This window comes from Pseudomonas sp. Rh2, assembly GCF_040762985.1.
Lineage (GTDB): Bacteria > Pseudomonadota > Gammaproteobacteria > Pseudomonadales > Pseudomonadaceae > Aquipseudomonas > Aquipseudomonas taiwanensis.
On record NZ_CP142890.1, the window covers coordinates 802,058 to 858,973 of the forward strand.

Consider the following 56,916-nt stretch of genomic DNA (forward strand, 5'->3'; position numbering starts at 1 on the left):
GGGGCCAGTGCTACCGTTACAGCCGCCCAGGTTGTTCAGGCTGACGACGAAGAAGCGGTTGGTATCGATCGGTTTGCCAGGGCCGATGCAACTGTCCCACCAGCCCGGCTTGCGGTCGGTGACGGCATGGTAGCCTGCGGCATGGTGATGGCCAGACAACGCATGGCAGATCAGCACGGCATTGCTCGCGCTGGCGTTCAGGGTGCCATAGGTCTCGAATACCAGCTCATAGCTGGCGAGGGAGCGGCCACAGGCCAAGGCCAACGGTTCATCGAACCGGGCAATTTGCGGTGTTACCAGACCGACGGAATCTTCGGGAAGGACAGTGGACATCGACCCTGCTCACGCTTGACGGAGGCGTAAGTCTAAAGAGCGCTACCCCTAGCGGCAAGCGAAGGCTTGCCGCCAGGTATCACCCAGGGTCAGATCATCCGCCACAGCTCTTGTGGCATGCCCGCGTAGGCCGCCAGCGGAGGCATGACGAACGACTGGACCACCTGGATGGCCAGGAAGGCGAAGATCGGCGAGATGTCCATGCCGCCAAGGTTCGGCACGATACGGCGGAACGGTGCCAGCACCGGCTCGCTGATCTGGTAGGCCAGTTCGGCGGCAGGGTTGTGGCTGTTCGGTGCGACCCAGGAAACGATCACCATCACGATCATCGCCACCCAGAAGATCTTCAGGAACAGCGAGGTGATACCGATGATCGCCCACATCAGCAGGTGCAGGATATCGCCGAAGGTCCCGTAGGTGACCATCAGCACGAAGCCCATCAGCAGTGCCTGGATGACCACCGACAGCAGCAGCGAGGATGTATCCAGGCCACCGACGCTGGGGATGATGCGGCGAATCGGCTTGAGCAGTGGCTGGGTAGCGCGCACCGCGAACTGGCACAGCGGGTTGTAGAAGTTGGCCTTGACCAGTTGCAGCACGAAGCGCAGCAGGACGATCACCAGGTACAGGCTGACCAGGGTCTGCACCACGAAAATCAAGGCGCCGGACAGTGCATTCATCAAAAGCTCCTTATTTGCCCAATTGTTCGGCCAGTTCGGCGGAACGTTTCGCCGCTGCTTCCAGCGCCTGTTCCACGATGGCTTCGAAGCCGTTTGCCTGGAACGACTTGATGGCCGCTTCGGTGGTGCCGGCAGGCGAGGTGACACGGCGGCGCAGTTCGGCGGCATCGACATCGCTGGATACGGCCATGTGTGCGGCACCCAGCGCTGTTTGCAGGGTCAGCTTGGAGGCGGTTTCGCGCGGCAGGCCGAGTTTTTCACCAGCGTCGGTCATGGCCTCAATCAGCAGGAAGAAATAGGCCGGGCCGCTGCCGGAAACAGCGGTTACCGCATCCAGTTGCTGTTCTTCATCGAGCCACAGGGCGATGCCAACGGCGGACAGCAGTTGCTCGGCCTGCTGGCGTTGCACGTCGGAGACTTCCTGGGTGGCATACAGGCCGCTCACACCCTGGCGCAGCAGTGCCGGTGTATTGGGCATGCAGCGCACAACCGGGCGCGGGCCGAGCCAGGCTTGCAGGCTGGCGCAGGTGATGCCGGCGGCGATGGAGACGATCAGTTGGCCTGCTTTGAGGTCAGGGGACAGCGCCTCGCAAACGGCCTTCATGACCTGCGGCTTGACGGCCAGGACGATCACATCGGCACCGTCGATGGCCTGGGCGTTTTTTTCGAAGGTTTCGATACCGTGCTCGGCCTGAACGCGGGCGCGGGTTTCGGCACCTGGGTCGCTGGCGCGGATCTGCGAGGCGTCCAGGCCCTGGGCGCGCAGGCCGCCGATCAGGCTGGCAGCCATGTTGCCGGCGCCGATGAAGGCAATACGTGTCTTGCTCATGTCAGGTCCTTGAGGGAAAGAGTGAGTAAAGCATGGAATCAGGCGGGGCCGTAATTGCGCGCGCCGAACAGGGCGGTGCCAATGCGCACCCAGGTCGCTCCCTGAGCGATGGCCGCTTCGAGATCGTGGCTCATGCCCATGGACAAGGTGTCGCAATCAAGGTCCAGGCCTTCCTGCAAACGGCGCAGGCTGGCGAAGGCCGCCTCCTGGGCTGCGCGGTCTTCGGTGGGTTCGGGAATCGCCATCAGGCCACGCAGGCGCAGGTTGGGCAGCGCAGCCACCGCCTTTGCCAGCGCAGGCAAGTCGGCCGGAGCACAGCCAGACTTGCTGTCCTCGCCGCTGACGTTCACCTGCAGGCAGATGTTGAGCGGCGCTAGGCCGGCAGGCCGTTGTTCGGACAAGCGTTGAGCGATTTTCAGGCGGTCCACGGAATGTACCCAGTCGAAGTGCTCGGCGATGGCTTTGGTCTTGTTCGACTGAATGGGGCCGATGAAGTGCCAGATCAAGGGCAGGTCGCGCAGTTCGTCCTGTTTGGCCAGGGCTTCCTGCAGGTAGTTTTCTCCGACGTCGCGGACACCGGCGGCATGGATCTCGCGGATGGCACTGGCCGGTTTGGTCTTGCTCACGGCCAGCAGTTGGACGCTGGCCGGCTCACGCCCGGCAGCCCGTGCCGCGCTTTCGATGCGGTTGGCGAGGGCGGAAAGGTTGTCTGCTATGGTGGACATGGATCGCTGCCGTCGGCTCATGGGTCTGCGGCATTCTACCTGCTTGATGGTCTTTAGGGAGTCTCATGGACGTGACTGACCTCTTGGCCCGGGCGATGGCTGCAGGGGCGAGTGACCTGCACCTGGCCGCGGGCGACGTACCGCTGATTCGCCTGGATGGCGAGCTGCAACGCCTGGATCTGCCGCCGTTGTCGGCGACGGCGCTGCACGACGGGCTGGCGCCTTTGCTGGCCGAAGCGCAGTGTCGCCAGTGGGCGCAAGGTGATGAGCTGGACCTGGCGCTCGATCTCCCCTCGCTTGGGCGTATCCGCTTGAATCTGTTTCGCCAGTCGAATGGGCCTGCGGTGGCCATGCGGATCATTGCGCAACGAATCGCCACACTCGAAGCGTTAGGCCTGACAGAAGTGTTTCGAGCTTTTGCCCAACATACCGATGGCCTCGTCCTGGTAGGTGGGCCGACCGGTAGCGGGAAGTCCAGCACGCTGGCCGCGCTGGTCGACCAGCTCAATCGCGAGCGCTCGCTGCACATCATCACATTGGAAGACCCTATCGAAGTTATCCACAGTTGCCAGCGCAGCCTGGTCAACCAGCGCGAGATCGGACGCCACTGTCGTGACTTCGCCCAGGGGTTGCGCAGTGCACTGCGCCAAGACCCGGATGTCATCGTGATCGGCGAACTGAGGGATCTCGAAACGATTCGTCTGGCGCTCCGGGCTGCCGAGACGGGGCATCTGGTGCTGGCGACCGTCCATACCCGGTCGGCGATCAACAGCATCGACCGTCTGGTGGAGGTGTTTGCCGCCGAGGAGAAGCCGTTGGTCAGGGCCATGCTGGCCGAATCGCTGCGCTTGGTGGTAGCGCAGGTGCTGGTGAAACGAAGAGGTGGCGGCCGGGTGGCGGCGCGGGAAGTGTTGGTGGCGACGCCCGCTGTGCGTAACCTGATCCGAGAGGGGCGAGCGGCGCAGTTGCAGTCCGTGATGCAGTCGGGGGCGGCGGCGGGGATGAAGACGATGGAAGGAGCGATGGAGGCGTTGAGGGCAGAAGGGCTGATCGACGCGTTGTAGCGGCCTATTCGCCGACAAGCTGGCGCCTACAGGTTGTTGTGCGTTCTGCAGGTGCTGGCTTGTCGACGCTGAGGTTTAGCGCTTGGCCAGCGCCAATTGCTGCTGTTGCTTGGGCAAGACCCGCTTGGCCACTACATAGTGCTTCTGCCAGTAAGGTTTGCTCAGGGTGTCGATGCTCACACGCTTGCCGCGGCGCGGTGCATGGATGAAGCGGTCGTTCCCCAGGTAGATCGCCACGTGGTTGACGCGGCGGCTCTTGATGTTGAAGAAAATCAGGTCGCCTGGCTTGAGGTCGCTCTTCGCCACCTTCACGCCCTGGCCCTGAGCCATCGCATTGGAGGTGCGCGGCAGGTCGACGTCGGCCACATCGTTGAAGGCGTATTTCACCAGCCCACTGCAGTCGAAGCCCTTGGTCGGGCTGCTGCCACCCCAGCGATAAGGGGTGCCCAGGACATTGACTGCCCGGCTGAGCACATTGCTGCTCTGCTTGGGCGACATCGCTGCCACCGGCTGGTATTGAGCGTTGGCGACGTTGCTGGGACGCACGCGCAGGTTGGCCTGCTTGGTCGGCGCATGTTTCACCGTGGCATTGGTGGTGTAGCCAGTGAAACCGTTGGGAAGACGTTGCTCACGATTGGTGGCGTGGGCGGCCAGGGGCAATAATAGGCAGAGGGTCAGCCATGTCTTGAACAAAGGCGGCATAGTTGAAGCTCTTATGAATGTTTTGTGTGTGTTGGCGCGCAACTTTATAACAGCTTTTTGACCACGTTCTGATCCGTTGGTCGATTGTCATGCTGCCGTACGTCGGCCTGCGCCGAAAAAGTCACATTTTCCGTTAGAAAATTTTTGGATAACCCACGGGGGCTATGAATGAACAGTTATCAACAGGGGGCGCCGTTCCACGATACCCACAGCAAGGTACTCGGCTATCTGCTCTGGATTTTCGGCTTCACCGGGTCGCACCGCTTCTACTACGGCAAACCGATCACCGGGACGATCTGGTTCTTCACCTTGGGCCTGCTGGGCATCGGCTGGCTGATTGACCTGTTCCTGATCCCGTCGATGGATCGCGAGGCCGACCTGCGGTTTCAGTCGGGGCGGGTGGACTACAACCTTGCCTGGATCTTGCTGACGTTCCTGGGGATCTTCGGTGCACATCGCCTCTACCAGGGCAAATGGATCAGCGCGATCATCTACTTCTTCACCGGCGGGCTGTTCCTGTTGGGCGTGCTGTATGACTTCTGGACGCTGAACAGCCAGATCTCGCAGGTCAACGCCGAGCGCCGCTGATAGAAAAAAGGCCTTGTCGCGTTGGGCGGCAAGGCCTTTCTTCACTGGCGGGTTTGTCGCTGCTGCAGCAACAGGTTGCTGAAGCCAGCCCCTGCCAATTGCTTTTGGGCCACGGTCAGCTGTTCACGGTTGCTGAACGGCCCGACCAGCACGCGGTACCAGGTCTCTTCCTTGACTGTGCCGGACTCCACCTTGACCGCTTGGCCGAGCAGAATGATCTGCGCCCGCACCTTGTCGGCATCGGCCTGCTTGCGGAACGAGCCTGCCTGCAGGAAGAACTGGGTGGTGGCCGCAGGCTTGATCACTGGTGGTGCCGGAGGCGGCGTTTGCCCCATCAGGGCTGCCTGGGCGCGGGCGGTGTCGATCTTGGCGGCTTCAGCGGGTGTGACCGGGGTCACCGGCTGTGCCGGTACTGGGGGTGTCTTTTCCGGTACAGCCTCCGGTGGCACGATCACCTCGGACTCTGGCAGCAGGGTGTAGAAGTCGTACTTCGGTTTCACTGGCTGCTGTGGGGTGACCGGAGCCGTCTTGCTGGCTTCTGCCACCTTTTCTGGCTTCTGCTGTTCCGGCTTGGTGCGCTTGATGTCGCCGCCACCTGGTTCAAGCTTCATCAGGAAGACAATGAAGGCACCCACGGTCAGACCGACCGCCAGCCATACCCAGCCTGGGATCGGCTGCTTGGTCGGCGCCTGTTGACGGCTCGCGCCGCGCTTGGGAGCAGGTTTTTTCTTGGCAGCCAACTTACATGCGCTCCAGGGTTTCCAGGCCGAGCAGTTCCAGACCTTGTTTCAGGGTGCGGCCGGTCAGTGCGGCCAGGCGCAGGCGGCTTTGCTGCTGTTCCGGGTTCTCGGCAGCCAGGATCGGGCAGTTCTCGTAGAAGCTGGAGAACAGGCCGGCGAGGTCGTACAGGTAGCTGCACAGTACATGCGGAGTGCCTTTGTCGGCGACGTTGTTGAGGATTTCGCCGAACTGCGCCAGGCGTGCGGCCAGGTCCTGCTCGTGGGGCGCCTGCAATACGATCTTGCCCTCGACCTCGTCAAAGCCTTTGCCGAGCTTGCGGAAAACGCCGGCTACGCGGGTGTAGGCGTACAGCAAGTAGGGGGCGGTATTGCCTTCGAAATTGAGCATCAATTCGAAGTTGAAGCTGTAGTCACTGGTGCGGTGCTTGGACAGGTCGGCATATTTGACAGCGCCGATACCCACCACTTCGCCGATGTGGCGCAGATCGTCCTCGGCCAGGCTTGGGTTCTTTTCCTTGACCAGGGTGTAGGCGCGCTCCTTGGCTTCGGTAAGCAAGTCGATCAGCTTCACGGTGCCGCCGTCGCGGGTCTTGAATGGACGGCCATCGGCGCCGTTCATGGTGCCGAAGCCCATGTGTTCCATTCGCATCGGATGGCCGACGAAGCCGGCACGGCGGGCCACCTCGAACACTTGGTTGAAGTGCAGGGCCTGGCGCTGGTCAACGAAGTACAGGGCGCGATCGGCCTTGAGCACGTTGCTGCGGTAGCGCACTGCAGCCAGGTCGGTGGTGGCGTACAGGTAGCCGCCGTCGGCTTTCTGCACGATTACCGGCAGAGGTTCGCCTTCGCTGTTCTTGAATTCCTCGAGGAACACGCATTGTGCGCCCTGGTCTTCGACCAGCAGGCCCTTGGCCTTGAGGTCGGCGACCACATTGGCCAGGTCATCGTTGTAGGCGCTTTCGCCCATCACGTCGGCCATGGTCAGTTTGACGTTGAGCAACTCGTAGGTTTTCTGGCAGTGCGACAGCGAGATGTCCTTGAAGCGTGTCCACAGCGCCATGCAATCCGGGTCGCCGGCTTGCAGCTTCACGACCAGGCCACGGGCGCGGGTAGCGAACTCTTCGGATTCGTCGAAACGTTTTTTGGCGGCGCGGTAGAAGTTTTCCAGGTCCGACAGTTCGTCGCTGGTGATTGGGTTTTCTTCCAGATACGCCAGCAGCATGCCGAACTGGGTCCCCCAGTCGCCCACGTGGTTCTGGCGGATCACGTCATCGCCGAGGAATTCCAGCACGCGCGCGACACTGTCACCGATGATGGTCGAACGCAGGTGGCCGACGTGCATCTCCTTGGCCAGGTTCGGCGCCGACATGTCGATCACGACCTTTTCCGCCGGCCCCGCCTTGTGCACGCCCAGGTGGGCATCGGCCAATGCGGCGTCCAGGCGGTTGGCCAGGGCGTCGGTGTTCTGGAAGAAGTTCAGGAAGCCTGGGCCGGCGATCTCGACCTTGCTGATGTCGGCGCTGGCCGGCAGCGCATCGATCAGCTTTTCGGCCAGGTCGCGGGGCTTCATGCCCGCAGGCTTGGCCAGCATCATGGCGATGTTGCTGGCGAAGTCGCCGTGGGTCTTGTCCCGGGCGTTTTCCACCTGGATCGCCGGCGACAGCCCTTCAGGCAGCACACCGTCGGTGACGAGTTGGGTGAGGGCTTGCTGGATCAGCTGGCGAATGGTGTCTTTCATGGGGTTCTCTTTTCGACCGCAAGCGCGGTGGAGCGCCTGGATGCGCAGGTGGAAAAACTGGGCATTATCCGTTGCTGGGGCCGGGTTGCCAACCTTTGCGCGGCAACCTTAATAAAGGTCGACTGGATCGACATCCAGTGACCAGCGTACCTGACGCCCGCTCGGCATCTGCTCCAACACTAGCAACCAGGCGCTGATCAGTCGATGCAAGGGGGCGCGGGTGTTGGCCTGGATCAAGAGTTGAGCGCGGAAGCGTCCCGCGCGGCGCTCCATCGGTGCAGGCACTGGGCCCAACAGCTCGATACCAGGCAGGGCCTGCTCGGCAACCAGTCGCTCGGCTGCGGCGCACGCCTCGTCGAGGAAGCTTTCTGCCTGGCCCGGTTTGTGGGCTTCGGCACGCAGCAGGGCGAGGTGGGAATACGGCGGAAGGCCCGCCGTGCGGCGCTCGCTCAGGGCCTGTTCGGCGAAGGCGAAATAGCCTTGCTCGGTCAGTTGCACCAGCAGCGGATGATCGGCCAGGTGGGTCTGGATGATGACCTTGCCTGGCTCCTCCGCACGGCCAGCACGGCCTGCTACCTGGACGATCAACTGCGCCATGCGCTCGCTGGCGCGGAAATCGCCGGAAAACAATCCGCCATCGGCATCGAGAATGGCAACCAGGGTCACCCGCGGGAAGTGGTGACCCTTGGCCAGCATCTGGGTGCCTACGAGAATGCTCGGCTGGCCGCGCTGGATGGTGGTGAAAAGGTTGTGCATGGCGTCCTTGCGAGCGGTGCTGTCGCGGTCGACGCGCAGGATCGGGTAGTCCGGGAACAGAACCTTCAGGCGCTCTTCGGCCCGCTCGGTACCGGCCCCCACAGGGCGCAGGTCGACGTGATTGCACTGCGGGCACTGCTGCGGCAGGCGCTCGTCATAGCCGCAGTGGTGGCAGCGCAGGACACCGGAGCGCTGGTGCACGGTCATGCGGGCATCGCAGCGCGGGCATTCGGACAACCAGCCGCAGTCATGACACAGCAGGGTGGGGGCAAAGCCGCGCCGATTGAGGAACACCAGCACCTGCTGGCCGGCTTCCAGGGTCTGGCGGATGGCCTGCTGCAGTGGGCCACTGATGCCACTGTCCAATGGCAGGCTTTTCACATCCAGGCGCAGCATGCGCGGGGCGCGGGCGCCGCCGGCGCGCTGGTTCATGCGGAGCAGGCGGTAGCGTCCGGTCAGGGCGTTGTGCAGGGTTTCCAGCGAAGGTGTCGCGGAGCCGAGTACGATCGGGATGTTCTCTTGATGCGCCCGTACCAGCGCCAGGTCGCGGGCGTGATAGCGCAGCCCTTCCTGCTGTTTATAAGAGCCGTCGTGCTCCTCGTCGATGATGATCAGGCCTGGGGTCTTCATCGGCGTGAACAAGGCCGAGCGCGTTCCGATGATGATGTCGGCTTCGCCATCACGGGCGGCCAGCCAGGCGTCGAGGCGCTCGCGGTCGTTGACGGCCGAATGCAGCAAGGCGATGTGGGCATTGAAGCGTTGCTCGAAGCGCGCCAGGGTCTGTGGGCCCAGGTTGATCTCCGGAATCAGCACCAGTGCCTGCTTGCCGGCCTCCAGGGTTTCGCGGATCAGTTGCAGGTAGACCTCGGTCTTGCCGCTGCCGGTGACACCAGCCAGGAGAAAGGCGGCGAAGCTGCCAAAGCCCTCGCGCACGGTGTCGAAGGCCTCGCGCTGCTCTTCATTGAGCGGCAGTTCCGGCTGAGCCAGCCAGTGCTCATGCCGTGCCCCGGGCAGATGGCGGCGGACCTCGACCTGGACCAGGTCCTTGGCCAGCAGCAGGTCCAGGCTGTCCTTGTTCAGGTTGAGTTTGCTCAACAGGCTATGGGCCACGCCGTGCGGATGCTGGGCCAGTGTCTTGAGTGCATCACGCTGGCGCGGAGCACGGGCGATGCGTGGGTCTTCCAGGCGCGCGCCAGGGGCGACGTGCCAGAAGCGCTCCTGGCGCATCTCGGCCGGTTCACCCTGGCGCAGCAGGGAGGGCAGCGCCCAGCTCAGGGTGTCGCCCAAGCTGTGCTGGTAGTACTGGGCGGTCCACAGGCACAGCTTGAACAGGGCAGTGGGCACGGGTGAGACCGGGTCGAGCAGGGTAATCGCCGGCTTTAGCTTGTCAGCGGGCACTTCGCTCTGGTCGCAGACCTCCACCAGCACGCCGATGATTTCGCGCCGGCCGAATGGCACGCGAATACGCATGCCAGGCTCCAGTACCTGGCGCGCCATGCTCGCCGGTGCCCGATAGTCGAACAGGCGACGCAAGGGAGAAGGGAGGGCAAGGCGCAGTATGACGTCGGACACGCGGAAGGTCTCGGCAGGGTATTTCAACGAGTGGCGAGACTAGCAGACGACCGTCGGTGCAAGCGACAACTTGCGCTGACGCTGTGCTCTGGTATTATTCGCCGCCTAATTACGTGCGGTATTCAACAATTGGTGTTGGGTGGCGGCACGCAGCTCGAGGAAGTGACCATGAAAGCAGATATTCATCCGAACTACGAAGTAGTTGCAGTCACCTGCAGCTGCGGCAACAAATTCGAAACCCGTTCGACCCTGGCCAAGCCGCTGGCGATCGACGTGTGCTCCCAGTGCCACCCGTTCTACACTGGTAAGCAGAAAGTCCTGGACACCGGTGGTCGCGTACAGAAGTTCGCCGATCGCTTCGGTATGTTCGGTACCAAGAAGTAATCATGCGCATGGCGAATCCTTCGGGCTTCGCATTGCTGCAAAAAAAGGCGCCCCTTGTGGGCGCTTTTTTTGTGGGCGCGATGTGGCATTTTCCGGCTCTGGCGTTCTGCCCGCTGCCGGAAAACCCGCAGATGGTAGCCGTGCGACAGATCGTCGATGGCGATACCTTGCGCCTGACCGACGGTCGCAGTGTGCGTCTGATCGGTATCAATGCCCCGGAGATTGGGCGCCAAGGGCGCAGCAGTGAGCCTTACGCCGAAATGGCCAGGCAACGCCTGCAGGCGTTGGTCAAGGCCAGTGATGGCCGCGTAGGCCTGGTGCCGGGTGTCGAGGCAAAGGACAGGTACGGCCGCACCTTGGCCCATGTCTACGGCCGCAATGGCGACAATTTCGAAGCTCGTTTACTCAGCGAGGGGCTTGGCTATCGTGTCGCGGTCGCGCCCAATGTTCGCCTCGCCGGTTGCCAGCAGAGCGCCGAACAGGCAGCGCGTGCTTCCGGAGCGGGGTTGTGGCGACGTTCACCGGTGGTGCGCGGTGGCGATGTCAAACGGTCCGGGTTTGCCGTGATCGGCGGCAGAATCACCGGCATCGAGCGCAATCGCGGTGGTGTCTGGCTCGAACTCGACGATGCGCTGGTGCTGCAGGTTCCCGCTCGTCTGCAACGCAACTTCCCTTCGAGCTTCTTCGATAACCTCAAGGGACGCCAGGTCGAAGCGCGTGGCTGGGTGCTGGACCGTTCCCGCAAGGGGGGGCTTAAGCCAGGGCAGCGACGCTGGGTGTTGCCATTGACTGATCCGAGCATGCTGGAGCGCGTTTCACGGTGAAATAATTGTAGACATTTCGCTATCAGATTGTACACACTGGAAGCCGTATCCACCGTGGGTTGTAGCGTAAAGTCGTAGGCTAAAGGCCTTGACACAAGTGACTGACCAGTCTTGTGGCTCCCCGGCTCTTTGCGTATCCTCGGCGGTCCGTCAGAACAGTAAATAGCGGAATGCCCACCATGTCAGACCTGAAAACCGCCGCTCTCGAATATCACGCTCAACCTCGTCCGGGGAAACTGAGCGTCGAGCTCTCCAAGCCAACTGCCACCGCCCGCGACCTCGCCCTGGCCTACAGCCCAGGTGTTGCCGAGCCCGTGCGCGAGATCGGCCGTGATCCGGAGCTGGCCTACAAATACACCGGCAAGGGCAACCTGGTTGCGGTGATCTCCGATGGCACTGCCATCCTCGGTCTGGGTGACCTCGGCCCACTGGCGTCCAAGCCGGTCATGGAAGGCAAGGGTGTTCTGTTCAAGCGTTTCGCTGGTATCGATGTATTCGACATCGAAGTCGACTCCGAAAGCCCACAGGCGTTCATCGACACCGTCAAGCGTATCTCCATCACCTTCGGTGGTATCAACCTCGAAGACATCAAGGCGCCTGAGTGCTTCGAGATCGAGCGCACCCTGATCGAGCAGTGCGATATCCCGGTCTTCCACGATGACCAGCACGGCACCGCTATCGTGACTGCCGCTGGCATGATCAACGCCCTGGAAATCGCCGGCAAGAAACTCGAAGATGCCAAGATCGTCTGCCTGGGTGCTGGTGCCGCCGCTATCTCCTGCATGAAGCTGCTGGTCAGCATGGGTGCCAAGGTCGAGAACATCTTCATGATCGACCGTAGCGGCGTGATTCACGCCGGTCGTGACGACCTGAACCAGTACAAGGCTCAGTTCGCCCACGCCACCGACAAGCGCACGCTGGCCGATGCCCTGGATGGTGCCGACGTGTTCGTCGGTCTGTCCGGTCCGAACCTGCTGAGCGCTGAAGGCCTGAAGTCGATGGCAGCCAACCCGATCGTGTTCGCGTGCTCGAACCCTGATCCGGAAATCTCCCCAGAGCTGGCCCACGCCACCCGCAGCGATGTGATCATGGCGACCGGTCGTTCCGACTACCCGAACCAGGTCAACAACGTGCTGGGCTTCCCGTTCATCTTCCGTGGCGCTCTGGACGTTCGTGCCAAGCGCATCAACGAAGAAATGAAGATCGCCGCCGCCGTCGCCCTGAAAGACCTGGCCAAGCTGCCGGTGCCGAAGGAAGTCTGCGAAGCCTACGGTGTTGAAGGTCTGGAGTTCGGCCGTGAGTACATCATTCCGAAGCCGCTGGATGCACGTCTGATCACCGTCGTTTCCGATGCCGTGGCCAAGGCTGCGATCGAATCCGGCGTGGCTACCCTGCCGTATCCGAAGCACTACCCGCTGAAAAGCGTGGATGAAGTGTTCAACGGCTGATCCAGTCGTAGCGATGTGAAAAAGCCCTGGCTCGCGAGAGTCGGGGCTTTTTTTCGCTTGAGTTTTGTGGAGGTGTAAATCGAGCGGCGCATCGCGAGCAGGCGCGATAAAAGGCGCTTGCGCGCATCTACCACTGACGTTACTGGCCCGAAACAGACGTAGGAGCGAGCCTTGCTCGCGATGCGCCGCGCGGGCGGCGCTCGATTCACGTACCGCCGCGGCGCTAGGCAAGCACCCGAACGGGCTTAGAACAGATCCATCGGCGCTGCTTCATCCGCTGGCAGCGGGCTACCTGGCGCTGCGCCATTGCCCAGTTCATCCACCGAGGGCGGTGAGTCTTCGGCCTTGAACAGCTCGAAGTAGGCGTTCGGCGTGCTTGGCGAGGCGGCACGACCGCTGATGGGGTCGACCCGCAGGCTGAGAATGCCTTCCGGTTCGGCCGGCGCATGGTTGGGCTTGTCCTTCAGCGCCGCGCCCATGAAGTTCATCCAGATGGGCAGGGCCACGGTGCCGCCATATTCGCGGCGGCCAAGGGTTTCCGGTTGGTCGAAACCGACCCATACCGTGGTGATGTAGTCGGCGTTGTAACCAGAGAACCAGGCGTCCTTGGACTCGTTGGTGGTACCGGTCTTGCCTGCCAGGTCGGTACGGCCCAGGGCCAGCGCACGACGGCCGGTGCCTCGCTTGATCACGTCCTGAAGCATGCTGGTCAGGATGTAGGTGGTGCGGCCATCAATGATCTGCTCGGCAGCCACCGGTGCTTGTGGGGTCGGTGCGACCTGGCCGTAGCTGGACGGTGCTTCACCTGGCATCGCGGCCGTGCTGATCGGCTGCTCCGGCGCAGCCAGACCTGCATGGTCTTCGGCGCCTTGCGGGACGCGTGCCGGATTGGCGGTGAACAGGGTCTCGCCGTTGCGGCTCTCGATGCGCTCGATCAGGTAGGGGTTGATCTTGTAGCCGCCATTGGCAAAGGTGCTCCAGCCGGTGGCGATTTCCATGGGCGTCAGGGTTGCGGTCCCCAGCGCCAGCGACAGGTTGCGCGGCAAGTCCTGCTTGTTGAAGCCGAACTTGGCGATGTAATCGATGGTGCGGTCCACGCCCATCGCCTGCAGCAGGCGGATCGACACCAGGTTTCGCGACTTGTACAGGGCTTCGCGCATGCGAATCGGCCCCAGGAACGTGTTGGTGTCGTTCTTCGGACGCCAGACCTTGTCCAGGTACTCATCGACGAACACGATCGGCGCATCGTTGACCAGGCTGGAGGCGGTGTAGCCGTTGTCCAGCGCAGCGCTATAGATGAAGGGCTTGAAGCTCGAGCCCGGTTGGCGCTTGGCCTGCATCGCGCGGTTGTAGTTGCTTTGCTCGAACGAGAAGCCGCCGACCAAGGCGCGGATCGCGCCGTTGTAAGGGTCGAGGGTCACCAGAGCGCTTTGTGCGCCGGGAACCTGGCTGAACTTGAGCTTGCCATCATCCAGGCGCTGCAGGCGCACCAGGTCGCCGATCTGGGCGACATCGGCCGGCGATTGAGGCGCGCGACCCTGGGAGTTGGTGTTGATGAACGGGCGGGCCCATTTCATGGTGTCCCAGGAGACTTCTTCTTCCTGGCCGCCACGGGTGAGCACTTTCAGGCCGCTCTTCTCGACCCGGGTAACGATGGCAGGCTCAAGCCCGCCCAGGGTGCGCTGCTTGTTAAGCTCTTGCAGCCAGGCTGCCTGGGTCTTGCCCGGGAAACGTGCCTCGGGGCCGCGGTAGCCGTGGCGCTCATCGTAATCGGAAAGCCCATTGAGGACGGCCTTGTTGGCCATTTCCTGCATGTCGCTCGGCACCGTGGTGGTCACCCGGAAACCTTCGGTATAGGCATCGCTGCCGTAGCGGCCAACCATCTCGGCGCGGGCCATCTCGGCGATGTAGGGTGCATTCACCTCGGGCGTCGGCACGTGGTAGCTGGCGTTCAACGGTTCGGCCAGGGCGGCCTGGTAGCTTGCCTCGTCGATTTTGCCGAGCTTGTACATGCGGCCGAGAATCCAGTCGCGGCGCTCCTTGGCGCGTACCGGGTTGGCCAGCGGGTTGAAGCGAGACGGAGCCTTGGGCAGGCCGGCGATCATTGCCATTTGTGCCAGGCTCACGTCACGGATCGACTTCCCGTAGTAAACCTGAGCGGCGGCCTCGATGCCGTAGGCGCGGTTACCCAGGTAGATCTTGTTGACGTACAGCTCGAGGATCTCGTCCTTGGTCAGTTCGCGTTCGATCTGCAAGGCAAGGAGGATCTCGTTGGTTTTACGCGAGAAGCTGCGCTCGCTGGTGAGGAAGTAGTTCTTCGCCACCTGCATGGTGATGGTGCTGCCGCCGGTCTGGATGTGCCCGGACTTTACCAGCTGGCTCGCAGCGCGCATCAGGCTGCTTGGGTCGACGCCATAGTGGTTGAGGAAATTGTCGTCCTCGGCAGACAGAAGCGCCTGAATGAACTGTGGGGGAATTTCCGCGAAACGAATCGGCGAGCGGCGCATTTCGCCGAACTCGGCAATCAGCTTGCCGTCGCTGCTGTACACCCTGAGCGGGATCTGCAACTGGATACTTCTGAGCGATTCGACCGAGGGCAGGCTGGGACTAAGATACAGAAACGCACCGCTCACACCGAGTACGAGCGCGCAGGTGACTGCGACGAGTGACCACCAGAAGAACTTCAGCAGGCGTATCAAGGCTTTTGGGTGTCCAGGTTGAGGAGTGAATTGCGCGTGGGTCCGGCGGACAAAAAACGCTGGGCATTATAAGCATTTTTCGTCTTTCCGGGTGACCGGCCGGGTGGCTTGCGCAACCGTCCGGCCCATCAGGCCAGGTTGTGGTCTGCCCATTGAAGCAAGGAAACAAGGATGTTTGGACGCTTCGGCAAGGATGCCGGTTCATTGTTGGGGGTGGAAATCACCTCGGATTCCGTACGAATGCTGCAACTTCAGCGGCGACGTGGGCGCTGCCAGGTGCTGGGGTGGGCCGTAGAGCCAATCGATCTGCCTTCGGTGGGCGAACAGCTGGCGGATTCCGAGCGGATCGTGTCGGCTTTGCGGCGGGCCCATCGGCGAACAGGCATTCGTCAACGCTAGGTTGCCATGGCCCTGCCGGCGAACCAGGTGATCTGCAAGGTGTGCCAGTTGCCCGCAGGTCAGTCTGAAACCGAGCTCGAAGCGCAATTGCTGCTCGATGCCGATCAATTGTTTCCCTTCCCGCTTGAAGACCTGGCGTTGGACTTTCAGATATTGGGTGCTTCTCCGGTGCAGCCCGGTACGCTGGACGTCATGGTGGTGGCTTGCAGGCAGAGCGCCCTCGACCCGTTCGAGGCGCTGTTCCTCGATGCCGGCCTGGCGCTTGAGGTGGTGGAGGTCGACAGCCTGGCCTTGCAGCGGATGCTGCCGAAGCCCGGTGCCGATGATCTGGCTTTGGTCCGGATCGAGAGGGGCAGTGCGACCTTGCATTACTGGCCCCAAGGCGCGTTGCCGCAACGCCGGGAGGTGCAGTTAGCGCCGCCCGCCACCCGGGAGCAGGTGCGCTGTGCCGTGCAGCAGCTGCTGGACGAGCATGTGTCGGTCAGCGACATTCTGGTCGCCAGTCATGCCCCTCCCGAGCCAGGGCTGTTCCCTGAGTGGCGGACGCAGCGTGTGGCCCCTTGCCGGCGACTTCCGCCAAGGCCTGGCCTGGGTAATTGCAGCGAGACGTTGGTCCTTGCCTATGCCCTGGCGTTAGGAGGTATGGGTCAATGCCGCGCCTGAACCTGCTGCCTTGGCGTGAACGGCATCGACAGGCCGCGCTCAAGCGATTCAAGGTCTCCTTGGTTGCCAGTGGGGCCCTGGCTTTGTGCCTGGTGATCGCGCTCGATCAGCTCGCTCGCCAGCGTGTGCAGCGTCAACTTGCGCTCAACCAGCACAAGGAGGCGAAGCTTGCCGAGTTGGGTGAGCGAATGCAGTTGCTTGAGGAATCCCAGGCGGCCCTTGCGTCACTGCGCGAACAGCTCCAGGCGCTGGAAGGGCTACGGGCGGAGCAAGGTGTCCTGCAGGCCGTGTTCGTCGATCTGGAACGCGCTATTGCGCAGGGCGTTCAACTGACCGAGCTGAAGCTCGTGGATGGGCGACTGCGGATCGTCGGGCTCGCGGGGTCTGGTGCGCTGCTGGCCCAGTTGCTGCGCGATCTGGAGCGCTCATCGGTGTTGCTCGATCTTCAGCTGCACAGGGTCAGGAGCGTGCCGGGTGGTGACGAATTCTTGCTCGTGGCTCAGGTGCGAGCGTCCTGGTCATGAGGAGGCTGCAGGCAGTGGACTGGCAGGGGCTCGTGGGGCGCTCCACGGCTTTCAGGGTGCTTGTGCCCGTCGGTCTGGCGTTGACGGTGCTCATGCTGGGTGGCTTGCTCAGGTGGCCGGAGCTGCGTGAGCGCCAAGGCTTGCAGCTGGCCAGGCACGCGCAGTTGGAGCAAGAGCATCGGTCCAGGGTCGGGCAGTTGCAAACGCTGGCTGGTGCGCAGGAGGCGCTCAGCGATGCCGAGCGGCGTTTGGATCAGGCGCGCTGGAGCCTTGCAGCCGGCGAAGGCATGAGTGACCTGCTCGATCGGTTGGTGACTTCCGGGCATACGCAGGGGTTGCACATCGAACAACTGGATGTGCTCGATCACGTCATGCAGGCCGGCTACCGCCAGACGCCTTTGAATGTGCAGGTGGTGGGGCGCTACTCGGCGGTGCGGCAATGGCTGGACGACTGGCTCGGCCAAGTGCGCCTGTTACGGCCCGCTGATATGACGTTGTCAGCGGTAGAAGGTCGCCCAGGGATGTTACGACTGCGCTTGCAAGTGCACACCTACCATGCCGAAGCGCCCGAGCCGGCCAATGAGTGGCTGGCCCAAATACCTGCAAAGGCCCAACCCCTGGCTCCAGTGGTCGATCCGTTTGCCGCGTGGTCGAGTCGTTCGCCTCGGGTCGGGCTGGAGGGCATGCCTCTGGCGCAACTGGAAATGGTCGGCAGTCTTGCGCGTGGACATACATACGAAGCCTTGTTGCTGGCTGCTGGGCAGCTGCACCGCGTGCGTGCCGGTGACCGGCTGGGGCGAGACGAAGGCATTGTGGTGCGAATCGACGAACGATCGACGCAAGTGCGCGAGCGCCTCTACCTGGGCGGCGCCTGGCAGGCGCGTACGGTTGTTCTGGCGATGCGCAAGCGCCTGGAAGAGGGGAGCAGGGAAGACGATGAAATGCCTGTTGAGGTGGATCGCGGCGGCGTTGTTGGTAGTCCCGCCGGTCATGGCGGCGCCTGACCGGGGGGAGTCGCTGTCGCTGAATTTCCAGGATGTGCCCGTGCGCTCAGTGTTGCAGGTGATGGCCGACTACGCGGGCATCAACCTGGTAGCCAGCGATGCCGTGCAAGGCAACATCACGTTGAGATTGCAGGATGTGCCGTGGGATCAGGCGCTGGAGCTGGTGTTGCGCAGCAAGGGGCTGGGCCGTCGCCAAGAGGGCAATGTGTTGCTTGTGGCGCCGGCCGCCGAGTTGGCCGAGCAGTCCCGTGGCGAGCGGATCGGGCAGGAGCTGGAGGCTCAGTTGCAGCCCCTGAGCCGGGCATTGCTGCCCATCCACCATGCCAAGGCTTCTGAACTTGTCGAGTTGCTCCAGGCGACCCTGGCGGACGACGGTATTCTGACCGGTCGCGGCAGCCTGGCGGTCGATGCGCGTACCAACACGCTGATCGCCCACCAGCCAGCCGATAGGCTGGCCGAATTGCGCAGATTGGTGGCCGAACTGGACGTGCCGCTGCGGCAAGTGGCGATCGAGGCGCGCATCGTCGAGGCCAATGTCGACTACGAAAAGAGCCTGGGCGTGCGCTGGGGTGGACCGCTGTATGGCGAAACGGCGCAGTTGGGTCGTGATTTGTTCGTTGACTTGGGGGTAGACAGGGCGACCTCCGGGGTGGGGTTGGGCTTGCTGCGCGCGGAAGTGCTGCTGGATCTTGAGCTCAGTGCCATGGAGAAAAGCGGCAACGGCGAAATCATCTCGCAGCCCAAGGTGGTGACGGGCGACAAGGAAACCGCCAGAATTCTCAAAGGCACCGAAGTGCCATATCAGGAGACCAGCAAGAGCGGCGCCACGTCTGTCGCTTTCCGCGAGGCATCGTTGTCCCTCGAGGTCACGCCGCAGATCACCCCAGACGGCAAGGTGATCATGGCAGTCAGAGTGACCAAGGACGAGCCGGACTACGTCAACGCCTTGAACGACGTGCCTCCGATCCGCAAGAACGAGGTCAATGCCAGGGTTCGTGTAGCTGATGGCGAAACGATAGTGATCGGCGGAGTCTATTCGACCACGCAAAACAAAGTGATCGACAAGGTGCCATTTTTTGGCGATCTGCCGTATGTTGGGCGGCTGTTTCGACGCGATGCATTACAAGAGAAAAAATCCGAGCTGCTGGTCTTCCTGACTCCGCGTATCATGAGTGACCAGGCGATTGCTGTGAGTCGTTGATTCTGTGCGAAATTTGATACTTGTGGGGCCCATGGGCGCTGGAAAGAGCACCATCGGGCGCCTGTTGGCCAAAGAGTTGCGCCTGCTGTTCAAGGATTCCGACAAGGAAATTGAATTGCGAACCGGCGCCAACATCCCGTGGATCTTCGACAAAGAGGGCGAACCGGGCTTTCGTGACCGTGAGCAGGCGATGATCGCCGAGCTCTGCGGCCTCGATGGCGTGGTCCTGGCGACCGGCGGTGGTGCTGTGTTGCGCGAAGCCAACCGTCAGGCCCTGCATCGGGGCGGGCGGGTCATCTACCTGCATGCGTCGGTCGAGCAACAGGTCGGCCGGACAGCGCGGGACCGGAATCGCCCGTTGTTGCGCACAGCCAATCCGGAAGCGACCCTGCGAGCCTTGCTCGAAGCTCGCGACCCGCTCTACCGTGAAATCGCTGACGTGGTGGTGGAAACCGACGAGCGGCCGCCACGCATGGTCGTGCTCGATATCCTGGAGCGCTTGCAGCAGTTGCCGCCCCGGTAAGCCGGGACTATTCTCGGCGTCCGGCGCCGAGGCGAGGTTCAACGTCACCGCGTGGGTCGCTCTACCGACGTCGCGCCAAAGTACATTGTGGGGATACATGCAGACACTAAAGGTCGACCTGGGTGAGCGTAGCTACCCGATCTACATTGGCGAAGGCCTGTTGGACCAGCCTGAATTGCTGGCGCCCCACATTGCCGGGCGGCAAGTCGCCATCGTCTCCAATGAGACCGTCGCGCCTCTGTACCTCGAACGCCTTGCCAATACCCTGGGCGCCTACTCGGTGCTTCCTGTGGTGTTGCCGGACGGCGAGGCCCACAAGAACTGGGAAACCCTGCAACTGATCTTCGACGCCCTGTTGACCGCCCGCCATGACCGTCGTACCACCGTGGTAGCCCTGGGTGGCGGCGTGATCGGCGACATGGCCGGTTTTGCGGCCGCCTGTTACCAGCGTGGTGTCGACTTCATCCAAGTGCCCACCACCCTGTTGTCGCAGGTCGACTCCTCCGTAGGTGGCAAGACAGGGATCAATCACCCGCTGGGCAAGAACATGGTCGGTGCCTTCTATCAGCCCAACGCGGTGCTGATCGACACCACCAGCCTCAAGACCTTGCCCCAGCGTGAGCTGTCCGCCGGCCTGGCTGAAGTGATCAAGTACGGCCTGATCTGCGACAAGCCTTTCCTGGACTGGCTCGAACAGAATATGAAAGCCCTGCGCGCCCTGGAGCCTGCGGCCTTGACCGAAGCCATCCGTCGCTCCTGTGCGGCCAAGGCGGCCGTGGTCGGTGCCGACGAGCGCGAGTCCGGCGTACGGGCGACCCTGAACCTTGGGCATACCTTTGGCCACGCCATCGAAACCCACATGGGTTATGGTGTCTGGCTGCACGGCGAAGCCGTGGCAGCGGGCACGGTAATGGCCCTGGAAATGTCCATGCGCCTTGGCTGGATCGACCAGCCGGCGCGGGACCGCGGAATCCGCCTGATGCAGGAAGCAGGTTTGCCGGTGGTGCCACCACAGGAAATGACCCCGGCGCATTTCATGGAGCATATGGCGGTCGACAAGAAGGTGCTCGACGGTCGCCTGCGTCTGGTGCTGTTGCGCCAGCTGGGTGAAGCCGTGGTAACCGACGACTATCCGAAAGAGATTCTTCAGGCCACGCTGTCGGCGGACTACCGCGCGATCGTGGCCCAGCTTTGAGGTTGTGACAGCGCAATGACCAGTTTGCATGCCGATGAGGCGTTTCTCGACCATTACCAGTTGAGCCACGATCCGTTCGCGCCGCGTGTGCCCGGCTTCAAGTTCTTCCCGGCCCAACGCAAGCCGGTGCTCGGGCAATTGCATCACTTGGCCCGTTATAGCCATTTGATGCTGGTCGTCACAGGTCCTGTAGGCAGCGGCAAGACCCTGCTGCGCCAGGCACTGGTGGCCAGCACCAACAAACAGTCAGTGCAAAGCGTGGTGGTTTCCGCCCGCGGTGCCAGCGATGCCGCCAGCGTGCTCGGGCAAGTCGCGCAGTCGCTGAGTGTGGCCCAGCCGGAGGTGCAGGCTATCCTGTCCCAGGTGGTGCAGCTGGCGCTGACCGGGCAAGAAGTCTACTTGCTGGTGGACGATGCGGAACAACTCGACGAGTCGGCACTCCAAGCGTTGCTGGAATTGGCGGCGGGCATGCCGGAAGGGCGTCCGCATGTGTTCCTGTTCGGCGAGCCGTCCCTGATTGCCGGGTTGGAGGCAATCGAAGTCGAGGAAGAGCGTTTCCATATCATCGAGCTTGCGCCCTACAGCGAGGAGGAAACCCGCGAGTACCTGGAGCAACGCCTGGATGGTGCTGGCCGGGGCATCGAGGTGTTCACCCGTGAACAGATCGTCGATATCCATGAAAACTCCGACGGCTGGCCTGGCAACATCAACCAGGTCGCCCGCGATACTTTGATCGAAGCCATGATCGCCAGCCGTGGAACGGCCAAGCGACCAACCATGGGGTTCAAAATGCCTAAGAAACACGTGCTCGCGCTGTCCGCTGTGGTTGTGGTCGCCGTTGCGGCCGCGGTTCTGATGCCGAAGAAAAGCGACAAGGCGCCCGCCGAAGCCCCTGCCGCACAGGCGCAGTTGCCGTTGGGCGAAGGTCAGCCGGGGGCTGCGCAGTCGAACAATGGTGGCCCGGCCATCGAGTTCTCCGGTACGTCCCAGCCGATGCCGCTGCCGCTGGTAGGGCAGTCGCAGCCAGTGATGCGTGAGCCGCTGGCTCAGGCCGCGGGCATGGGTGAGGGTGAGGAAGGCAGCCCGGCTGGCGACACCGCGCTGCAACCGGGCACTCCCCCTACAGTGACGACCATCGCACCGCCCCAGGGCGTGGCTGCTGGCCCTGCGCCGACGCCCGCGCAACCTGTCACCACGGCTCCGGTGCAGCCGGTTGCGCCTGCGCAGAAGCCTGTTGCAACCCAGCCTGCCAAACCGGTTGCGCCTACCAAGCCAGCCCAGGCACCGACCCAGGTCGCTGCGGCCAAGCCGGCCGCCAAGCCGGCCGAAAAACCGGCAGCCGGTGGCAGTGGCAACAGCGGCTGGTACGCGGGCCAGAAACCTGGCAACTATGTGGTGCAGATCCTTGGTACCAGCTCCGAGGCATCGGCACAGGCGTTCGTCAAGGCGCAGGGTGGCGACTATCGCTACTTCAAGAAAAACCTGCAGGGCAAACCGCTGTACGTCGTCACTTATGGCAACTTCGCCAACCGCGATGCAGCGGTTGCGGCAATCAAGAACTTGCCAGCCAAGGTCCAGGCTGGTAAACCTTGGCCACGTACCGTCGCCAGCGTCCAACAAGAGCTGGCCTCGGCCCGCTGAAACCTTCCGGGCGGCAACACCCCGCCGCCCAGTTGCTGAGCGACCACTGACATTCGACTAGCCTGCTGCGCCTGAGCGCGGCAGGCTTTTCTGTCCCAGACTGCCGGCCACAAGCCAATCTTGCAGTCATGGCTGAAACGCTTCAGACTCGAGCCAGGCCGCTATCACGGCGCATGGCGCAAAAACATTCAAAATTGCGACATAAATTTTCAATGGTGAGACATGAAAATTTGTGAGTATCACTGTCGCTGTGCAACAATGGTTTTCCATGGCCACCGCAAAAAAGCTGGCGTTTGATCGGCGTGGATGGTAAGTGGTTGTACTAAAAAGAGATTTGCCTCCGGTTGAGAGGTGAACCTGGTGAGAAAGTGTCTATGAAAACAGGTCTGTACCATCCCGAAGAATTCAAGGACAACTGTGGTTTCGGCCTGATCGCCCATATGACGGGCGAGCCGAGTCACCACCTTCTGCAAACCGCCATGCAGGCGCTGACCTGCATGACCCACCGTGGTGGGATCAACGCCGACGGCAAGACCGGTGACGGTTGCGGTCTGCTCATGCAGAAGCCCGATCAATTCCTGCGTGCCGTCGCCCAGGAGCACTTTGCCGTCGAACTGCCCAAGCAGTACGCCGTCGGCATGGTGTTCTTCAACCAGGATCCGGTCAAAGCCGAAGCCGCCCGTGCCAACATGGACCGCGAAATCCTCGCGGCTGGCCTGAAGCTGGTTGGCTGGCGCAAAGTCCCGATCGACACCAGCGTGCTTGGCCGCCTGGCCCTGGAGCGCCTGCCGCAGATCGAACAGGTGTTCATCGGCGGTGAAGGCCTGAGCGACCAGGAATTCGCGATCAAGCTGTTCAGTGCCCGTCGCCGCTCGTCCGTGGCCAACGCCCATGATGCCGACCACTACATCTGCAGCTTCTCGCACAAGACCATCATCTACAAAGGCCTGATGATGCCGCGTGACCTTGCGGCGTTTTACCCAGACCTGAGCGACGAGCGCCTGCAGACCGCGATCTGTGTGTTCCACCAGCGCTTCTCCACCAATACCCTGCCGAAATGGCCGCTGGCGCAGCCGTTCCGTTTCCTCGCCCACAACGGCGAGATCAATACCATCACTGGCAACCGCAACTGGGCCATGGCCCGTCGCACCAAATTCGCCAATGACCTGATCCCCGACCTCGAAGAGCTTGGCCCACTGGTCAACCGCGTCGGTTCCGACTCCTCGAGCATGGACAACATGCTGGAGCTGATGGTCACCGGTGGCATCGACCTGTTCCGCGGCGTGCGCATGCTGGTGCCGCCAGCCTGGCAGAACGTCGAGACCATGGATGCCGACCTGCGCGCCTTCTACGAATACAACTCCATGCACATGGAGCCGTGGGACGGCCCGGCCGGCATCGTCATGACCGAAGGTCGCCACGCGGTCTGCCTGCTCGACCGTAACGGCCTGCGTCCTGCACGTTGGGTGACGACCAAGAACGGCTACATCACCCTGGCTTCGGAAATCGGCGTGTGGGACTACAAGCCGGAAGACGTGCTGGCCAAGGGCCGTGTCGGCCCGGGTCAGATCTTCGCCGTCGATACCGAGACTGGCCAGATCCTCGACACCGATGCCATCGACAACCGTCTGAAGTCGCGTCACCCATACAAGCGCTGGCTGCGTCAGCACGCCCTGCGTATCCAGGCGACCCTGACCGACGACCAGGGCGTGGCCAGCTACGATGCTGACCAGCTCAAGCAATACATGAAGATGTTCCAGGTCACCTTCGAAGAGCGTGACCAAGTGCTGCGTCCGCTCGGCGAGCAGGGCCAGGAAGCGGTCGGCTCGATGGGCGACGACACGCCGATGGCCGTGCTGTCCCAGCGCGTGCGTTCGCCTTACGACTTCTTCCGCCAGCAGTTCGCCCAGGTGACCAACCCACCGATCGACCCGCTGCGCGAAGCGATCGTGATGTCCCTGGAAATCTGCCTGGGTGCCGAACGCAACATCTTCCAGGAGTCCCCGGAGCATGCTTCGCGGGTGATTCTCAGCTCGCCGGTCATCTCGCCCGCCAAATGGCGTTCGCTGATGAGCCTGGAGCGCGAAGGTTTCGACCGCCAGCTGATCGACCTCAACTATGAGGAAAGCGTCGGTCTGGAAGCAGCCATCCGCAATATCGCCGACCAGGCTGAGGAAGCGGTGCGCAGCGGCAAGACCCAGCTGGTGCTGAGCGACCGCTACATCGCCCCGGGCAAGCTGCCGGTGCATGCCTCCCTGGCCGTTGGCGCGGTGCACCACCGCCTGACCGAGCAAGGCCTGCGCTGCGACAGCAACATCCTGGTGGAAACCGCCACCGCCCGTGACCCGCACCACTTCGCCGTGCTGCTGGGCTTCGGCGCCTCGGCTGTCTACCCGTACCTGGCTTACGAAGTGCTGGCCGACCTGATCCGCACCGGTGAAGTGCTGGGCGACCTGGACGAAGTGTTCAAGTACTACCGCAAAGGCATCTCCAAAGGCTTGCTCAAGATCCTGTCGAAGATGGGTATCTCGACCATCGCCTCGTACCGTGGCGCCCAGCTGTTCGAAGCGGTGGGCCTGTCCGAGGAAGTGGTTGGCCTGAGCTTCAAAGGGGTCTCCAGCCGGATCAAGGGCGCGCGCTTCGTCGACCTCGAAGGTGACCAGAAGCTGCTGGCGGCCGAAGCCTGGAGCGCGCGCAAGCCGATCCAGCAAGGCGGCTTGCTGAAGTTCGTCCACGGCGGCGAATACCACGCCTACAACCCAGACGTGGTCAACACCCTGCAGGCTGCCGTGCAGCAGGGCGACTACGCCAAGTTCAAGGAATACACCACGCTGGTCGACCAGCGCCCGGTGTCGATGATCCGTGACCTGCTGAAGGTGAAGGTGGCCGACCAGCCGCTGCCGCTGGATCAGATCGAGCCGCTGGAGGACATCCTCAAGCGCTTCGACTCCGCAGGTATCTCGCTGGGTGCGTTGTCGCCAGAGGCCCACGAGGCGCTGGCCGAGGCCATGAACCGTCTGGGCGCGCGCTCCAACTCCGGTGAAGGCGGCGAGGACCCATCGCGCTACGGCACCATCCGCAGCTCCAAGATCAAGCAGGTGGCCACCGGCCGTTTCGGTGTGACCCCCGAGTACCTGGTCAACGCCGAAGTGCTGCAGATCAAGGTCGCCCAAGGCGCCAAGCCCGGCGAAGGCGGCCAGCTGCCAGGTGGCAAGGTCAACGGCCTGATCGCCAAGCTTCGCTATGCGGTTCCTGGCGTGACCCTGATCTCGCCACCACCGCACCACGACATCTACTCGATCGAAGACCTCGCGCAGCTGATCTACGACCTCAAGCAGGTCAACCCGCAGGCGCTGGTTTCGGTCAAGCTGGTGGCTGAGGCGGGCGTGGGTACCATCGCCGCTGGCGTGGCCAAGGCCTATGCCGACCTGATCACCATCTCCGGTTACGACGGTGGTACCGGTGCATCGCCGCTGACCTCCATCAAGTACGCTGGTGCCCCGTGGGAACTCGGCCTGGCCGAAACTCACCAGACCCTGCGCGGAAACGACCTGCGCGGCAAGGTCCGGGTACAGACCGACGGCGGTCTGAAAACCGGTCTGGACGTGATCAAGGCCGCGATCCTCGGCGCCGAGAGCTTCGGCTTCGGCACCGCGCCAATGATTGCCCTGGGCTGTAAGTACCTGCGCATCTGCCACCTGAACAACTGCGCGACTGGCGTCGCCACTCAGAACGAGAAGCTGCGCAAGGACCACTACATCGGCACCGTCGACATGGTGATCAACTTCTTCACCTTCGTCGCCGAAGAGACCCGCGAGTGGCTGGCCAAGCTCGGCGTGCGCAGCCTCGGCGAGCTGATCGGCCGCACCGACCTGCTTGATGTGCTGCCAGGCGACACCGAGCGCCAGCAGTACCTCGACCTGACACCGCTGCTGGGCAGCTCGCACATTCCGGCCGACAAGCCGCAGTTCTGCGAAGTGGACAAGAACCCGCCGTTCGACAAGGGTGAGCTGGCTGAGAAAATGGTCGAGATGGCCCTTCCGGCGATCCGCGACCAGGCGGGTGGCGAGTTCGCGCTCGACATCTGCAACTGCGACCGCTCCATCGGTGCCCGCATCTCTGGCGAAATCGCCAAGCTGTACGGCAACCAGGGCATGGCCGACAAGCCAATCACCTTCCGTTTCAAGGGGACTGCGGGCCAGAGCTTTGGCGTGTGGAACGCCGGTGGCCTGAATCTGCACCTGGAAGGTGATGCCAACGACTACGTCGGCAAGGGCATGACTGGCGGCAAGGTGACCATCGTGCCACCGGCCGGAAGCCCGTTCGAAACCCAACACAGTGCTATCGTCGGCAACACCTGCCTGTACGGCGCCACTGGCGGCAAGCTGTTCGCCGCTGGCACTGCCGGCGAGCGCTTCGCTGTGCGTAACTCCGGCGCCCACGCTGTTGTCGAGGGTACTGGCGATCACTGCTGTGAGTACATGACCGGTGGCTTTGTCTGCGTTCTGGGCAAGACCGGTTACAACTTCGGTTCTGGCATGACTGGCGGCTTCGCCTACGTGCTCGACATGGACAATACCTTCGTCGACAAACTCAACCACGAGCTGGTGGAAATCCAGCGGATCAGTGGCGAGGCGATGGAGGCCTATCGGAGCCACCTGGCGCGCGTCCTGGCTGAGTATGTGGAAGAGACCGGCAGCGAGTGGGGGCGTGAGCTCTCCGAGAACCTGGACGACTACGTGCGGCGTTTCTGGCTGGTCAAGCCGAAGGCGGCCAACCTGAAGCAACTGCTGTCCAGCACCCGTGCCAACCCGCAGTAAGAACAGCTGCAAGTGACGGCCCCGTGCGCGGGGCCCGTCGTGCTCAAGTGATCGTCTTGCAGCTTGCGGCCTGAGGCTTGCAACTGCGGTAAAGAGGTTTTGAAAAATGGCTGAACGTCTGAACAACGACTTCCAGTTCATCGAAGTGGGCCGCAAGGACCCGAAGAAAAAGCTGCTGCGCCAGCGCAAGAAGGAGTTCGTGGAAATCTACGAGCCCTTCAAGCCGCAGCAATCCGTGGAGCAGGCGCACCGTTGCCTGGGCTGCGGTAACCCTTACTGCGAATGGAAGTGCCCGGTTCACAACTTCATCCCCAACTGGTTGAAGCTGGTGTCCGAAGGCAACATCCTGGCCGCGGCGGAGTTGTCGCACCAGACCAACACCTTGCCGGAAGTGTGCGGTCGTGTCTGCCCGCAGGACCGTCTGTGCGAGGGTGCCTGTACCCTGAACGACGGTTTCGGTGCAGTGACCATCGGCTCGGTGGAGAAGTACATCACCGACACCGCTTTCGCCATGGGTTGGCGCCCGGACATGTCCAAGGTCAAGCCGACTGGCAAGCGTGTGGCGATCATCGGCGCAGGCCCGGCAGGCCTGGGTTGTGCCGATGTGCTGGTACGCGCCGGTGTGACGCCGGTGGTGTTCGACAAGAACCCGGAAATCGGTGGCCTGCTGACCTTTGGCATCCCTGAGTTCAAGCTGGAAAAGACCGTGTTGAGCAATCGCCGCGAAGTCTTCACCGGTATGGGCATCGAGTTCCGCCTGAACACCGAGGTAGGCAAGGACATCACCATGGAACAACTGCTCGCCGAGTACGACGCGGTGTTCATGGGCATGGGTACCTACACCTACATGAAGGGCGGCTTCCCAGGCGAGGACCTGCCGGGCGTGCATGACGCGCTGGACTTCTTGATCGCCAACGTCAACCGCAACCTGGGCTTCGAAAAGTCGCCGGAAGACTTCGTCGACATGCAAGGCAAGAAGGTGGTGGTGCTCGGTGGTGGTGACACCGCGATGGACTGCAACCGCACCTCGATCCGCCAGGGCGCCAAGTCGGTGACCTGCGCCTACCGTCGTGACGAGGCCAACATGCCGGGTTCGCGCCGTGAGGTGAAGAATGCCAAGGAAGAGGGCGTGAAGTTCCTCTACAACCGCCAGCCCATCGCCATCGTTGGTGAAGACAAGGTCGAAGGCGTGAAGGTGGTCGAGACCCGTCTCGGCGAGCCAGATGCCCGTGGCCGCCGCAGCCCCGAACCGATTCCGGGCTCCGAAGAGATCCTGCCGGCCGACGCCGTGGTGATCGCCTTCGGTTTCCGCCCGAGCCCGGCGCCGTGGTTCGAACAGTTCGATATCCAGACCGACAGCCAAGGCCGCGTAGTGGCGCCTGAAAAAGGCAAGTTCAAGCACCAGACCAGCAACCCGAAAGTGTTCGCCGGTGGTGACATGGTGCGCGGGTCCGACCTGGTGGTGACCGCCATTTTCGAAGGCCGTACCGCTGCCGAAGGCATCCTGGACTACCTGGAGGTGTGATCCTGGCCTGTCGCTGGTGCAAGGACTTTGCAGTCTTCGTAGGCGGCGACTTGCCGGCGACAGGGGCGTTAGCGACAGCCTATCAATAGTTTTGTATACAAAATCTATTGATCCAGGACATACCGATAGACAAAAGGCACGGCAAACAGCCGTGCCTTTTCTTTGTGCGTCTGAGAAAATGCCCGCACTTTTTTTCCGGATGCCGACATGACTGCCCTGAAGAACGATCGTTTCCTGCGTGCTCTGCTCAAGCAACCCGTAGACGTCACCCCGGTGTGGATGATGCGCCAGGCCGGCCGCTACTTGCCGGAGTACCGCGCCAGCCGCGCCAAGGCCGGTGATTTCATGAGCCTGTGCATGAACCCGCAGTTCGCCTGCGAAGTCACCCTGCAGCCGCTGGACCGCTACCCTCTGGACGCGGCGATCCTCTTCTCGGACATCCTCACCATCCCCGATGCCATGGGCCAGGGCCTGTACTTCGAGACAGGCGAAGGCCCTCGCTTCAAGAAAGTCATCAGCACCCTGGCCGACATCGAGGCGCTGCCGATCCCCGATCCGCAGAAGGACCTGGGCTATGTGATGGACGCCGTCAGCACCATTCGCCGCGAGCTCAATGGCCGCGTGCCGCTGATCGGCTTCTCGGGAAGCCCATGGACTCTCGCCACCTACATGGTCGAAGGCGGCTCATCCAAGGACTTCCGCAAAACCAAGGCCATGGCCTACGACAACCCCGAAGCCCTGCACCTGCTGCTGGACAAGCTGGCCCAGTCGGTGACCAGTTACCTCAATGGCCAGATCCTTGCCGGTGCTCAAGCGGTGCAGATCTTCGATACCTGGGGCGGTAACCTGTCGGCGGCGGCCTACCAGGAGTTCTCCCTGGCCTACATGCGCAAGATCGTCAGCGGTCTTGTTCGCGAGCACGAAGGCCGCAAGGTGCCGGTGATCCTGTTCACCAAGAATGGCGGCTTGTGGCTGGAAAGCATTGCCGAGGCGGGTGCCGATGCACTGGGCCTGGACTGGACCTGCGAGATCGGCGATGCCCGTCGCCGGGTGGGTGACAAGGTGGCCCTGCAGGGCAACATGGACCCGACCGTGCTGTATGCCAAGCCAGAGGCCATCCGCAAGGAAGTGGCGCGCATCCTGGCCAGCTACGGCAAGGGGAGCGGCCATGTATTCAACCTCGGTCACGGCATTACCCCGGAAGTCGACCCTGAGCATGCTGGCGTGTTCATCAACGCCGTCCACGAGTTGTCGGCGCAGTACCACAACTAAGCGTTCTTCCAGTGGCTGTCAGGTCGCAATGGCCTGACAGCGCCTGGTTAGGTTTTGCAGCCAGCCGCCAGACTTTTCCTATAGGGCGGTCTGGAGCGGTTCTCTAGTCTTGAGGCTTCGCCCGAACCCCTCACGTGCGCCTGGAGCCTTCATGCAAAACACATCCATCAGGCAAGTATCCACCTTCGGTCCTCCCTGTGTTCACGTCAGAGAGCTGCTGGCCTGGCCGCCTCAAAGACCGTGTCATGCATGAACGAAAGTATTGCTGGCAACGGATTCTGCTCCACTGGCTTTCCGCTGTATTGATTCTGTGGGTACTGCTCAGTGACCTTTGCGTCGCACTGATGGATGTAGAGCGCTCGACCTACGAACGCATCAGTGGTTTCAATGCGGCGATCTGCGTGCTCTATATTCCCCTGTTCCTGCTGCGTTGCCTGTTGTACCGGCTCTGCACCCAGCGCGAAGTCGGCCCCGCCGGTCAACCACTGAAATTGATGGTTTGCACGGTGCACGAGGCGCTCTACTTGAGTACCGCTGCCGTTTTGTTGTCCGGCGTATTGATGATCAGGCGCGAGGTCGATGTGCTCGGCTGGTTCATCGTTCCTGCGTTGCTGGACGATCCGCTGTGGCTGGATATCTGGTTTGAACTGCATCGTGTCTCCCGCGCACTCCTGACGGTCTTGTTGCTGGTGCATGTCGGCGCGGTCGTCGTGCAGGGCTATCAGGGACGTAACGTGCTGCGACGAATGCTGCCCTGAGTGGCTGATGCCCTCCTGAGTCCTGGTCTGGCCGGTGACGCTGCATCTTGCGATGTCGGTGGGGAGGGGCGTGTTCGCTGCCTATTGGTCCTCCCCAAACTCCATCAACAGGTTTGTTTACATGCTCATACGTTTTACTCGTCCGCTCCGGCGAGGTTTGACGCTGGTCGAAATCATGATGGTGATGGCGACGCTTGGCATGCTGGGAGTGCTGGTGATGCTCAGCCTCCTGGTTCTCCCCGCTCAGCCGAGTGTGTTCACGGTGCGGGAAGACCTGAAGTCGATCGCCTCGGCGCTGGAGGTGTATCGACTGGACAATGGCACCTATCCCACCACGGCGCAGGGGCTTGAGGCGCTGGTCAAATTGCCTACCCGGCCACCCCTGCCAAGATTCTGGGATGCCCAAGGCTATTTGGCGTCATTGCCAGCCGACCCCTGGGGCTCTGCCTACCAGTACGAAATTCCGGGCACGCGCTCGAACCTGGACTATGACCTGTTCTCCTGGGGCGCCGACGGTGAAGCGGGTGGGGAAGGGGAAAACGCCGACGTTGGCAACTGGGCCGAGTGAGCCCACCGCCGAGCGATTAAGTTTCGCTTCAGCAGTGCTCGCTACTCTGAGGCCATCGAAACCCAAACAAGGACTTACCCTATGAAATTCCGTTACCTGGCCTTCCTGCTTGTGCCTGTGTTCAGCACCGCTGCCCTGGCTGCAGGCTACACCGGCCCCGGTGCCCAACCTGTGATCACCGTGGCAGCGGCCAACGAAGCCGCAGACGACACCCCGGTCGTACTGCAAGGGTTCGTGACCAAGAAGATCAACAACGACGACAAGTACGAATTCAAGGACAACACCGGCACCATCACCGTTGAAATCGACGATGAGGACCTGCCAGCAACGCCGTTCAACGAGAAGACCAAGGTAAAACTGACCGGCGAAGTGGAAAAGCACCTGATGAGCCGTGAGGTGGACGTGGACATCGTCGAGATCATCAACTGACTCGGTGCCTGCTGGGGCCGTTGCCCGGCCCTGGCTTCACGCTGTCTTGGTCGGCAATGTGCTCAGGTGCAGCGCCACCAGGAGTGCCACCGCCAAGAGGCTGCCGATGAACAGCCCGATTCCATTCCAGCCCGCATGGTGCCAGAACACACCACCTGCCGTCCCGGCCACGCTCGACCCCGCGTAATAGCAGAACAGGTACAGCGATGATGCCTGCCCTTTCGCCTTCAGTGCCCGACGGCCGATCCAGCTGCTGGCCACCGAGTGCGCACCGAAGAAGCCGAACGTGAACACCAGCATGCCGAGGATGACCATCGCCAACGGGCTGAACAAGGTCATCAACAAACCGCTGGCCATCACCAGGATACTGGCCCAGAACACCTTGCGCCGGCCCAGCTTGTCGGCCAGCGCGCCTACCTGCGCTGAACTGTAGATACCTGACAGGTACACCACCGACAGCAGGCCGACCAGCGCCTGGTTCATGTGGTAGGGCTCGGCCAGCAGGCGGTAGCCAATGTAGTTGAACAGGGTGACGAAAGCGCCCATCAGCAGGAAGGCTTCGAGGAACAGCCAGGGCAGGCCTGCGTCTTTGAAGTGCGTGACGAAGCCATCCAGCAGGTTGCGCGGGTTCATGGCCTGCGGGCGGAAGTTGCGCGATTCGGGCAGCACTTTCCAGAACACCACCGCTGCCATCAGGGCCAGGCCGCCAATGGTCAGCATCGCCGTGTGCCAGCTGACGAAGTCGATCAGGACGCCGGTGATCAGCCGCCCACTCATGCCGCCAATGGCATTGCCGCCGATGTACAGGCCCATGGCCAGGCCGATGTGCTGGGGATGGATCTCTTCGCTCAAGTAAGTCATTGCCACCGCTGCCAGGCCGCTCAGCGACAGACCGACCAGTGCACGGGTTGCCAGTACCCCTTCCCAGGTCGGCATGACTGCGCTGGCCAAGGTCGACAGTGCCGCGCACAGCAGCGCGAACACCATCACCGGCTTGCGCCCGATGCGATCGGAAATCGGCCCGGTGATCAAAAGTCCGAAGGCCAGCATGGCAGTCGAAACCGACAACACCAGGCTGCTCTGCGCGGCGTTGATGGCAAACTCCTTGGAGAGCAGCGGCATCATTGGCTGCACGCAGTACAACAGGGCGAAGGTGGCGAAGCCACCGCTGAACAGGGCCAGCACGGTCTTCATGAAGGCGGGGGTGCCTTTTTCGATCCAGGTGTCGTTGAAGGTCGTCGGGTCAGGTTCGGTAGGCTGGGAAGCTACAGCTGTTTTCACGGACAGGTACCTCAAGCGCGATGAAAAAAGCATATAGCTCGCTAATGATTACATCCAATATATTGTTCGACCTATTTGAGATGTTCTGCGACTTGATTGGAGCCCTTCATGGAACTGCGCCATCTGCGGTACTTCATTGCCGTGGCCGAAGAACTGCACTTTGGCCGTGCCGCTCAACAACTGGGAATCTCCCAGCCCCCTCTGAGCCAGCAGATCCAGGCATTGGAACTCGAGTTGGGGGCGCGTCTGTTCGAGCGCACCAACCGCCGCGTCGAACTGAGCGAAGCAGGACGCCTGTTTCTCGAGGAAGCGCGTCAAGTGCTGGCCCAGGTCGAGAAGGCGGCCGATGTGGCGCGTCGGGCTCAGTTGGGTGAACTGGGTGAAATGAAGATCGGCTTCACCTCGTCGGCACCGTTCACGTCGAAGATCCCCAAGGCCATCCATGCGTTTCGCCAGCGCTTTCCCGCGGTGCATCTGAACCTGAAGGAAATGAGCAGCCGCGATGTTGCCGAAGGGGTGTTCGATGAGTCGATCGAGGTCGGCCTGATGCGTCCGATGCCCTTACCGGACGGGCTGGTAGCCACCGAGCTGTTTCGAGAGCCGCTGGTGGCGGTGATCAACGCATCGCACCCCTTGGCCGTTGGCACCGAGCGGGGAGTGCACATCGCGGCGCTGGCCCATGAACCGTTCGTGTTCTTCCCGCGTAGCTATGGCAGTGGCCTGTATGCGCAACTGCTGAACCTGGCGCGCGATGCCGGGTTCAGTCCGCACTTCGCCCAGGAGGCAGGCGAAGCGATGACCATCATTGGGCTGGTTTCAGCGGGCCTGGGGGTGTCGGTGTTGCCTGCTTCGTTCCAGCGCATGCAGATCGAGGGCGTTGTGTATCGCACCTTGCTGGACGAGGGGGCGACGAGCGCGGTGTGGCTGGTGCAGCGTGAGGGTGGTGGATCGGTCATGGCCAAGGCATTTGCCGAGCTGCTGACGGGGTTGTTGATGGGATGAAGGGCTGGGTAAGGGCGCAGCCCCGGCAACCCGGCGCCCACTGCAGGGGCCGGATCGCCGGCGCTTGGTCAGCCCCAGCGACGGAAGATCAGCGAAGTGTTGACCCCACCAAAGGCAAAGTTGTTGTTCATCACGTACTCGTGGCTCATGGTGCGAAAACCGCCGGTCAGGTAGTCCAGCTCGCCACAGCGCGGGTCGATGCGATCGAGGTTGAGGGTATGCACGTAGCGGTCGCTGTTCATCATCTCGATGCTGAACCACGACTCCAGTGCACCGCAGGCGCCCAAGGTGTGGCCTAGGAAACTCTTCTGCGAGCTGATGGGCATGCGTGGGCCGAACAGGCTGCTGGTGGCCAGGGTTTCGGCGATGTCACCCTGTTCGGTGGCGGTGCCGTGGCCGTTGACGTAGCCGATAGCGTCGGGTGCCAGGGCGGCGTCTTCCAGCGCCAGTTCCATGGCTCGGCGCATGGTGGCCTGCTCCGGTCGGGTGATGTGCTGGCCATCGGCATTGCTGCCAAAGCCCACCACCTCGGCATAGATCTTCGCCCCCCGCGCCAAGGCGTGCTCCAGCTCTTCGAGCACCAGCATCCCTGCGCCTTCGCCAATCACCAGGCCGTCGCGGTCGAGGTCGTAGGGCCTTGGGGTCAGGTGCGGCGTATCGTTCTTGAGGCTGGTGGCGTACAGCGCATCGAACACCATGGCTTCGGTGGGGCATAGCTCCTCGGCACCCCCGGCGAGCATCATCGGCAGACGACCGTACTTGATCGCCTCGTAGGCATAGCCGATGCCCTGGCTGCCGCTGGTGCAGGCGCTGGAAGTGGGGATCAGGCGTCCGGTGAGGCCGAAGAAGATGCTGATATTGGCGGCAGTGGTGTGGGGCATCATGCGCACGTAGGAGTTGGCGTTCAGGCCGTCGGCCACTGCGTTCATCAGCATGTTGCCGAAGGTCTTGATCTCGTCGGTGCTGCCGGTGGATGAGCCGCAGGCTACCCCCATGCGTCCATCGCGGATGCTCGGGTCGTCGAGCAGCCCGGCGTCGGCCAGGGCGCGCTCGGCGCCAGCGACCGCCAGGCGCGAGACACGGCCCATGCTGCGCAGCTGCTTGCGGGTCCAGTGGCTGGGGACCTTGAAGTCATCGACCGGGCCGGCCAGGCGGGTATTGAGCTCTGCATAACGGTCCCACTCGTCCATGCGGCGGATCCCGCTGCGCTGGCTGGCGAAATGCCCGGCGATGGTGGCCCAGTCATTGCCCAAGGAGGTGATGCCGGCCATGCCGGTGACCACGACACGGCGCATCAGCACAACCCTCCATTGACCGCCAGGACCTGGCGGGTGATGTACGCGGCTTCAGGCGACATCAGGAAGTTCACCGCCCCGGCAACTTCTTCGGCCGTGCCCATGCGCCCGGCCGGGATCATCTTGAGCAACTCGTCCACGGGCACATGCTCGTCGAGCATGGCTGTGTCGATCAGGCCAGGGGCCACGCAGTTGACAGTGATGCGTCGTTTGCCCAGCTCGATGGCCAGCGCCTTGGCGGCGCCGATCAGGCCGGCTTTGGAGGCACTGTAGTTGACCTGGCCACGGTTGCCGATCAACCCCGACACCGAGGTGATGCAGACGATGCGGCCCGGCGCGCGGCGGCGGATCATGGGCATCGTCAGGGGATGCAAGACGTTGTAGAAGCCGTCCAGATTGGTGCGCATGACCTGGTCCCAATCCTCGTCGGTCAGTGCCGGGAACGCGCCGTCGCGGGTCAGCCCTGCGTTGCACACCACGCCATAGTAGGCACCGTGGGTTTCGACATCCTCTTCCAGGATGGTCTTGCACGCTGTGCGGTCAGCCACGTCGAATTGCAGCACCCGTGCCTGCTGGCCCAGAGCCCGGACCTCGGCGGCAACCGCGTCGGCTTCGGCACGGCCACTGCGGCAATGCAGCACCAGGTCGAAGCCTGCACGGGCCAGGCGCAGGGCGATGGCTCGGCCGATGCCGCGGCTGGAGCCTGTGACCAGGATGGTGTCAGTCATGGGGGGACTCCTCTGGGTCTGCCTCGGCCAGATAATGGGCGGTTTGCGGCGGGCGATAGACATTCAGGCGCGCGGTGGCATGGATGCCGGGGCCACGCAGGTGGCACTCGAACACACCCATGCCGCTGTCATCTTCCAGTGAACGCAGGGCGTGAAGGTGCAGTTCGGTGCCCGCCGGGAAGTGTTCTACATCGCAGCTGTACTTGCGGGTGCCGAGCAGGAAACCCAACTCCACCGGTTGGCCTTGTCGACGCGCCCGGCAACCGGCGAAGGCGGCCACTGTCTGGGCCATCAGTTCGATCCCGAACCATGCCGGCAGGCTGCCGTCGGCGCGATTGAACAGGCCGCCGTGGCGCACGGTGGCGCGAGCATGAATCTGCTCGTCGTCGCAGCTGTCGACCTGGTCGATCAGAATCATGTCGCCAGCGTGTGGCAACAGCTCGGCCAGTGGCCAGGGGATCATGCGGTGTCTCCGAGAATCAGACTGACATTGTTGCCGCCGAAGGCGAACGAATTGCTCATCAACCGGCGTGGGTGCTGCGCTGGCAGCCGTTGTTGGCCGTCGACGAGGTTCAGCGCTGCCAGTTCAGGGTCGCGCTGGCCATCCCACACGTGGGGCGGCAGCAGCCCCTCAGGGTTGTGCTCGCTCAGCGTCAGCCAGCAGAACGCGGCTTCGAGCGCGCCAGCAGCACCCAGGGTGTGACCGGTCATGGGCTTGCTCGACGAACACGGCAGGTCGGCGCCGAACAGTGCGCTGACGGCCAGGCTTTCCATGGCGTCATTATGCACCGTGGCGGTGCCATGCAGGTTGAGGTAGTCGATCTGCGTTGGGGCCAGGCCTGCATTGTCCAAGGCTTTGGCCATGCACTGCAAGGCGCCGGCGCCAGTCGGGTCTGGCGCTGATATGTGGTGAGCGTCGGAACTGGCGCCGGCCCCGAGCAAGGCGATGGAGGGGCCTTCGTTGTTGACTTCACGGGTCATCAGGAACAGCGCAGCGGCCTCACCGATATTGATGCCGTTGCGGTTGATCGAGAACGGGTTGCAGCGCTGCTCGCTGATCGCTTCCAGCGCGCTGAAGCCATTGAGCGTAAGACCGCACAGGCTGTCGACACCGCCGCACAGCACCGCATCGCAGATACCCTGTCGCAGCAGTCGGCGAGCGCTTGCCAGGGCGCGGCCGCTGGAGGTGCAAGCGGTGGAGATCACGTAGGCCGGGCCGCTCAGTTGCAACCAGTCCGCCAGGAAGTTGGCCGGTGCACTCAGGGCCTGCTGGGCGTAGCGGTAGTCGTCCGGAAAGTGCTGTTGCCGAAGGTAATGGGCAATGCCTTCGGTGGCTTCGGCGATTCCCGAGGTGCTGGTGCCCAGTATGACCGCCACCCGGTGTGCACCATGGCGTGCGATGGCCTGGCGGATGGCAGGCTCGATCTGCAGGGCGGCGCTGTACAGCAGTTGATTGTTGCGGCTGTGCTGGTCCGGCAAGGGCAGTACGGGCAGTTGGCCGGGCACGGCACCGACGGGAGGTCGGCGGTCGGGTATCCAGCCGTCCTCGGGCTGCATGCCCGAGCAGTCGCCTGCGAACAGGCGGGCGGCGACTTCGGCCTGGCCGTGGCCCAGCGCGCAGACCACGCCCAGGGCGTTGAGGTAGGCAGTCATGGCAGGTTCTCGCTGGGCAAAGGGGCAATTACATAACGCAGGCCCTCACCGAGGTTCAAGTCGAATCCATCGGCGTCTCGATAAGCGATGTGCCAGCGGTCTTCCAGCCAGCGTTGCCCGCGCTGTTGGCGAGCGCCGGGGTAGAGCGCCTGCAATTGCTCGCCCGGAGTCAGGGCGAACAGCACGGCGGCGAACAGCTCGCGCGCCGCTGGATTGGGCGGTAAAAGGCCATCCGCCTGCCAGCGCTGGCCTTCGAGCAACTGACGGGCCTGGGGAATGCCGAGCAGGTCGAGCAGCGACCAGCGCAGGTGGCCGTCTTCACGTTGAATCACCAGTAGCCAGTCTTGTTGCTGCCCGGCCTGTTCGCGCCGGACGTGCAACTGCTGCGGCAGGTCGAGCGTAGGCAGGTGTGCCGGCAATGGTGGGCGTGCGCTGCAAGCGCCCAGCAGCGCACAAAAGGCAATCAGCAGCAGCTGTTTCATGCGTGCTCCAGGGGTTTGGCCCATGGGGCCAGTATGAAACTGAACACCAGGCCCAGGCTTACCGCCAGGCCGAAATTGCTCACCGCCGGTGTGCTGGAAAGCGCCAGCAGACCGAACGACAGCCAGGTGGTGAGTGCGGCCAGCAGCGTGCCCAGCAGACTCACAGCGGCCCCGCCGATCTGCTCGTGCATGAGGATCGCGTAGTCGACGCTGATGGCGGTGACCAGCAACAGGCCGAACAGGCTGAACAAGGTCAGCGGTTGTCCCAGCCAACCCAGGCAGGCCAGGCTGCACAGGGCTGCCAGCAACGGCAGGGCGACGATGCGCAGGGCACCCCGCAGGCCGAATGGCAGCACCAGCAACAGCAGGATCAGCACGCACGACAACAGCTTGAGCTCGGCGGCGCTGAGCTGGGTGGCGGCGAATAGCTGGTTCAGTTCGCCGAGACGGTCCACCAGTTGCACCCCCTCCAGATCGTCGGTCTGCACACGCAGCAGCGCAGTATCGTTCAGGCCCTGCAAGCTGACGATGGCGGCCACCCCCGAGTCGGTCCGCCCCAGCCACAATGGCCGCCAGGCTTCGCCCAGCGGTCCCGCCAGTACCTGTTCGACGGTCAGTGTGGGTAGTTGCAGCAGGTGGTTCAGCTCGTTCTCCAGCGCCGCCTGCGGCACACCTAGCGCCTGCAGCGGTTGCCAATGCTCGCGCAGGACGGCCAGTGCCTGTCGGGTCTGCTGTTGTTCTGCCGGGCTTGCGACGATCTGGTCCAGGCTCATGTAGCCCTTGAGCTTACCCAGTTCGACCAGCTCGTCGAGCTTGGCGGACAGCGTCCCCAGGCGGTCGAGCAACTGCTGCGGGTCGTGGCCACGTACCAGGTAGAACTGGCTGGTGGGTTGGTAGCCGGTGATCCGCGCCACTGCCTGGGCTTGCGCCAGCAACTGGGGTGGGCTGCTGACCCACTGGCGGATGTCATTGCGGCTGTCGAGGCGCCACAGGCCGGCAGCGCAGAACAGCATCACCAGGACCAGCAGCACGGCACTGGGCATTTTGCGCAGCAGGCGTTCACGCCAGCGCATGAGCGTTTCGGCGACCTGTAGCGGCCAGTGCGCCGGGCGTAGTGCCACACCGTTCAGCAGGGCCGGCAGCAGGCATACCGCGCAGAGGTAGGCTCCGAGCAGGCCCGCGGCGGAAAACGCGGCAATCTGGGTCAGCGCCGGGAAGGGCGTGAACGCCAGGGCAAGGTAGCCGATGCAACTGGTCGCCAGGCTCAGGCTCAGGCCTGGAAGTGTCAGGCGCAAGGCGGGCCAGCTACGCCAGGGCTTGAGGCTCCAGCTCTTGGACAGATAGTGCAAAGGGTAGTCCACGGCTACACCAATCAGGCTCGAGCCCAGGACCAGCGTCATGACATGGATCTGGTCGAACAGCGCTACGCACACCACCGTCCCGAAGAGCACTCCCACCAGCACGGGAACGAAGGCCAACAGCCCGCGCCAGCGGCGAAACGCCAGCAGCAGCAACAGCAGAATGGCAAGGGTTGCGCCGCCACCGACCCAGGTGATTTCGCGGCTGGCTTGCTGTTGCCCGGCGGCGGCATACAGCAAGCCACTGGCGGCGACCAGTTGGGCGCCGGATTGCTCCGCTTGTTGGCGACTCTTGTCCACCAGGTCGGCCACTTGCAGCGGCAGGTTCAAGTCGAACGCATTGCCCTCGGTGCGTGCGCGCAGCAGCACCCAGTGCAGGCCCTCGGCGCTGGCCACCAGCGCGCCGCTGGCGGTATCCAATTCTACGTTCGGCGGTTTCGGTTGGCTGGCCTGGATGCGCCCGGTCAGGCCTAGCCAGTCGTCCTGGCTGGGTACCAGGCTGAAACCGGTGAAGGGGTCGAACAGGCTTTGCACGCGCTGCTCGATGAAAACGTCTGGCTGGAGGCGCAGTTGCTGGCGGTCCTGGGGCGCAAGCATGGCCAGCCGCCCTTGCAGCAGCTGTTCGCGCACGGCGGCGAGGTCGGTTTGCAGGTTCCACTGCACCCTGCTGAATAAACCGCTGGCTTGCCACTGCGCGGCCAGATGCTCGGCGAGGGCGAGTGCCTGCTGGCGTTCGGTGTGGCCAACCAGCACCAGTATTTCGCGGTTGAGCGGCTCTTGTATGCGCAGTTCGGCGCGTTTGACCAGCGGGTCTTGGGTAGCGCCGGGCACCAGTGTCATCAGGTCGGCCGACATCGGCGCCCCACGGTGCCACTGCCAGCCAGCGACCGCGAGCACAATGAGCAACAACCCCAGGAAGGCGCGTGGGAGCAGGCGTTCAATCGGCAAAATCGCGGCGCTCCCTGTCGCTCAGGGCAGTCTCGGCGCTGCTTTCAGGCATGCGCAGGACGGTGCTGTCGCCTTGGGTTTCGCTGAGCTCGATGCGCTCGACGAACGAGCCACCGCTGATTTCGATGGCGCTGAATACCTGCTTGAGCAGCAGCGAGCGAGGCGTCAGGTGCAATGTCCAGTGCGCGGCATCGCCCGACAGGCTCAGGTCGAAGTCGCGTTGCAGGCCACTGCTGTCGCCCTGCAGTACGGCAAAGAACAGGCGGTTTTGTTCGGCTCCAGCGCTGCGGCTGGGCAATGTTTGCCAGCCGCTCGGATCGCGGCGGGCGATGCCGTCGGCGCGAATGCGGTAATCCTGGCGCAGCGGGGTTTGCAGCAGCCATAGCAGGCCGTGGTCGCGGGCCAGGATGAAGTGGCCCTTGCTCAGCAGTGGCTGGGGCAGGGCGCGCAGGTGCTTTTCCTGGATGAACGGGCCTTTGACGACTGCGGGCGTGCTGAGCTGTTTTTGCAGATCGTCCAGGCTGAATGCCAGGGTCAGCGGGCTGATGAACAGCAGGATGAGGACGGTGAGCGTGCACAACAGCGGGTGGACAGGGGTGGCGTGAGCAGGTGGCGCCGCGTCGCGCCTCTGTCGCGACGCAAGGCCACTCCCACGGAATCCGCGCAGTGGCTTCAGGCGTGTCGTGACGAGTCGATTCATGAGAGTACCTTGGCTACCGCGTCGAGCATCACCTGCGGCGAGGCCAGTTGCATCTCGCCGCTTTCCACATGTACGGCGACCTGCACGGTGCTGGCGCGGGTCATGCGCTCGCCCGTCTCGGCATCGCTGATCAGGTAATGGATCTTCAGGCGGTTTTCCCATTCCACCAAGCTGGCACGCACCTTCAGGCGCTGGCCGAAGGTGGCGCCGCGGATGTAGCGCAGCTGCAGGTCGATCACCGGCCAGATGTAGCCGCTGGCGTGCATTTGCAGGTAATTGTGCTCGAGTCGGTCGAGCAGCGCGCAGCGGGCCACTTCGAGGTATTTGACGTAGTGACCGTGCCAGACGATGTGCATGCTGTCGACGTCGAAGAAGGGTACGACGATTTCGCTGTCGACATGGAAGACGCCGGGGTTACGCATGCAACCTCCAGTGGCGCTGGGCGATGCGTTGCAGGCACAGGCGCAAGTCGCTTTCCAGGGCACGGTCTTCGACGACCGGAGCGAACTCCGCCACCAGCGCTTGATGCATCTGTGCCAAGGCTGGCGGCAACGGCCGTGCGTTGTCCTGGCGGCCACGCAGCCACACGCCCTGGTTGGCTGCCAGCAAGGCTGCGGCGGCGACCTGTTCGGTCAGCTCCAGCACCCGCAAGGCGTCACGGGCGGCGATGGTGCCCATGCTCACCTTGTCCTGGTTGTGGCATTCGGTGGAGCGCGAGAACACGCTGGCTGGCATGGTCTGCTTGAGTGCTTCGGCAGTCCAGGCGCTGGCACCGATCTGCACGGCCTTGAAACCGTGGTTGAGCATGGCTCGGTCGGCTTCGGCGCCGGACAGGTTGCTGGGCAGGCCATGGTTGTAACGTACGTCCACCAACAATGCGAGCTGGCGGTCGAGCAGGTCGGCGACGTTGGCGACCAGGGTCTTGAGGCTGTCCATGGCGAAGGCGATATGACCGCCATAGAAGTGCCCACCATGCAGCACCCGCTCGGCGTCGCCGTCGATGATCGGGTTGTCGTTGGCGCTGTTGAGCTCCGTCTCGATGAAGCCCCGCAGCCAGGCCAGGCTGTCGGCCAGCACGCCCAGCACATGGGGTGCGCAGCGCAGCGAATAGCGGTCCTGCAGACGATGCAGGGACGGTAACGGTGCGTCGATGGCGAGGTCCTGGCGGAGCCAGGCGGCAACCTGCATCTGTCCAGGGTGCGGCTTGGCGGCGAACAGGCGCTCGTCGAAATGCTCGGGGTTGCCTTGCAGGCCAATGACGTTGAGGGCGGTGATGCGCGTAGCCAGTTTCAGCAGGTAGTCGGCGCGGGCAAACGCCAGGCAGGCCAGGCCGGTCATCACCGCGGTGCCGTTCATCAGCGCCAGGGCTTCCTTGGGCCGCAGCACCAGTGGCTGCCAGCCCAGTTCGCGGTGCACGTCAGCGCTGCCACGGCGTTGACCTTGGTACATCACCTCGCGCTCGCCGGCCAACGTGGCCGCGACGTAGGACAGTGGCGTCAAGTCTCCGCTGGCGCCCACCGAGCCTTCTTCGGGAATCAGTGGGAGGATGTCGTGAGCGAGGAAATCACGCAGACGTTCGAGCAACTCCAGGCGCACCCCCGATACGCCGTGGCTCAGCGATCGCAGGCGGGCAGCCAGCACGGCGCGGGTTGCAGGGGCGTCCAGCAGGCGGCCCAGGCCACACCCATGGAAGGTGTAAAGGTGTTGTGGCAGGGCCTCCACATGCTCAAGCGGCACGGCGACCACGCAGGAGTCGCCGTAGCCGGTGGTTACGCCGTAGATTACGCCTTCCTTGTCCAGCAAGGTGTCCAGGAACCGCGCACCACGCGCGATACGCTCGCGGTACCGGGCATCGTCCTGCAGCCGCGCCGAGGCGCGGCACTCGGCCAGGGCCAGGATGTCTTCGATCGCCAGCGGCGACTCGCCGAACGTGACAGGTTCATGCGGATGCATCGTCATCGGTCTTCCAGAAGGGGTAGAAGTTGAACCACTGCAATGGCGCCTGACTGCAGTATTGGCCCAGGCGTTCGGCATAGCGTGAGGCCCACTGGGCAATCACCTGGTCACGCTGGCCGCGGCGCCACTGCAGACGCTCGGCGAAGGGCTCCAGGGTGATGCGGTAGCGGCCTTGGCGCTTCAGGCAGAACAGTAGGTTGACCGGGCAATCGAGCAGGCCGGCCAGCAGCCAGGGGCCTTGCGGGAATGGCGCGGGCTGGCCGAGGAAGTCCACCTCGACCGTACGTGTGCCGTGCAGCGGCACGCGGTCGCCGGCAATGGCCAGCCACTCGCCCCGCTCCAGGCGCTCGGAGAGTTGCAGCATCACTGCCGGGTCCAGTTCGCTGACCTGGATCAGTCGCAGGTTGGTCGCGCCGGCCTCGCCCAGCAGGCGGTTGAAGCGCTCGGCATGGCGGGTGTGGACCAGCACGTTCATGGTCACCTGCTCGCCGATTTCAGCCAAGGCGCGGCACACTTCAAGATTACCCAGGTGCGCACCCACCAGCATCTGACCGCGCTCGCCGCGCAGTTGCTGACGCAGATGAGCGGGGTCGACGATGTCGATGTCTTCCAGCCGCAGCCGGCCATTCCATACGTCGAGCTTGTCCAGCAGGGCGTCGGCGAAGGCCATGAACTGGCGAAATACCTGGCGTTGGCTGGGCGCTGGGGTTTGCCCGCCATTCCAGCGATGCAGTCGCTGCTGGTACTGCCAGGCACTGCGCCGGGCGCGGCGGCCGAACACGAAGAAGTAGGCGACGATGATGCGTATCAGGGGGCCGAGCACACGCCGGCCACACAGCCGCACCAGGGCGGCGGTCAGTTTCATCAGCCAGAAACTGCCACGCTCCTGCTGATCGGCCCAGTGTTGCGAAGGATTGCTGCTCATCCACGCCACCTGCGCCAGAGAATCAGCGGTGCGCGCAGCAGCATGCCGAAGAACAGCTTGGCGTGCATTTTCGAGATCAGCGCATTGTCATGGAACAGGCGAAAGTGCGACAGGCCGTCCTGCGGGTAATGGACCCTGGTCGGCAGCCAGCGCATCGGCTGGTCGCGCCACGACAGGCGTACGAGAATCTCGGGGTCGAAGTCCATGCGCCGGCCGAGTTTGACGCTATCGATCATCGCCAGGGTTGGCGGCAGCGGGTACACGCGAAAGCCGCACATCGAGTCCGGTATCTGCAGCGACAGGCTGTTGATCCATACCCACACGTGGGTGAGGTAACGGGCATACAGACGGCCCTTGGGCACGCTGGCGTCGTACTGTGGATAACCGCATACCAGCGCCTGTGGATAAGCCTGCGACTGCTCGAGGAAGCGGCGAACATCGGTCAGGTCATGCTGGCCGTCGGCGTCCACTTGCAAGGCATGGCTGAACCCCAGCCGTGAAGCTTCACGCAGCCCGGCCATGACCGCGCCACCTTTGCCCTGGTTGGTCGCGAGCGTGACCAGGTGCACGTCAGGATGCAGGGCCAGTTGGCGCAGCACCTGGGCGCAAGGCGCATGACTGGCGTCGTCGACCAACACGCAGGGCAGGCCCGCGTCAAGCAAGTCGGCCACCACTGCTGGAACGGCCAGTTCGTGGTTGTACACCGGGATCACCGCGCAAGGCTTATGCACAGGCAGTCTCCATCAGGATGCGGCCACTGGAGCAGGCCTGCCCGGCGCAGCTGTAGGCGAAATACAGTTTGCCGCGCTCACCATCCCAGCGCAGGTTCAGCACCAGTTCATCGCCAGGGCGCACCACATGCTGGAACTTGAGCACTTCCATGCCGGCGAAGCGGTAGCCCGGCAGCAGGTGTTCGCTGGCCAGGGCGATGGCCCAGTCGATCTGCACCACGCCGGGCAGCACCGGGGCTTCTGGGAAGTGACCGGCAAAGCATGCCAGGTCCACGGGGACGACCAGGGTCAGGTGCAGTTCATCGCCTTCATGGCGCTGCTCCAACACCTCAGGCGTCATGTTGCGCGGCGCCAGCAACAAGGCCTGGACGTCGGCCCGTGGCAGTTTGCCCTGCGCATTGAGCGGCAGTTGCCGCAGCAACCGCCAGCGTCGTGGCAGGGCCAAGGGCTCGCAATGCCCCGCCAGGTGCGCCCGCAGGCGCTCGACCAACGCCTTGCGGCCCTTGCTGCGCAGCGCGTGCAGGCCAGAGGGGGTCAGCACTACCAGCGCGGCGAGGTAGGCGCGGCCGTGTTCGACCATGCCCAGCCGGGCTTCACCGACCCAGGCGTGGGCGCATAGCGCCTGTTCGAGCATGGGCAGGGAGATGCGTTTCTCTTCCAGCTTGACGATGCGGTCGAGACGGCCGAGCAGATGGAAGCGCCCGTCATCGGCGAACGCGACGGCGTCAGCACTCTGCTCGACATGGCCTGCGGGTAAGTATGGCGAAGCGATGCACAAGGCGCCTCGTGCGTCCTGGCTCAGGCGTACATCGGCAAATGGCTGCCACAATGCTTCACCCTGACGCCAGGCAATACCACCTGTCTCCGAGCTGCCGAGGATTTCCGTCGGCCATTGGCCCAGACGCTGCTGCAGGCGATGGGCGGCGTCGGCCGGCAATTCACCGCCGGAGGAAAACACCTGGCGGACCTGGCCCAGGGCTGCCCAGTCGAGATTGTCGCCCATGCGCTTGAGCAGGGCCGGGCTGGCCACCCAGGCGAAGGCAGGATGGGCCAGGCTGGCGCGCTGCAAGTCTTCAGGGAAGGGCAATTGGCGCCGTTCGAAGCCGCGCCCGGCACACAGCGGCCAGAGCACGCGGAACAACAGCCCGTAGATGTGCTGGGTGGCGACACTGCCGACGATCCATGCATCGCCCAGGGTGTGGCCCCACAGTCGCTCCAGGGCCTGGACTTCATTGGCCAGCTGACGAAGACACTTGTCGATGCGCTTGGGTTCGCCGCTGGAGCCAGAAGTGCACAGGCTGATGCGGCATCGGTCCAGGTCGAGGTCGGCAGGCGTTAGCGGCTCGCCGAGCAAGGAGGCGAAGTCCAGGTCACCGGGCTGGTCGCTGAGCCACAGGTCTACCTGACTGTGCCAGCGCTCGCGGGTCGCCGGTTGCAGGTCCGAAGGCAGCAACACCTCGACATCGGCGCGCCAGGCACCCAGCAAGGCGGCGGCGAGTTCGGCAGCATCTTCCAGGTGCACAGCCAGCTGTTTCACGCCACGCTGGCGCAGGCCGCCGGCCAGGCGCAGTGCCTGTTGGCTCAACTGGGCATGATCCAGGCTCGGGCACTGGCTCACCTGGCGCGGCGCATCCAGCGGGCGCAGCAGGTGTTCGAGGTTGATCCAGTTCATGAGCGTCCTCGCACACGTTGTCTTACCCACCATTCGACCGCGAACAGCAGCCCCATTGCGGCATAGGCGATCACGCCGTTGTACAGCGTCCACCAGCGCAGTGGCGCCCACAGGGTCAGGCTCGCGGCGATCAGGCCGTTGATCACGAAAAACAGGCACCATACCTGCGTTACCTGGCGGGTGTAGTGCACCGCTGCCGGGGGAAGTTGCGGCTCCTGCAGACGGGCCAGGCGCTCGACCAGCGGCATGCCGTGCACCAGGCTGGTGCCGAACAGGACGAGCATGAAGGCATTGACCAGCACTGGGTACCAGCGCAGCAGCTGCTGGCTGTCGGACAGACCCAGGGCGGCGCAGAACGCCAGCGCCGCCGCGGCCATCCACACAGCGCCCGGGCGACGTGGCGTACTCAGCGCACGGGCCAGCCACAGGGCGCCAAGCAGCACGCCGAACTGCCAGGGGGCGAAACGGGCCATGCCGAAATGCACCGCGAAGGGATACAGCACGCCGGCCAGCAACAGGCCGAGGCCGATCAGTCGCTTCATGCCGCGGTGTTGACCAGGCGGTACACCGCTTCGACCACGTCATTGACGGTACGCACTGCCTTGAAGTCTTCGGCGGCGATTTTCTTTCCGGTCTGGCGCTTGATGTGGTCGAGCAGGTCGATGGCATCGATGCTGTCGATTTCCAGGTCCTGGTACAGGTTGGCATCGAGGTTGATGCTGGCGGGGTCGAGCTCGAACAGCTCGACCAGGGCGTCGCGCAGGGTATTGAAGATATCTTCGCGGGTTTGCATGGTGCAGTCTCAGGCAGCCTTACGGGCAGTGACGAACGCGGCCAAGGTGGCGACGTTACGGAAATGGTTGCGGGTGTCCTTGGCATCGGCGTCGATCTTGAAGCCATAGCGCTTCTGCAGTGCCAGGCCCAATTCCAGTGCATCCACCGAGTCCAGGCCCAGGCCTTCGCCAAACAGCGGTTGCTGGTCGTCGATGTCCTGCACGCCGATATCTTCAAGGCCGAGGGCGTCGATGATCAGTTGCTTGAGGTCACGGTGCAGGTCGTGTTGTGGATCGCTCATCTGTGGCGAGCTCCTTGAGGTAGTACTGATGCAGGTAGTCGTTCAGCTTGCGTGATGCTTGAGGCGCCGGCCCCTGTGTGGCGAAGGCCTGAGGGTCGATATCGGCGCCGACCGTGAGGGTGAAGTGCACGCGACGGCTGGGGATGCGGTACCAGGGTTCGTTCTTGGTCAGGGTGGTCGGGCTGACCTTGATGGTCACCGGCGTGATGATATTCGCACCCCGCAAGGCAATCGCGGCGGCGCCGCGATGAAAGGCCGGTACCTGGCCGGGCGGGGTGCGCGTACCTTCCGGGAATATGATCAACGGCTGTCCTTGGCGCAACACGTCCACGGCTTCTTCGAGCATGTCCATGCTGCCGTCGTTGCCAATGTACTGGGCCTCGCCGACCGGGCCACGGGTGAATGGGTTGTCGAACAGGCTGTGCTTGACCACGCAATTGGCCTGGCGCACCAGGCCGATGAGAAAGACCACATCGATCAGCGACGGGTGGTTGGCGATGATCAGCTGACCAGGGCGGCCCAGGCGTTCGGCGCCAATGACCTGGTAGGTCAAGACGCCAGCGCCCTTCATGAAGCGAATGAAGTGCCAGAACAGCCAACCGATGGTTTGCCGGGCACGCTGGCGGTGGCGTTCGCGACCGCCCGGCATACAGGCCAACAGGGGGAACACCAGCAGCCGCAGGCACAGGCCGCCGAGCCCAAATACGGCAAAGCTCAAGGCGGTGGCCAGCAGGCGCCAGTAGTAGGCATCGCGGGGGCGGTTCACGGCTGTCGTTGCCAGGTCCATACACGACGCTTCACGGTGTGGGTGACGGTATTCTGGTCGGTCAGCGAAGCACGCAGCCAGCTCAGGGCATGGGGCAATGCGGGGCCTTGGCCCGCCGGCGTCTGGCCCAGGGTGAGCTGCCATTGTTGGCCGGATGTCAGCAACAGGCCCAGGGCGTAGGAAAAGGGTACGTCGTCGATCCAGTTGCGGTAGGCCTCGGGTGGTCGCTCTTCGGTGATGATCAGCAGCACGGCCGGGGCGCCCTCGGCCAGCAAGGCCGCAGCTTCGATCACGCCCTGCTCGAAGCCATCCTGCTCGGCTGCCAGCGCGGTCATCTCGCTGGTTTCACTGCGCATGATCGACCACAGGCCGATCACCGCATTGTGCACCGACAGGCTGAACTGGGTGGGCGACAGCGGCTGTTGCGCGGCCAGCTCGCTGAGCATCGCGAAGGTCCGTGGGGTTTCTCCATGGCGCGAGACGAACACCAGCGGCAGTGCATCGTGGCCCTCGGCCAGCGGCCAGCCGACGGCAAATGCCATGCGGGCCAGCAGGCTCAGGCGACGGCGCTGCATGGCCGGCAAAAACGAAACATCGGGAGGCGGCCCGTCGCTCTGCGACGGCTGCGTGCCGTGTGCCCAGGCGTGCCAGTCGGCAGGTGTCTGCAACCCTGGGGACCAGGCGCGCCATTGGCTGATATCGAAGCTGATCACGATAGTGTTGACTTTCCGCCCTGAGGAACTTCCTTGTCGAGGGAATCACTCGAAACAACGACCTGACAGGGTTGGCGCAATCGCCGAGTGGCGCGCATTATCCCGGTGCTGGCGGCGTGTAGCAAATGTTGGTTAGCTGATTGCCATCAGACAATGGGCAGAGGCGATTGCGTCAAGTCCGACCGCGGGCTTGCGTGATTTCCGATGGACGGTATGAAGAGGTTGTCGGTCGCCGTTCGCTCAAGTTGAGCGAATAGGTGCTGGTCATTGCGCAGACGCCGCCACATACTCGGGCATTCGTTGATACACGGAGGTCTCTCATGCGGCGCGTGGTGTTCAATCAGAAAGGTGGCGTGGGCAAGTCGAGCATCGCCTGCAACCTGGCGGCAGTCAGTGCCAGCGAAGGTTACCGGACCCTGTTGATCGACCTGGATGCCCAGGCGAATTCGACTCAGTACCTCACCGGCCTCACCGGCGAGGACATTCCCATGGGCATTGCCGACTTCTTCAAGCAGAGCCTGTCCAGCGGCCCGTTCAGCAAGAAGAACAAGGTCGATATCTACGAAACGCCGTTTGACAACCTTCATGTGGTGACGGCGACGGCCGAACTGGCCGACCTTCAGCCCAAGCTCGAGGCCAAGCACAAGATCAACAAGCTGCGTAAGTTGCTCGACGATCTGGACGAGGACTACGAGCGCATCTACATCGATACGCCCCCTGCACTCAATTTTTATGCGGTTTCTGCGCTGATTGCCGCTGATCGCGTGCTTATTCCCTTCGATTGCGACAGTTTCTCGCGCCAGGCGCTGTATGGCCTGCTGGCCGAGATCGAAGAGCTCAAGGACGACCACAACGAGGACCTGGTGGTCGAAGGCATCGTGGTCAATCAGTTCCAGTCCCGCGCCAGCCTGCCTCAGCAGATGCTCGACGAACTGCTGGCCGAGGGTCTTCCGGTGTTACCGGTATATCTGGGCAGTTCGGTGAAGATGCGCGAATCGCACCATGCCAGCCTGCCGCTGATCCACTTGGAGCCACGGCACAAGCTCACGCAGCAGTTTGTCGAGTTGCATGACCTTCTTGAGGAAAATGGGTGATCTGCGACGCCTGCCAGAGCGAGCGCCGCCTGCGCGGCGCATCGCGAGCGAGGCTCGCTCCTACAGGCGTACGGCGCGGTATCGAGTCAAATCAAAAAGGCGGCCGCGCGCGACTGTTACAGGCATCATTGGCCCGAAACAAACGTGGCGAGCTTTGCTCGCGATGCGCCGCGCGGGCGGCGCTCGATCTCACAGCCGACCCTAAACCCCCTGGCTGCGCAGCCATTCCAGCAGTGTCTGCAGTGGAAACGCCCCGGCCTGGCGGGCGACTTCGCGGCCGTTCTTGAACAGGATCAGGCTGGGGATCGAGCGGATGCCCAACTGGCCTGCCAGGTTGCGGTTGGCTTCGCTGTCGAGCTTGGCCAGGCGGCAGCGGCCCTGAAGCTGGCGAGCGGCCTGTTCGAAGGTGGGGGCGAAGGATTTGCAGGGGCCGCACCAGTCCGCCCAGACGTCCAGCAGCAGTGGCAAGTCGCCTTTGATCTGGCTGGCATAGCTGCTTTCGGTGAGCGCGAAGGGTTTGCTCAGCAGCACGTCCTGTTTGCAACGCCCGCATTTGGGCGCGTCGCCTAGGCGGGCGGCGGGCAGGCGGTTGAGGCCGTTGCAGTGGGGGCAGGGGATCAGCAGCGGGTCGGACATTAGGGCTCCTTGGGTGTTTGTTCTGGCCTTGTCGCCGGCCGTGTGAATCAGGACGAGCAGCTGATTTCCAGGTGCTTGCCCCACTCAGGTGGCCGTTCGGCATAGGCCTGCATGCCGGGTTGTTCGTCGAACGGCCGGCTCAGCACCAGGTGCAGTCGCCTCACTTCACTGTAATCCCCTGCCTCGGCCGCTTCGATAGCTTTCTGCGCCAAATAGTTACGCAGCACATACAGCGGGTTCACCGCATGCATGCGTTCACGCCGTCCGTCGGCATTACCGGCTTCCCGTTGGCAGCGCGCCAGGTAGTCCACGCCCCAGGCATCGAAGCCGGCCAGGTCGACGAAATCGTCGCGCACCGCCTTCAAGGCATCGGCCACCGGTTGCTCGCCCAGCCTGCGGAAGAACAGGTTGTAGTCCACGCCACCGCTTTGCATACGCTGCAGCAGTCGTTCGACCAGCGCCAGGTCGTCATCCTCGGCAGTGGTCAGGCCCAGGCGCCGCCGCATCAGGTCCAGGTAATGTGCCTGGTACAACGGCAGGAACAATTCCAGCGCTTGTTTGAGCGGTTCCACCTCGATCACCGTGGTCAAGGCCTGGGCCAGCGCGCTGAGGTTCCAATGGGCGATAGGTACCTGGTTGCTGTAGCTGTAGCGGCCACGGTCATCGGAGTGGTTGCAGATGAAGTTGGCGTCGAAGTCGTCGAGGAAGGCGTAAGGGCCAAAGTCGAAGGTGATGCCGAGGATCGACATGTTGTCGGTGTTCATCACCCCGTGACAGAAGCCATAGGCCTGCCAGCGGGCGATCAGTTCGGCATTGCGCTCGACGATGGTACGGAACATCGCAAGGTAAGGCTGTTCGGCCTCGCGGCACTCGGGGTAGTGCTGTTCCAGTACATGGTCGAGGAGTATGCGCTGCTGCTCGGGTTGGCGGGTGTAGTAAAAGTACTCGAAATGACCAAAGCGAACGTGGCTTGGCGCCAGACGCATCAGCATAGCGGCGCTTTCGCGGGTTTCGCGCCACACTGGAGTGCTCGAACCTACCACGCACAAGGCTCGGCTGCTGGGAATGCCGAGGGCGTGCAGGGCCTCGGAGGCGAGGAACTCGCGGATCGACGAGCGCAACACGGCGCGGCCGTCGCCCATGCGCGAGTACGGCGTCTGGCCGGCACCCTTGAGGTGCAGGTCCCAGTGCTCGCCGGCATCGTTCAGTACCTCGGCCAACAGCAGGCCGCGGCCATCGCCCAGGCGCGGATTGTAGGAGCCGAACTGGTGGCCTGAATACACCATCGCTCGCGGGTCGGCTTCTTCCCACAGCTTGTGACCGCTGAACAGCTCGGCGAACAGCGGGGATTGGGCCTCTGTTGGGTCGAGGTCGAGCAGTGCCATGGCCGACTCGCTCGCCACTACCAGGCGCGGCTCGGCGATGGGCTCGGGCAGTACCTGGGTGGAGAACGCATCGCCCAGGCGGGCGAAGCGGTTGTCGAAGCTGAGTTGGTCGAGGGTTTTCACGGGCGGCTCCTGAGTGGGGTGCCTGGGGCCGCTTCACGGCCCAATCGCTGGCGAGCCTGCTCCCCACAGGGCAGTTGCAGGAGCGGGATCGCCTGTGATCGAGGGCATCGCCCTCGCAGGGATTGTGCACAGCATAAAGGATTCGAACCCACTCAGGCCGGTTGAGCTCCATCCGGTTTCGGTTGCTCCATCGGAATCAGCTGCTGCTTGCCACCCTTGGGATCTATCAGGAACACCTCGACCTGGCGTACCGAGATCTTGATGTTGTGTGCCTTGAACTCACGGTTGATGTAGCGGTTGATCTCATCCAGGGTCGGGTTGCGGTCGCCCAGGTCGCGCACATGCATGCGCAGTTCGTGGTCGAGCGAGCTTTCGCCGAAGTTGAGGAAGTACACGATCGGCTCAGGGTCCTTGAGTACCCGCGGGTTCTCATGGGCGCCCTTGAGCAGAATCTCACGGACCAGGTCCAGGTCCGAACCGTAGTCGATACCCAGCTTCAGGGTTACCCGGGTGACCGTGTCCGTCAGCGACCAGTTGATCAGCTGGCCGGTGATGAAGGTCTTGTTGGGGACGATGATGTCCTTGCGGTCGAAGTCGGTGATGGTGGTGGCGCGGATGCGGATCTTGCTCACCGTGCCGGACAGATTGCCGATGGTGATGGTGTCGCCGATTCGTACCGGGCGCTCGAACAGGATCATGATGCCGGAGATGAAGTTGGCGAAGATTTCCTGCATGCCGAAGCCCAAGCCAACCGACAGCGCCGCCACCAGCCATTGCAGCTTGTCCCAGCTCACGCCAAGGGTCGACAGCGTAGTCACGATACCGACGCCGACAATGGTGTACGACAGCAGCGTGGTGGTGGCATAGGCACTGCCTTGCGCCAGGTTCAGGCGTGACAGTACCAGCACCTCCAGCAAACCGGGCAGGTTGCGGGCGAGGGCGAAGGTAATGCCCACGATCACCAGCGCGCCCAGCAGGTCGCCCAGGCTGATGGGCACCATGCTGGCGTTGGCGCCGGTGCCGCTGGTGTATTCGTACAAGGTGAAGTTGTTCAGGTATGCGAACACCGAGATGAGGTCTGCCCAAACCCAGTACAGGCCGGCGATGAAACCACCGAGCAAGGCCAGTCGGATCAGGCGCAGGGACTGCTGGTTGACCTGTTCGATATCCAGGGTCGGCTCTTCGGTGACGACCTCGCCATCGAGGCCCTCCTTGGCCGCCGCACGTTTGCTCAGGGCACGCTGGTACGCCAGGCGCCGCGCGGCAACCGACAGGCCGCGCACGAAGGCGGCTTCGATCACCAGCCAGAACAGCAGCAGGTACAGGGTGTAGATCAGGCGATCGGTAAGCTTCAGGGCGGTGTAGTAGTAGCCGAAGCACACCGCCACGAACAAGGCGATGGGCAGGGCGGTGAAGGCAACCCCGACGGCCTTGCGGAACAGCGACGTGTCGCGGTGAGCAGGGCTACTCAGCAGCAGGCGGCTGAGCAACCAGGCCATCAGTGCGTAGCACGCCAGCACCACGCCGATGCCTAGCACATCGTCGGCCAGTGCCGAGGGCTGGTGCTCGGCGACCGCCACCACACCGACCAAAGCCAGCACCACGGAGCCCAGGCGGCGCACCCAGCCCCGCAGGAACTCGACCTGCGGCTTGTACCAGCGGAAGTGAATTTCCGCCACGCCACCCGGGGCGAGGATGCGGTAGGCGGTGTAGAACACAAGCCACGCCTGTGCCAGCTGCCACAGCGCCGCGCCGAGGTTGGCGTTCTGACCACGTGCATCGATCTGCAAGGCATAGCTGCACAAGGCCAGGCCCAAGCTGACTGGCATGGCAAGGAGGATGTTGATAAGGATGGCCTGCGGCGTGTGCCACTGGCTGTCGCGGCGGAAGTGGCCGATGTCCTGATGCACCTTGCCCAGGCGCTGGTAGAGGTACTTGCGTCGCCACAGCAGCCCGCCAATCACCAGCAGCAATGGCAGGAACAACAGCGGTCGCTGGCCCAAGCCGTCGGCCAGCTCCTTGAGGCCCGACCCCCAGGGCAGGCTGGCAACCTGAGCGGTGAAGCGCTCGGGTACGTAGCGCAGCCAGTCCCAATCCAGCGGCTTGTTGCTGGGAATCCAGAACATCTGCTCTTCGAGGGTGGTGCGCAGCCCTTGTGCGGTGCTGAGCAACTGCTTCTGGTTCAGTTGCAGGGTGATCGACTCATTGAGCAACGCCGACAGTTCGCGGTTCAAGCGTTCGAGCAGGTCGCTGCGGGTGATCGCCACTTCCAGCAGGGCCTTGCGCAGTTGCGGGGTGACGTCGTCCGGCGGCTGGTTGGCCAGCAGCTTGTCGACATAGCTCACCGGGCTGCTCATCTGCTCGCGTTGCTGGTTGATCTCGAACTGGTACAGGCGAATGTCGGCGATCTGGTCGGCCAGGTCGCGGTCGAGCTTCAGGTGCGGCAGTGCCTGCTTCTGCTTGTAGAGGATCTTCGACAGCAGCAGGCTGCCCTTGAGCACGTTGATCTGTTCATCCAGGGCTTGGTCGGCCTGGGTCAGGCTGTCGAGTTGCTGTTTGGTGCGCAGGTTCTGCTGGGTCAGCTCGTTGAGGCGGTCGGTGCTCTTGAGCAGATAGTCGGAGAGCTTGAGGTTGGCGGCACTCTCGTTGGCCAACAAGGTGCTGCCGCCAGCCTTCTGCGCCTCGATCGACTGCTGGGTGACGGTCTGCTGGGACTGGGCCAGGCGCTTGTCGTTGATCAGCGTCTGCAGGTCCTGGATTTCCTGCTCAAGGCGCGCTGCGCGTTCGATCAACAGGTCGTGCCGGGCGTTGCCCAGGTCTTGCAGCAAGCCGTTGCCGGCCAGCTCCTGGCGACGCAGCAGGGTCAGGGCATTGAGCGATGCCAGCTCGGCGTTGAGCTGGTTGCGTTGGTCGGCGTTGAGTGGCTTGCCGTTGTCCTTGCCGTTCTTGAGGCTGCTGTTGATCTGCTGGGTGCGGGTCTGGTTGTTGCTGATTTCGGCCTGGGCCCGCTCCGGCCGGGTCTGCGAACTGATGATCAGGCTGTTGGCTTCGGACAAGGCCTTTTGCAACTCGCCTTGTTGGGTGCTGCGCTCGCTGAGCAGTTGTTCAAGCTGAGGCACTGTGAAGTTGGCATAGCGCTGGGCCACCGGCAGTGGCTTGCTGTCCTTGAGCTTGGCCAGTTCGCGTTGGCTGTCGGTGGTTTCTTTCGGCGCTGTGGCCAGTTGTTGCTTCAGCGCAGTGAGCTTCTTCTCGCTGTCTTCCTTGCTGGCCAGCAGGCTCAGGGTCTGTTCGAGAACCTGCTGCAGGGCCTTCTGTTCGGCCTCGGGCAATTTGCGCTCGGCGATCTTGTCGAGGCTGTTCTGGATGCTGGCGGTGGTCGGGACCTCGGCCGCGGTGGCCGCGAACGAGAGGGACAGGCACAGCCCGAGCAGGGCTGCGCGAAGGTGCGCGCGCAGGGACATAGGCAGACTACATTGTGGATCGGGCAGAATCGGAGTTTAGAGGAACAAGCCCGGGCCGGGTCGGGTTCCTTCGGGGAATCTGACGCCGACTTTCTGGACATTGTTCCCGTCCATGGTCGCGACGGTCCAGATGGTGCCATGCCATTCGACCTGGTCGCCTACTACTGGAGCGCCTCCGACCTTCTGTCGGATGAACTGCGCCAGTGGCATTTTTGCGTCGAGACCATCGAGTTTCAGGCCGTAAAGCGCCGCCACCGCACCCAGTTCGGCATCGCCTTCGAGGACGAAGTCGCCGAAGAAGCGCAGGTCGAGGCCGCGCTGCGGCGCCTGGCTGAACAATTTGCCCAGGGCTGGAAGGTTATGTTCATGGCCAATCACGCAGAGCATGTCGCCGACTTCCAGCACGGTGCTCCCGGAGGGGTGCAGCAACTGCTCGCCCCTGAACAATGCGGCGATGCGCGTGCCTTCGGGCATCTTCAGCTCACGCAGGGCGGCGCCGATGCACCATTTCTCGGCGCCCAGGCGATAGACGAACAACTCCCACTCGCTGGTGAGGTGCACCTCCAGTGCGGAGCGGGAAATCGGCGCAGGGTCTGGCGGTACGGTGACCTTGAGCAGCTTGGCCATCCACGGCAGGCTGGTGCCTTGGACCAGCAGCGACACCAGGACGATGAAGAAGGCCAGGTTGAAGAACAGCTGGGCGTCCGGCAAGCCCGCCATGAGCGGAAACACCGCCAGGATGATGGGTACCGCGCCGCGCAGGCCGACCCACGAGATGAAGGCCTTCTCGCGGCCATGGAAGGCCTTGAATGGCAGCAGGCTGGCCACTACCGAAAGCGGGCGGGCCACCAGGATCATCCACAGCGCAAGGCCAAGTGCAGGCAGGGCGATGGGGAGCAGGTCATGAGGGGTTACCAGCAGGCCCAGGACCAGGAACATGCCGATCTGCGCCAGCCAGGCCATGCCGTCGAGCATGTGCAGAATGCCGTGGCGGCTGCGAATGGGTTTGTTGCCCAGCACCAGGCCGCACAGGTAGACGGCGAGGAAGCCGCTGCCATGCAGGGCGTTGGTCAGCGAGAACACCACCAGGCCGCCTGCCACCACGAGGATCGGGTACAGGCCACCGGCCAGGTTGATGCGGTTGACCAGTTGCAGCATCAGCCAGCCACCGCCCAGGCCCAGCAGGCCACCGATACCGAACTCGCGGATCAGGTGGGTCAGCAGGCTCCAGTGCAGGCCAGTCTGGCCGCTGGCGATCATGTCGATCAGGGTGACGGTGAGAAACACCGCCATGGGGTCGTTGCTGCCCGACTCGATCTCCAGCGTCG

At 63.2% G+C, this 56,916-nt stretch carries 52 protein-coding genes (2 of these 52 only partly in view); 21 read left to right on the forward strand and 31 right to left on the reverse strand.

The genetic code is table 11. The features are described 5' to 3' along the window. The 4 genes from VXM67_RS03660 to VXM67_RS03675 all read right to left on the reverse strand — a co-directional run. Window positions 1–333 carry the 5' portion of a homoserine O-acetyltransferase gene (locus tag VXM67_RS03660; protein WP_027907907.1) on the reverse strand. It extends 807 nt beyond the left edge of the window, so 333 of the gene's 1,140 nt are visible here — the first part of the coding sequence; it begins with the start codon at window positions 331–333; the stop codon falls past the left edge of the window. An 89-nt stretch (window positions 334–422) separates the two neighbouring features. After that, window positions 423–1,013, reverse strand: coding sequence for a YggT family protein (locus VXM67_RS03665; protein ID WP_023378210.1), 591 nt, complete (start codon window positions 1,011–1,013; stop codon window positions 423–425). A gap of 10 nt (window positions 1,014–1,023) precedes the next feature. Continuing rightward, window positions 1,024–1,842: a pyrroline-5-carboxylate reductase gene (gene proC / locus VXM67_RS03670; RefSeq protein ID WP_202675815.1), complete on the reverse strand. Its 819-nt coding sequence runs from the start codon at window positions 1,840–1,842 to the stop codon at window positions 1,024–1,026. Between the two features lie 38 nt (window positions 1,843–1,880). Further along, a complete protein-coding gene (locus VXM67_RS03675) occupies window positions 1,881–2,567 on the reverse strand; it encodes a YggS family pyridoxal phosphate-dependent enzyme (RefSeq protein ID WP_023378212.1) in 687 nt (228 codons plus the stop codon). 65 nt (window positions 2,568–2,632) lie between these two features. Between VXM67_RS03675 and VXM67_RS03680 the strand changes: the two genes are divergently transcribed. Next, window positions 2,633–3,631: a type IV pilus twitching motility protein PilT gene (locus VXM67_RS03680; protein WP_027907908.1), complete on the forward strand. Its 999-nt coding sequence runs from the start codon at window positions 2,633–2,635 to the stop codon at window positions 3,629–3,631. A 75-nt stretch (window positions 3,632–3,706) separates the two neighbouring features. Here the strand turns inward: VXM67_RS03680 and VXM67_RS03685 are convergent, their stop codons facing one another. Then, complete coding sequence (locus VXM67_RS03685) at window positions 3,707–4,333, reverse strand: C40 family peptidase (protein WP_023378214.1); 627 nt, start codon at window positions 4,331–4,333, stop codon at window positions 3,707–3,709. A gap of 168 nt (window positions 4,334–4,501) precedes the next feature. Here VXM67_RS03685 and VXM67_RS03690 point away from each other — a divergent pair, with 168 nt between their 5' ends. Then, complete coding sequence (locus VXM67_RS03690) at window positions 4,502–4,921, forward strand: TM2 domain-containing protein (protein WP_023378215.1); 420 nt, start codon at window positions 4,502–4,504, stop codon at window positions 4,919–4,921. Between the two features lie 41 nt (window positions 4,922–4,962). Here VXM67_RS03690 and VXM67_RS03695 read toward each other — a convergent pair whose 3' ends face one another. The 3 genes from VXM67_RS03695 to VXM67_RS03705 all read right to left on the reverse strand — a co-directional run bounded on the left by VXM67_RS03695 (window position 4,963) and on the right by VXM67_RS03705 (window position 9,727). Next, complete coding sequence (locus VXM67_RS03695; protein WP_023378216.1) at window positions 4,963–5,661, reverse strand: SPOR domain-containing protein; 699 nt, start codon at window positions 5,659–5,661, stop codon at window positions 4,963–4,965. A 1-nt stretch (window position 5,662) separates the two neighbouring features. Then, window positions 5,663–7,399: an arginine--tRNA ligase gene (gene argS / locus VXM67_RS03700; protein WP_023378217.1), complete on the reverse strand. Its 1,737-nt coding sequence runs from the start codon at window positions 7,397–7,399 to the stop codon at window positions 5,663–5,665. Window positions 7,400–7,507: 108 nt separating this feature from the next. Continuing rightward, complete coding sequence (locus VXM67_RS03705; protein ID WP_367237502.1) at window positions 7,508–9,727, reverse strand: primosomal protein N'; 2,220 nt, start codon at window positions 9,725–9,727, stop codon at window positions 7,508–7,510. 168 nt (window positions 9,728–9,895) lie between these two features. On the opposite strand from VXM67_RS03705, the gene rpmE reads away from it, so the two are divergent. The 3 genes from rpmE (at window position 9,896) to VXM67_RS03720 (ending at window position 12,383) form a co-directional block, all read left to right on the forward strand. After that, complete coding sequence (rpmE, locus tag VXM67_RS03710; RefSeq protein WP_023378219.1) at window positions 9,896–10,111, forward strand: 50S ribosomal protein L31; 216 nt, start codon at window positions 9,896–9,898, stop codon at window positions 10,109–10,111. Between the two features lie 2 nt (window positions 10,112–10,113). After that, window positions 10,114–10,935 (forward strand): thermonuclease family protein, encoded by an 822-nt coding sequence (locus VXM67_RS03715; protein ID WP_023378220.1) that lies wholly within the window; start codon window positions 10,114–10,116, stop codon window positions 10,933–10,935. A 179-nt stretch (window positions 10,936–11,114) separates the two neighbouring features. Next, a complete protein-coding gene (locus VXM67_RS03720) occupies window positions 11,115–12,383 on the forward strand; it encodes a malic enzyme-like NAD(P)-binding protein (RefSeq protein ID WP_023378221.1) in 1,269 nt (422 codons plus the stop codon). A gap of 245 nt (window positions 12,384–12,628) precedes the next feature. Here VXM67_RS03720 and VXM67_RS03725 read toward each other — a convergent pair whose 3' ends face one another. Further along, window positions 12,629–15,082 (reverse strand): penicillin-binding protein 1A, encoded by a 2,454-nt coding sequence (locus VXM67_RS03725; protein ID WP_027907909.1) that lies wholly within the window; start codon window positions 15,080–15,082, stop codon window positions 12,629–12,631. A gap of 171 nt (window positions 15,083–15,253) precedes the next feature. On the opposite strand from VXM67_RS03725, the gene VXM67_RS03730 reads away from it, so the two are divergent. The 14 genes from VXM67_RS03730 (at window position 15,254) to VXM67_RS03795 (ending at window position 31,604) form a co-directional block, all read left to right on the forward strand. After that, window positions 15,254–15,481 carry a hypothetical protein gene (locus tag VXM67_RS03730; RefSeq protein WP_367237503.1) on the forward strand — a complete coding sequence of 76 codons (228 nt, stop codon included), beginning with the start codon at window positions 15,254–15,256 and terminating at the stop codon, window positions 15,479–15,481. A 6-nt stretch (window positions 15,482–15,487) separates the two neighbouring features. After that, window positions 15,488–16,144, forward strand: a complete 657-nt coding sequence (gene pilM / locus VXM67_RS03735) for a type IV pilus biogenesis protein PilM (protein ID WP_367237504.1) — start codon at window positions 15,488–15,490, stop codon at window positions 16,142–16,144. Then, window positions 16,132–16,668, forward strand: a complete 537-nt coding sequence (locus VXM67_RS03740) for a PilN domain-containing protein (RefSeq protein WP_023378224.1) — start codon at window positions 16,132–16,134, stop codon at window positions 16,666–16,668. The genes pilM and VXM67_RS03740 overlap by 13 nt, the downstream gene beginning before the upstream one ends. Before the next feature lie 56 nt (window positions 16,669–16,724). Then, entirely contained in the window at window positions 16,725–17,672 is a 948-nt protein-coding gene (locus VXM67_RS03745) for a pilus assembly protein PilP (protein WP_238546532.1), read from the forward strand. Further along, the gene (locus tag VXM67_RS03750) at window positions 17,605–18,873 is read left to right on the forward strand and encodes a type IV pilus secretin PilQ (protein WP_084212786.1); all 1,269 of its coding nucleotides are present in this window, start codon (window positions 17,605–17,607) and stop codon (window positions 18,871–18,873) included. The genes VXM67_RS03745 and VXM67_RS03750 overlap by 68 nt, the downstream gene beginning before the upstream one ends. A 4-nt stretch (window positions 18,874–18,877) precedes the next feature. After that, window positions 18,878–19,396, forward strand: a complete 519-nt coding sequence (aroK, locus tag VXM67_RS03755) for a shikimate kinase AroK (protein WP_023378227.1) — start codon at window positions 18,878–18,880, stop codon at window positions 19,394–19,396. Window positions 19,397–19,493: 97 nt separating this feature from the next. Next, window positions 19,494–20,591 (forward strand): 3-dehydroquinate synthase, encoded by a 1,098-nt coding sequence (aroB, locus tag VXM67_RS03760; RefSeq protein WP_023378228.1) that lies wholly within the window; start codon window positions 19,494–19,496, stop codon window positions 20,589–20,591. A 15-nt stretch (window positions 20,592–20,606) separates the two neighbouring features. Beyond that, window positions 20,607–22,232, forward strand: coding sequence for an AAA family ATPase (locus tag VXM67_RS03765; protein ID WP_104883044.1), 1,626 nt, complete (start codon window positions 20,607–20,609; stop codon window positions 22,230–22,232). Window positions 22,233–22,606: 374 nt separating this feature from the next. Then, window positions 22,607–27,052: a glutamate synthase large subunit gene (gene gltB / locus VXM67_RS03770; protein WP_023378230.1), complete on the forward strand. Its 4,446-nt coding sequence runs from the start codon at window positions 22,607–22,609 to the stop codon at window positions 27,050–27,052. A 106-nt stretch (window positions 27,053–27,158) separates the two neighbouring features. After that, window positions 27,159–28,577 (forward strand): FAD-dependent oxidoreductase, encoded by a 1,419-nt coding sequence (locus VXM67_RS03775; RefSeq protein WP_023378231.1) that lies wholly within the window; start codon window positions 27,159–27,161, stop codon window positions 28,575–28,577. 207 nt (window positions 28,578–28,784) lie between these two features. After that, complete coding sequence (gene hemE, locus VXM67_RS03780) at window positions 28,785–29,849, forward strand: uroporphyrinogen decarboxylase (RefSeq protein WP_023378232.1); 1,065 nt, start codon at window positions 28,785–28,787, stop codon at window positions 29,847–29,849. A 245-nt stretch (window positions 29,850–30,094) separates the two neighbouring features. After that, window positions 30,095–30,607, forward strand: coding sequence for a cytochrome b/b6 domain-containing protein (locus tag VXM67_RS03785; RefSeq protein WP_023378233.1), 513 nt, complete (start codon window positions 30,095–30,097; stop codon window positions 30,605–30,607). A 121-nt stretch (window positions 30,608–30,728) separates the two neighbouring features. After that, window positions 30,729–31,175: a type II secretion system major pseudopilin GspG gene (gene gspG, locus VXM67_RS03790; protein WP_027907913.1), complete on the forward strand. Its 447-nt coding sequence runs from the start codon at window positions 30,729–30,731 to the stop codon at window positions 31,173–31,175. Between the two features lie 81 nt (window positions 31,176–31,256). Next, window positions 31,257–31,604: a YgiW/YdeI family stress tolerance OB fold protein gene (locus tag VXM67_RS03795; protein WP_104882279.1), complete on the forward strand. Its 348-nt coding sequence runs from the start codon at window positions 31,257–31,259 to the stop codon at window positions 31,602–31,604. A 36-nt stretch (window positions 31,605–31,640) separates the two neighbouring features. On the opposite strand, the gene VXM67_RS03800 is transcribed toward VXM67_RS03795, so the two are convergent. Further along, the gene (locus VXM67_RS03800) at window positions 31,641–32,798 is read right to left on the reverse strand and encodes an MFS transporter (protein WP_367237701.1); all 1,158 of its coding nucleotides are present in this window, start codon (window positions 32,796–32,798) and stop codon (window positions 31,641–31,643) included. Between the two features lie 195 nt (window positions 32,799–32,993). Between VXM67_RS03800 and VXM67_RS03805 the strand changes: the two genes are divergently transcribed. After that, entirely contained in the window at window positions 32,994–33,887 is an 894-nt protein-coding gene (locus VXM67_RS03805) for a LysR family transcriptional regulator (protein ID WP_027907915.1), read from the forward strand. 68 nt (window positions 33,888–33,955) lie between these two features. On the opposite strand, the gene VXM67_RS03810 is transcribed toward VXM67_RS03805, so the two are convergent. The 17 genes from VXM67_RS03810 to VXM67_RS03890 are packed head-to-tail and all read right to left on the reverse strand — an operon-like array spanning window position 33,956 to window position 48,889. Beyond that, window positions 33,956–35,182, reverse strand: coding sequence for a beta-ketoacyl-ACP synthase (locus VXM67_RS03810; protein WP_023378238.1), 1,227 nt, complete (start codon window positions 35,180–35,182; stop codon window positions 33,956–33,958). Beyond that, complete coding sequence (gene fabG / locus VXM67_RS03815; protein WP_023378239.1) at window positions 35,182–35,910, reverse strand: 3-oxoacyl-ACP reductase FabG; 729 nt, start codon at window positions 35,908–35,910, stop codon at window positions 35,182–35,184. Before fabG ends, VXM67_RS03810 begins: the two co-directional genes overlap by 1 nt. Further along, complete coding sequence (locus VXM67_RS03820; RefSeq protein WP_023378240.1) at window positions 35,903–36,373, reverse strand: hotdog family protein; 471 nt, start codon at window positions 36,371–36,373, stop codon at window positions 35,903–35,905. The genes fabG and VXM67_RS03820 overlap by 8 nt, the downstream gene beginning before the upstream one ends. Beyond that, window positions 36,370–37,563 carry a beta-ketoacyl-[acyl-carrier-protein] synthase family protein gene (locus VXM67_RS03825; RefSeq protein ID WP_367237505.1) on the reverse strand — a complete coding sequence of 398 codons (1,194 nt, stop codon included), beginning with the start codon at window positions 37,561–37,563 and terminating at the stop codon, window positions 36,370–36,372. Before VXM67_RS03825 ends, VXM67_RS03820 begins: the two co-directional genes overlap by 4 nt. Beyond that, a complete protein-coding gene (locus VXM67_RS03830; RefSeq protein WP_023378242.1) occupies window positions 37,560–38,045 on the reverse strand; it encodes a hypothetical protein in 486 nt (161 codons plus the stop codon). Before VXM67_RS03830 ends, VXM67_RS03825 begins: the two co-directional genes overlap by 4 nt. Beyond that, window positions 38,042–40,351, reverse strand: coding sequence for an MMPL family transporter (locus VXM67_RS03835; protein ID WP_023378243.1), 2,310 nt, complete (start codon window positions 40,349–40,351; stop codon window positions 38,042–38,044). The genes VXM67_RS03830 and VXM67_RS03835 overlap by 4 nt, the downstream gene beginning before the upstream one ends. Then, on the reverse strand, window positions 40,341–41,051 hold the full coding sequence (locus VXM67_RS03840) for an outer membrane lipoprotein carrier protein LolA (protein WP_023378244.1): 711 nt from the start codon (window positions 41,049–41,051) through the stop codon (window positions 40,341–40,343). Before VXM67_RS03840 ends, VXM67_RS03835 begins: the two co-directional genes overlap by 11 nt. After that, the gene (locus VXM67_RS03845; RefSeq protein WP_023378245.1) at window positions 41,048–41,473 is read right to left on the reverse strand and encodes a thioesterase family protein; all 426 of its coding nucleotides are present in this window, start codon (window positions 41,471–41,473) and stop codon (window positions 41,048–41,050) included. Before VXM67_RS03845 ends, VXM67_RS03840 begins: the two co-directional genes overlap by 4 nt. Continuing rightward, window positions 41,466–43,010: a histidine ammonia-lyase gene (gene hutH, locus VXM67_RS03850; RefSeq protein WP_027907918.1), complete on the reverse strand. Its 1,545-nt coding sequence runs from the start codon at window positions 43,008–43,010 to the stop codon at window positions 41,466–41,468. Before hutH ends, VXM67_RS03845 begins: the two co-directional genes overlap by 8 nt. Then, window positions 42,991–43,932 carry a hypothetical protein gene (locus VXM67_RS03855; RefSeq protein WP_023378247.1) on the reverse strand — a complete coding sequence of 314 codons (942 nt, stop codon included), beginning with the start codon at window positions 43,930–43,932 and terminating at the stop codon, window positions 42,991–42,993. Before VXM67_RS03855 ends, hutH begins: the two co-directional genes overlap by 20 nt. Next, on the reverse strand, window positions 43,929–44,663 hold the full coding sequence (locus VXM67_RS03860; protein WP_023378248.1) for a glycosyltransferase family 2 protein: 735 nt from the start codon (window positions 44,661–44,663) through the stop codon (window positions 43,929–43,931). Before VXM67_RS03860 ends, VXM67_RS03855 begins: the two co-directional genes overlap by 4 nt. Continuing rightward, window positions 44,656–46,335, reverse strand: coding sequence for an AMP-binding protein (locus VXM67_RS03865; protein ID WP_027907919.1), 1,680 nt, complete (start codon window positions 46,333–46,335; stop codon window positions 44,656–44,658). Before VXM67_RS03865 ends, VXM67_RS03860 begins: the two co-directional genes overlap by 8 nt. Then, on the reverse strand, window positions 46,332–46,877 hold the full coding sequence (locus VXM67_RS03870; protein WP_027907920.1) for a membrane protein: 546 nt from the start codon (window positions 46,875–46,877) through the stop codon (window positions 46,332–46,334). The genes VXM67_RS03865 and VXM67_RS03870 overlap by 4 nt, the downstream gene beginning before the upstream one ends. Then, window positions 46,874–47,128, reverse strand: coding sequence for an acyl carrier protein (locus VXM67_RS03875; protein WP_023378251.1), 255 nt, complete (start codon window positions 47,126–47,128; stop codon window positions 46,874–46,876). The genes VXM67_RS03870 and VXM67_RS03875 overlap by 4 nt, the downstream gene beginning before the upstream one ends. A 9-nt stretch (window positions 47,129–47,137) precedes the next feature. Then, a complete protein-coding gene (locus VXM67_RS03880) occupies window positions 47,138–47,410 on the reverse strand; it encodes a phosphopantetheine-binding protein (protein WP_023378252.1) in 273 nt (90 codons plus the stop codon). Beyond that, window positions 47,379–48,197, reverse strand: coding sequence for a 1-acyl-sn-glycerol-3-phosphate acyltransferase (locus tag VXM67_RS03885; RefSeq protein WP_023378253.1), 819 nt, complete (start codon window positions 48,195–48,197; stop codon window positions 47,379–47,381). Before VXM67_RS03885 ends, VXM67_RS03880 begins: the two co-directional genes overlap by 32 nt. After that, entirely contained in the window at window positions 48,173–48,889 is a 717-nt protein-coding gene (locus VXM67_RS03890) for a beta-ketoacyl synthase chain length factor (protein WP_367237506.1), read from the reverse strand. The genes VXM67_RS03885 and VXM67_RS03890 overlap by 25 nt, the downstream gene beginning before the upstream one ends. A 320-nt stretch (window positions 48,890–49,209) precedes the next feature. Here VXM67_RS03890 and VXM67_RS03895 point away from each other — a divergent pair, with 320 nt between their 5' ends. Further along, window positions 49,210–49,983 (forward strand): ParA family protein, encoded by a 774-nt coding sequence (locus VXM67_RS03895; RefSeq protein WP_023378255.1) that lies wholly within the window; start codon window positions 49,210–49,212, stop codon window positions 49,981–49,983. Between the two features lie 201 nt (window positions 49,984–50,184). Here VXM67_RS03895 and trxC read toward each other — a convergent pair whose 3' ends face one another. The 4 genes from trxC to VXM67_RS03915 form a co-directional block, all read right to left on the reverse strand. Continuing rightward, on the reverse strand, window positions 50,185–50,619 hold the full coding sequence (gene trxC / locus VXM67_RS03900; RefSeq protein WP_023378256.1) for a thioredoxin TrxC: 435 nt from the start codon (window positions 50,617–50,619) through the stop codon (window positions 50,185–50,187). 47 nt (window positions 50,620–50,666) lie between these two features. Continuing rightward, window positions 50,667–52,127, reverse strand: coding sequence for a protein adenylyltransferase SelO (selO, locus tag VXM67_RS03905; protein ID WP_023378257.1), 1,461 nt, complete (start codon window positions 52,125–52,127; stop codon window positions 50,667–50,669). Window positions 52,128–52,279: 152 nt separating this feature from the next. Next, complete coding sequence (gene mscK, locus VXM67_RS03910) at window positions 52,280–55,588, reverse strand: mechanosensitive channel MscK (protein ID WP_027907922.1); 3,309 nt, start codon at window positions 55,586–55,588, stop codon at window positions 52,280–52,282. 36 nt (window positions 55,589–55,624) lie between these two features. After that, window positions 55,625–56,916: the 3' portion of a potassium/proton antiporter gene (locus tag VXM67_RS03915; protein WP_027907923.1), read on the reverse strand. It continues 451 nt past the right edge of the window; only the last 1,292 of its 1,743 coding nucleotides appear in the window; its start codon lies beyond the right edge, outside the window; the stop codon is at window positions 55,625–55,627.

Bases quoted from the DNA above. Each gene is read 5' to 3' on its own strand.
- VXM67_RS03715 (WP_023378220.1), top strand. From the start codon at position 10,114: ATGCGCATGGCGAATCCTTCGGGCTTCGCATTGCTGCAAAAAAAGGCG.
- VXM67_RS03825 (WP_367237505.1), bottom strand. From the start codon at position 37,563: ATGACTGCCTACCTCAACGCCCTGGGCGTGGTCTGCGCGCTGGGCCAC.
- hutH (WP_027907918.1), bottom strand. From the start codon at position 43,010: ATGACGATGCATCCGCATGAACCTGTCACGTTCGGCGAGTCGCCGCTG.
- VXM67_RS03830 (WP_023378242.1), bottom strand. From the start codon at position 38,045: ATGAAACAGCTGCTGCTGATTGCCTTTTGTGCGCTGCTGGGCGCTTGC.
- VXM67_RS03795 (WP_104882279.1), top strand. From the start codon at position 31,257: ATGAAATTCCGTTACCTGGCCTTCCTGCTTGTGCCTGTGTTCAGCACC.
- VXM67_RS03680 (WP_027907908.1), top strand. From the start codon at position 2,633: ATGGACGTGACTGACCTCTTGGCCCGGGCGATGGCTGCAGGGGCGAGT.
- trxC (WP_023378256.1), bottom strand. From the start codon at position 50,619: ATGTCCGACCCGCTGCTGATCCCCTGCCCCCACTGCAACGGCCTCAAC.
- gltB (WP_023378230.1), top strand. From the start codon at position 22,607: ATGAAAACAGGTCTGTACCATCCCGAAGAATTCAAGGACAACTGTGGT.
- hemE (WP_023378232.1), top strand. From the start codon at position 28,785: ATGACTGCCCTGAAGAACGATCGTTTCCTGCGTGCTCTGCTCAAGCAA.
- VXM67_RS03685 (WP_023378214.1), bottom strand. From the start codon at position 4,333: ATGCCGCCTTTGTTCAAGACATGGCTGACCCTCTGCCTATTATTGCCC.
- VXM67_RS03840 (WP_023378244.1), bottom strand. From the start codon at position 41,051: ATGAATCGACTCGTCACGACACGCCTGAAGCCACTGCGCGGATTCCGT.
- VXM67_RS03810 (WP_023378238.1), bottom strand. From the start codon at position 35,182: ATGCGCCGTGTCGTGGTCACCGGCATGGCCGGCATCACCTCCTTGGGC.
- rpmE (WP_023378219.1), top strand. From the start codon at position 9,896: ATGAAAGCAGATATTCATCCGAACTACGAAGTAGTTGCAGTCACCTGC.
- pilM (WP_367237504.1), top strand. From the start codon at position 15,488: ATGGCCCTGCCGGCGAACCAGGTGATCTGCAAGGTGTGCCAGTTGCCC.
- VXM67_RS03820 (WP_023378240.1), bottom strand. From the start codon at position 36,373: ATGATCCCCTGGCCACTGGCCGAGCTGTTGCCACACGCTGGCGACATG.
- VXM67_RS03885 (WP_023378253.1), bottom strand. From the start codon at position 48,197: ATGGACCTGGCAACGACAGCCGTGAACCGCCCCCGCGATGCCTACTAC.
- VXM67_RS03720 (WP_023378221.1), top strand. From the start codon at position 11,115: ATGTCAGACCTGAAAACCGCCGCTCTCGAATATCACGCTCAACCTCGT.
- VXM67_RS03895 (WP_023378255.1), top strand. From the start codon at position 49,210: ATGCGGCGCGTGGTGTTCAATCAGAAAGGTGGCGTGGGCAAGTCGAGC.
- VXM67_RS03845 (WP_023378245.1), bottom strand. From the start codon at position 41,473: ATGCGTAACCCCGGCGTCTTCCATGTCGACAGCGAAATCGTCGTACCC.
- VXM67_RS03805 (WP_027907915.1), top strand. From the start codon at position 32,994: ATGGAACTGCGCCATCTGCGGTACTTCATTGCCGTGGCCGAAGAACTG.
- VXM67_RS03865 (WP_027907919.1), bottom strand. From the start codon at position 46,335: ATGAACTGGATCAACCTCGAACACCTGCTGCGCCCGCTGGATGCGCCG.
- VXM67_RS03800 (WP_367237701.1), bottom strand. From the start codon at position 32,798: ATGAAGACCGTGCTGGCCCTGTTCAGCGGTGGCTTCGCCACCTTCGCC.
- VXM67_RS03665 (WP_023378210.1), bottom strand. From the start codon at position 1,013: ATGAATGCACTGTCCGGCGCCTTGATTTTCGTGGTGCAGACCCTGGTC.
- VXM67_RS03880 (WP_023378252.1), bottom strand. From the start codon at position 47,410: ATGAGCGATCCACAACACGACCTGCACCGTGACCTCAAGCAACTGATC.
- gspG (WP_027907913.1), top strand. From the start codon at position 30,729: ATGCTCATACGTTTTACTCGTCCGCTCCGGCGAGGTTTGACGCTGGTC.
- VXM67_RS03750 (WP_084212786.1), top strand. From the start codon at position 17,605: ATGAAATGCCTGTTGAGGTGGATCGCGGCGGCGTTGTTGGTAGTCCCG.
- VXM67_RS03775 (WP_023378231.1), top strand. From the start codon at position 27,159: ATGGCTGAACGTCTGAACAACGACTTCCAGTTCATCGAAGTGGGCCGC.
- VXM67_RS03765 (WP_104883044.1), top strand. From the start codon at position 20,607: ATGACCAGTTTGCATGCCGATGAGGCGTTTCTCGACCATTACCAGTTG.
- VXM67_RS03870 (WP_027907920.1), bottom strand. From the start codon at position 46,877: ATGAAGCGACTGATCGGCCTCGGCCTGTTGCTGGCCGGCGTGCTGTAT.
- VXM67_RS03855 (WP_023378247.1), bottom strand. From the start codon at position 43,932: ATGAGCAGCAATCCTTCGCAACACTGGGCCGATCAGCAGGAGCGTGGC.
- mscK (WP_027907922.1), bottom strand. From the start codon at position 55,588: ATGTCCCTGCGCGCGCACCTTCGCGCAGCCCTGCTCGGGCTGTGCCTG.
- VXM67_RS03740 (WP_023378224.1), top strand. From the start codon at position 16,132: ATGCCGCGCCTGAACCTGCTGCCTTGGCGTGAACGGCATCGACAGGCC.
- fabG (WP_023378239.1), bottom strand. From the start codon at position 35,910: ATGACTGACACCATCCTGGTCACAGGCTCCAGCCGCGGCATCGGCCGA.
- VXM67_RS03675 (WP_023378212.1), bottom strand. From the start codon at position 2,567: ATGTCCACCATAGCAGACAACCTTTCCGCCCTCGCCAACCGCATCGAA.
- VXM67_RS03875 (WP_023378251.1), bottom strand. From the start codon at position 47,128: ATGCAAACCCGCGAAGATATCTTCAATACCCTGCGCGACGCCCTGGTC.
- VXM67_RS03785 (WP_023378233.1), top strand. From the start codon at position 30,095: ATGCATGAACGAAAGTATTGCTGGCAACGGATTCTGCTCCACTGGCTT.
- proC (WP_202675815.1), bottom strand. From the start codon at position 1,842: ATGAGCAAGACACGTATTGCCTTCATCGGCGCCGGCAACATGGCTGCC.
- argS (WP_023378217.1), bottom strand. From the start codon at position 7,399: ATGAAAGACACCATTCGCCAGCTGATCCAGCAAGCCCTCACCCAACTC.
- aroB (WP_023378228.1), top strand. From the start codon at position 19,494: ATGCAGACACTAAAGGTCGACCTGGGTGAGCGTAGCTACCCGATCTAC.
- VXM67_RS03690 (WP_023378215.1), top strand. From the start codon at position 4,502: ATGAACAGTTATCAACAGGGGGCGCCGTTCCACGATACCCACAGCAAG.
- VXM67_RS03730 (WP_367237503.1), top strand. From the start codon at position 15,254: ATGTTTGGACGCTTCGGCAAGGATGCCGGTTCATTGTTGGGGGTGGAA.